This is a genomic window from Streptomyces sp. NPDC006435, assembly GCF_040612315.1.
Classification (GTDB): domain Bacteria; phylum Actinomycetota; class Actinomycetes; order Streptomycetales; family Streptomycetaceae; genus Streptomyces.
On sequence record NZ_JBEXPY010000011.1, the window covers coordinates 1 to 57,671 of the forward strand.

The following is a 57,671-nucleotide window of genomic DNA, read 5'->3' on the forward strand; positions in this document are numbered from 1 at the left end:
TTTTTTTTTTCTGGCTGCCGGGGGCGGCGGGGTCGGCGGCGGGGGGCGGCCCCCGGCCCCCCGCCGACCCCCCCCCCCCCCGGTCCGGGCTACAGCTCCTTGATGCGGATGTCGCGGTACGAGACCACGTCCGTGGTGCCGTGCACCTGGAGACCGATGTGACCGGAGGCGTACCGCCGGCCGTCGGTGCCCGGGTCGTCGCCCCGCGGCGGCTCGAAGACCTGACCGCCGGTGTTGTCGAACTCGTTCAGCAGGACACCGTTGCGGTAGACCGAGTAGTGCTGGTCCACCACCCGGATCTCGTAGTCGTTCCAGGTGCCCTTGGGGGTGACCCCGGCACCGGCCAGACCGACCCGGTCGAAGCCGTAGACCGAACCGGTCTTGTACATGTCGCCGTCCGGCCGGTCGAGGATCTGCACCTCGTGGCCGTACTTGATGGCGACCCACTCCGGGCGGGACTCCTCCGGGTTGTCGTGGACGTCCGGGAAGCGGACGAACACCCCGCTGTTGGCATTGCCCGCGCCGGGGGCGTCGTCGCGCCACTGGAGCTTCAGCGAGAAGTCGCCGTACTGCCGGCCCGGGAACCAGAGCATGCCCATGCCCTCGACCGTGGTGGAGCTGGTGATCGTGCCGTCCGGGTTCAGCCCGAACTTCCCGCCGCCGACCTGCTGCCACCTGGCGAAGGACTCCGCCGTGCCGTCGAAGAGCTTCTTGTAGCCCTCGTCCTGGCCGGGCCTGCCGATCCCCGACTGCTTGGCCGCCCGGTAGATCTTCTTGTGCTCACGGGCGTCGATCACACCGGCCGCGAGCAGCTTGTCGAGGACCTTGTCGACGTGCTTGAGGAACAGCGCGTGCGACGACCAGTCCTTCTCGTCCTCGATCAGCTCGTTGATGGTGCAGCGGTTGCCGGTGACGCGGTTGGGGACCCCGGTGTCGATCGTGCCGACGATGACGGTGAGCCGCTCGTCGAACTCCGGGCAGTTCGGCGCCGGTACGCCGCCGCCCGCCACGACGGTGAACGACACCTGTCCGGCGACGGAGGTGTTTCCGGCCCTGTCCGTGGCCCGGTGGGCGACGGTGTGACGGCCGACGCGGTCGACGACGACGGTGGTGGTGTACGCGAGGTACGGGCCGCCGTCGAGCGAGTACTCGACCTTGTCCACGCCCGATTCGGTGTCGGTCGCGGTGACGGTCACCTCGGCACCGGCGATGTAGGCGCCGTCGGAGTTCCTGTCTCCCCCGACCTTCGCGGAGGTCTCCGGCGGGGTCTTGTCCTGCGTCGGCGGTGCGACGACGGTGAAGTCCACCGACTTCCCGGCCGCGGTGTTGCCCGCCCGGTCGGTGGCCCGGTAGCGGACCGTGTGCGTACCGGCCCCGTGCACCATCACGGGCGCGGTGTACGGCTGCCAGGCGCCGTCCGCCCCGACCGCGTACTCGATGGTGTTGACGCCGGAGCCGGTGTCGGACGCGGTCACGGTGACCGTCGCCATCCCCAGGTAGCGCCCCTGGTCGTCCTTCTCGCCGGACACCGTCGCCGAGGTCTCCGGCGGGGTCTTGTCGTCCGTGGGCGGCGCCACGACGGTGAAGCCGGTGGTTTTCTCCGCCGCGGTGTTGCCCGCCCGGTCGGTTGCCCGGTAGCGGACCGTGTGCGTACCGATCTCGTTCACCACGACCGGTGCGGTGTACGGCTGCCAGGCGCCGTCCGTGCCGAGCGCGTACTCGACGGTGTCCACGCCCGAACTGTCGTCGTCCGCCGAGACGGTGACCGTGGCCTGACCGATGTACGCGCCGTCGGTGTCCCTGTCGCCGTCCACCTTCGCGGAGGTCTCCGGCGCGGTGGTGTCCTCGCCGCCGCCCTCGGTCACGACGAGGATGCCCTGCATCGCCTCGTGGCCCGGCATGGTGCAGTGGTAGAAGTACCGGCCGGGCGTGAGCGTGACCTCGGCGGTGTGCCTGCCGCCCTGGTCGTCGCCCGGGTTGGCCAGGATGTTCAGCGTGACGTCGTCGTTGAACTCCGGGTCCGAGACGCTGAACGTGAGGGTGTGCGGCATCCCCGTGGTGTTGCCGGTGGCCGCGCTGTTCTCGAAGACGATGGTCGCCCTGCCCGCCACCGCGGTCCTCGGGGCGGACAGGTAACGGTCGATGGGGTCGCCCGCCGTCCAGGTGAGGACCTGATCGGCCGCCGTGCCGGCGGGGGTGGCCGTACGGCCGTACGCCGCCGTCGAGGTCAGCCCCAGCACCATCAGGAACGAACCCAGCAGGGCGAGCCACAACCGGGCGGGTCGGTACCGCCTCCGGGAGAGGACCGGACGATGTCTCACCGCACTGCCGCCTTCCTGGCCAGGTCACCGGCGGCCGGGGTGGGACCGCCGCCCTTGTACGTCACGCGCCACAGCGCGGACTTGGAATCGGAGGTGAAGAAGCCGCGCCCGTAGTCCAGGACGTACAGCGAACCGTCCGGGGCGAACTTCCAGTCCATCAGGTTGCGGATGCCGTCCGCCCCGACCGGGACGATCTTCCGCAGGGACTCGGCGTGCGTGGGCAGACCGCCCCTGCCGACCGTCCTCGGGTCGGTGAGCACGGCGTGCCGCGGCTGGTCGCCGTCGTAGAAGTCGCCGACGAACCACTTTCCGTCCCAGTACGCGGGCCACTTGTCGGGGCTGGTGCTCGCCGCGTCGTACCGGTAGACCGGGCCGTTCATGGTGGCCTGGCCGCCGCCCTTGAGCCACGGCAGCAGCTGCTTCTGCTCCTCGGGCTTGTAGCTCGGGATGCCGTCGGCGTCGCGCGGGTAGTCCACGCCGCCGCCCTGCGGCGAGTACCAGATGGTGTTGGAGGTGACCGGCGGCAGGTTCACCAGGCCGTCGTTGTTGGGCGACTCGTTCTTCGGGTGGTCGCAGTCGTACCAGCCGAGCGGCTCGGCGGGGTCCGGCAGATTGCGGTCCCGGTAGGGCTGCTTGTTGCCCATGCAGTACGGCCAGCCGTGGTTGCCCGCCTTCGTGATCGCGGCGAACGTGTCGTACTTGGCCGGGCCCCAGGTGGTGGACGGGGCGCCCGCGTCCGGGCCGACCCAGCCCGCGTACAGCGTGTCGGTCGACTTGTCGACGGAGATCCGGGCCGGGTTGCGCACGCCCATCACATAGATCTCGCCGCGGGTCTTTCCGCCGCCCTCGTCGGGCTCCTTCCCGGTGAAGAGATTGCCCTCGGGGAGCGTGTAGGTCCCGTCGTCCTCGGGGTGGATGCGCAGGATCTTCCCGTTGAGGTTGTTGGTGTTGCCCGCGGTGCGCCGGGCGTCGGCGAACGAGACGCCCTTGTGGTTGGGCTGCGGATTGTTCCCGGAGTAACCGCCGCTGAAGCCGGAGGAGTTGTTGTCACCGGTCGCGATGTACAGGTTGTCCTCGGAGTCCCAGGCCATCCCGCCGCCCGCGTGACAGCAGCTGTGCACCTGGACGGGCCAGTGCAGCAGCACCTTCTCCGAGGACGGGTCCAGCTCGTTCGTGGCGAGGTCCAGGGTGAAGCGGGAGACCTGGCGCACCGCCATCTGCTTGTCGCGGTCGAGCTTCGCGTGCGGGGTGTAGTGCAGGTACACCCAGCCGTTCCTCTCGAAGTCCGGGTCCAGCTCGATGCCGAGCAGCCCCTCCTCGACCTTGACCAGCTCGTCGCCGCCGCCCTTGTTGCCGAAGACCGTCAACTCGCCGGCGAGGGTGACCTCCTTGGTCCTCGGGTCGTAGACGTGGACCTGCCCCAGGCCCTTGCCGATGTCCGGGTCGTTCCAGTCGGTGACGACCGGCCTGCTGCTGTCGGCGCCGCCGCGCCCGATGTACAGCACGCGTCCGTCGGGGGCGGCGACCAGCCCGTGCGGCTCGCCGATCTGGTCGTTCCGCCCCGGCTGGTTGGGCCGGGTGACGCGCTCGGCCGCGTAGTTGGAGTCGATGGTGGCCTTGCAGTCGGCCTGCGAGAGCCGGGTGGTCCAGCTCAGCGCGCCGCGCAGATGGTCGCGGAAGTCGGTCTCCGCGAAGCTGTCGACGGTGCCGCCCATCGCCGTGTAGAAGGACCGGCCGCCGTCGTAGTCGCGGCACCAGGAGACCGGGTGGTCCCAGCCGTTGGCGCTCGCGCCCGGATCGTAGGTGATCTCGCGGACGCGCGCCACGGTGTGCACGTCGCCGGACGGGTTCTCCGCCCAGTTCAGCCACTTGTCGGGGCGCCTCCACTCCAGCGGCAGGTTCTTCGTCGCCGGGTGCTGCCGGTCGCCGACCTCGACCGTGGCGCGCTGCACGGAGGTTGGACCGTTCGCCGCCGGGCGGGCGCCGACCAGACCGGTGAACCAGTCCGAGTACGGCTCGGTCCGCGCCGCGTCGTGGATGCCGAGGAAGCCGCCGCCCGCCTCCATGTACGCCTCCAGGCCGGCCTCCTGCTCCGGATCGAGGACGTCGCCGCCGCCGGTCAGGAAGACGACGGCGTTGTACCGGCCGAGCTTCTTGCCGTCGGTGAAGACGGCGGGATCGTCGGTGGCGACGGTCCGGAACCGGCCGGCCTCCGGACCGGTGAGCCCGATCCGCTCGATCGCCGCGATACCGGCGTCGACGGTCGGGGACTCCTCGGTGGCGGAGGCGTGGAACACCAGCACCCTGACATCGGCGCCGCCCGGCGGCGACGGCAGGGACAACGTTGTCGCCATGGAGCCGGGCGGCTCCGGATAGGGCCTGGCGTCGGCCTGGCCGGCGCCGAGCAGGGAAGCGGTCAGGGCGACTGCCGAAAGGCCGACGACGAGTCCGCGTCGCGATCTGGACCGGTGATGTGGTGTGTGCTGCATGTGGTCACCCACCCCTCTTTGGTCACTGCAACAGCGGATGAAGCTAGACCTCTTTTCGTGGTCCGCCAATAGCTATGGCGGCAATTGCACGAACTTTGTCCTGGGTGTGGATGAACGAGGATTCCCCGGCTACGGTGTGGGCCGTCCGAAGGCCCGTCCTCGGCTTCACCGATCCGCGGGTTCCTCAACATCCTTGGCACAGTGGGGAGTTCGGCATGGACAGAAGGAGTTTCAACCGGAGGGTGCTGGTCGGCGGGGGAGTCGCGGCGGCGACCGGCCTGACATCGTTGTCCCTCGGCTCGATAGAGTCCGCCTCGGCCGAGTCCGTGCCGAGGACCGCCCCGGCGGGCGGCGAGGTGCGCCATCTCAGGCTGTACGCCGAGAAGTTGGCGGACGGCCGGATGGGCTACGGCCTGGAGAAGGGGAAGGCGACCGTCCCGGGACCGCTCATCGAGATCAACGAGGGCGACACCCTGCACATCGAGTTCGAGAACACCATGGACGTACCGGTCAGCCTGCACGCGCACGGCGTCGACTACGACATCGCGAGCGACGGCACCCGGATGAACCGGAGCGTCGTCGAACCCGGCGGCACCCGCACCCACACCTGGCGCACCCACGCCCCCGGCAGGCGCAAGGACGGCACCTGGCGGCCGGGCAGCGCGGGCTACTGGCACTACCACGACCACGCCGTCGGCACGGACCACGGCACCGGCGGCATCCGCAAGGGCCTCTACGGCCCGCTCGTCGTCCGGCGCAAGGGCGACCTCCTGCCGGACAGGACGATCACGATCGTCTTCAACGACATGACGATCAACAACGAACCGGCCGACCGGAGCCCGAACTTCGAGGCCACGGTGGGCGACCGGCTCGAAGTGGTCATGATCACGCACGGCGAGTACTACCACACGTTCCACATCCACGGTCATCGCTGGGCGGACAACCGGACCGGCCTGCTCACCGGCCCCGACGACCCGAGCCGGATCATCGACACGAAGATCGTCGGTCCGGCGGACTCCTTCGGCTTCCAGATCATCGCGGGCGAACACGTGGGCGCCGGGGCCTGGATGTACCACTGCCATGTGCAGAGCCACTCCGACATGGGCATGGCCGGACTGTTGCTCGTCGCCAAACCGGACGGCACCGTGCCGGGCCACGAGCCGCACGGTGCGTCGGCCCACCGCACGGCCGCGCGCGACGGGACGCCGCACGGCGAGGGCGCGCACGACAAGGCTTCGCACGGCGAGGGCGCGCACGGCGGGGCGGCTTCGGGCGCCCGGTGACCGGGGCGGGGCACGGGCGCGGGAGCGGAGCCGGGCGGGGTGGCGCTACACCGAGAACCTCCTGTCGGCGTTGCGCTTGACGAACTCGCCGGCCAGCTTGTCGACCACTTTTCCGTGCAGGGGGTCGAAGGAGCCGATCTCCCCTTCCAGGGTTCCCAGTTGGGCGTGGTCCGTCGCCTTGATGTGGAGGTGGATCCTGTCGGCGAAGGGAGTGTTCGGGATGGGATCGGCGACGAACCTCGCCCAGAACCGGGTGGGGTCGTGCTGGGCCCACTGGAGAATCATGTTCTCCCACGGGATCATGGCCGAATTGGCCGCGTACAGGCCCGGCACGAGATTCCCGCCCGCGGTCGCGCCGCCGAGTTGCGCACCCCGCACGTGCAGCCACTCCCAGTTCTGGTCCATGGGCAGTCGGTGCCCGAGGAAATGATTGGCACAGGCGGCTGCCGCGAGCGCGTTCCAGTTCCCCATGGCGGCGTCCTGCCCCGATCCGCGGTCCACGGCCCGGAACTCCGTCCCGGCGACCCAGCCGGTGTCCCGGGTCGGTTCGGGAAGGGCGTCGAAGGCGGCTCTGACCTGCCGTCCCGTGTCGCTGTTCGGGTCCAGGCCGAAGAACTCGTCGTCCCCCATGCTCTCCTTGCCCATACGGATCCGGTGCGTGAGCTTCCGTTCCTGCGTCACCCGCGAGGAGTAGAGGACCGCGCGCCTGCCGTCCGGGCTCTCGTACGCGTAGGTGTTGCCGGTGTCCTCGTGGAGCGCGTCGGCCGCGCTTTGGAGCTGGTCGATCCTGACGCGGTGGAACTCGACCTTCGCGTACTGCTCGTGCTCCTCGACGGGAATGCCGAGAAGCAGGAGGGCGTCGCTCCGTGAGGAGACGTTGGCCGCGACGAGAACGCCGTCCGGGTCCGGGAGGCGGGAGCCGCCGCCGGTCTGCCAGATGGCGGGTCCGTTCCTGCTGACGAAGTTCGCGAGTCCCCTGCGTTCCCTGTCCGAGAAGTCGTTGTCCAGATCGACGTGCGTGAGCGCGTTGGCGGCGGAGTCGTAGAAGAACACGTTCCCCAGCGCGTGCAGATGCTGGGCCGGAGGGGTGTTCGGGGCCTGCGCGGCCACCTGCCGGAACCGGTCGATGGCGTTGTGGCCCACGAACAGGGGCCGGGACTTCAGGTGGTAGAGGTAGGCGTAGTCGGGGGTCTCGTCGTCGGTGTCCTTGTAGACGCGCCTGCCGTGGTCGGACAGGCGCATGATCCGCTGGACCGGGGCGGCACCGGATCGCTGCGGACCGCCGGAACCCCCGGTCGGAGCGGCCGGGCGGGGCATGGCACCCGACATGGCCCGTCGCGCGTTCGCCTCCGCCTCCCGCTCGAAGCGGTCAAAGGGGTCGCTGACGCGCAGTCCGTCGCCGTTGTCCGTACCCGCCACCGGACCGTTGCGCTGCTGGATGACATGGGTCAGCTCATGGGCGAGGGTGTGCCGGTCCGCGCCGCCGTGACCGATGACCACGTGGTTGCCGGAGGTGTAGGCGCGGGCACCGACCTCGGCGGCCGACGCGCGTGCGGCCCGGTCGGTGTGGATGCGCACGTCGGAGAAGTCGGCACCGAGCCGGGCCTCCATGTCGGTACGGGTCGCCTCGTCCATGGGGCGGCCGCCGGAGCGCAGCACGTCGTGGACGGCGGAACGCTGCACCGGGGATTCGGCGGGATCGGCGGGGGCGTGGGCCGCCCGCTGGAGCATGCGGACCACCTCGGCGTTCCCGACGGCGGCCTGGAGGTCGAGGAGGGATCCGGGAGACATGACGGCGGGGTCGGGCCCGGACGCTTCGGTGTTCCGGGCGGGGACGGCGGTGGGGCGGCCCGGGTCGTGGGCCTTGGCGGAATCGTGCGGGCGCATGGCGGACCGTTTCGGTAGACAGGGGCTACCCCTCGTGGATACCTCCCGGACGGGCCGGACCACGAGGTACGCCGGGGCACAGTCGCATGTCCAAAAGGGGCGCGGTCGCACGGTCGGCCGGTCACCCCGCCGTGCCCCCGCGGGCCCGGCGCGGTCAGTTCTCCGACGCCGTCCCGGCCGTGTCGGCGGCCAGGCGCAGTTGTTCCTCCTCGACGATGCGCCGGGCCAGCGCGCCGTCCGACACGTCCACGGCGTCCGGCGTCGTCTCGGCGACGTCGCTGCGCCGGGCGTACATGTCGAACAGCCGCTCCTTGCGGGCCAGGATGTCCAGCATCCGTTCGTCGACGCTGTCGGTCGCCAGGAGCCGGTGCACCCGGACGGTCCGTATCTGCCCCATCCGGTGGGCACGGGCCACCGCCTGGTGCTCCATGGTCGGTTTGATCTGCGGTTCGCAGAGGATGACCACCGACGCCGCCTGCATGTTCAGCCCGACCCCGCCGGCCTGGATCTGGCTCAGCAGCACGGCGTGGCCGTCCACGGCGGCGAAGTCGTCGATCAGCCCCTGTCGCCGGGCGGCCGGGACGTTTCCCGACAGCGGGCCGAACACCGGGGATTCCAGGGCCTGCCCGACGGTGAGGAGCACCTCGCGGAAGTACGAGAACACCACCACCTTGAGCCCGTTGTCGGCGGCCTCGGCCACCAGCTCGCGCAACCGGTTCAGCTTCGCCGACGTGGCGGGCCGGGCGTACGCGGCCCGGCGCATCCGCATGAACTGCCCGGCGCCCACGGCCTCGCGGTAGGCGGCGAGGTCCTCCGGGCTGAACTCCTCCCACTCGTCGACCTGCACCACCGCCGGGAGTTCGGCCAGCACGTCCTCCTGGTTGCGCCGCAGATAGGCCGGGGCGACCGCCCTGCGGAACGCGAGCGAACCGGCCGCCCCGTGGGTGGTGCGGATCGAGGGCGCCAGTTCGGGCTGGAGGTGGCGGACGAGGCTGCGGAACTCCTCGACCCGGTTCTCCATGGGCGTACCGGTCAGGAACAGCACCCGGTCGGTGCGCTGCGTCCAGCCGGAGACCGCCCGGGAGCGCCGGGTCTCGGGATTCTTGACGTAATGGGCCTCGTCGACCACCAGCATCCCGGGCCGTATGCCGCAGTCCCGGGCGTCCGGCAGGGTGTGCAGGGCGTCGAACGTGGTGAGCGCGACCCCGCCGGCGCGGCGCCACTCGTCGAATGCGCCCTGCCGTTCGGGGCCGTGCACCGGCAGGGTGTGCAGGGTGGAACGGGCCCGGACCTCACGCGCCCAGTTGATCAGCACGCTCGCCGGGCAGACCACCAGGAAGTGCGTCTCGCCCCGCGCCGAGAGGTGCGCGAGCGCGGCGATGGCCTGGACGGTCTTCCCCAGCCCCATCTCGTCGCCGATGATCACCCGCTTCTGCGTGAGCGCGAACCGGGCGCCGAACGACTGGTAACCGCGCAGGGAGACCCGCAGCCGGGCGTCGTCCAGCCGCAGATCGCGCACCCGGTCCGCCATCGCGGACGGGAGGAACCCCTCGGCCGCGTCCCGGTCGGGCCCGGTGCCCGACAGTTCGGCGATCAGGCTGTAGTACTCGGCGGACCGCAGCTCGAAGTCCACCCACGCCGCGACGTCCGACTCCGCTTCCCGCAGCAGATCCACCGAGACCTGCCCGAACAGCGCCGGGAGCTCGCGCCCGGCCGCCTCGGAGACGGCCTCCCGCACCCCGACCACGGCCTCCACGACCCGGGAGCGGGCCTGCCGCCGGGCGAACAGCATGCGCAACCGCCCCCCGGCCGGTGCCGCCTCGGTCAGCAGGGGTTCCAGGCGCCCGACGAGCCGGCCCGCCGCGTCCACCGCGCGGCGGACCTCGGGACCGGCCTCGACCAGCCGGTGCAACGCGATGACCAGCGCGGTCGTGGCCTCGTCCGGGGCGTCCACGTCCAGCCGGACCGTGACCGTGTCCCGCACCGCGTGGGCGATCTGCCCGGCGGCGGCCAGCGCCTGGTCGGCGGTCTGCGCACCGACCCCGGGGATCTGGCGCAGCTCGTAGCGGCTCGCCCCGTGCACCAGGCCGACGGTGGTGAGACCGGCCTGCTCGATCGCGCCGATCCGCAGCCTGCCCTCGGTGACGTCCTTGAGCCGGGAGACGGGGATGGCGGCGAGCTCCCGGCCGACCAGGGAGTCGACCAGCGGATTCAGCGCGGCACGCACGGCGTCCACGGCGCGGGTGTGGTCGGCGAGCACGGCGCGTGCGGTCTCCAGCAGCCGCCCGGCCCGCACCAGCAGCTCCCGGGCGGCCCTCCCCGTGGGCGCGTCGACCCCGGTCGGTCCGGCCTCTGTCATGTACGTCCCTCTGTCCGCGCGGCCCGGCCGCCGTCCTGCCCGGCACCCGCCCCGGCCGGTTCATATCGTGCCACGCGGTACCGACAGGGCCGCCGGCTCAGGGCGCGGGCGGGCGGCGTTGTGCCGGGGAGAGCAGCAGCACCTCCAGGGCGCGGGCGCAGGAACGGGCCTGCGCCAGGAACCAGTCGGTGCGTCCGTCCGTGATCACGGACGGCGTGGCCCGGACCGCCAGGGCGAAGCGGGCGTGCCCCGCACCGTCCAGCACCGGCACCGCCAGGGTCCGCACCCCGTGGGCCGACTCGCCGTCGTTGAGCGCGTAGGCGTCGGCCCGCACCCTCGCCAACTCCGCCTCCAGCACCGCGGGTTCGACGATCGTGCGGTCAGTGAAGGCGGGCAGCGGGGGAAGCGAGAAGGGACCGCCCTCGCCCGGCCGGGCCCAGGCCAGCAGGACCTTGCCGAGCGCGGTGGAGTGCAGCGGCCTGCGCAGCCCCACCTTCGGGGTGACCGAACCCCCCGCGACGATCACCGCGTGGGGACCGCTGCGCAGCGCCAGGTCCGCCGTGGCACCGGTGCGCTCGGCGAGATCGCTCAGTTCGGGGGCGGCCAGATGCAGACCGCGCTGGTGGTACGAGAGCCGGCCCAGCTCGGTCACGGCGGGGCCCAGCCGGTAGCGGGACGTGCGCACGTCCTGCTCCAGGAAGCCCGCGCCGAGCAGGGTGCGGGCCAGGCGGTGCGCCGTGGAGGCGGAGAGGCCGAGGCGGCGGGCGAGGTCGGAGGCGCTGAGGTCGGGGCCGTTGTCGTGGAAACAGTGCAGGACGTCCAGGGCGCGCCGGACCGCCTGCGCTCCACCGGGCGCGCGCACTGCCGCGGCCTCGGTCATATCGGTTCACTCTCCGCTCGTGAGGGGGTGGCAGGGGGATCGGGTTGCCACACTACGGGAGCCGGAGAGCCGGGAAACCGCCCGGTGAAACACTGTGTTCACACCGAATCCCACATCATGGGAAGCGAGTTGTGCGGCGGTCGCGGGGCGTGGCAGTGTGCAGCACGTCAGCACCGACGAGCAGAAGGGAGCAGTGCCATGGCCGGCCGCCGGACCGCGACCCCCGCCCACGCCGCTCCGTCCCTGCTCGCCCTGACACTGCGCCGCCACATCGATCTGGCACGGGTCTCCAGCGCCGCCTGTCGCTGACCTCCTTCGCGTTCCCCCTTTTTTCCTCCTGGCGTTTCCCCCCCGCCCTCCGTCGCGCCGCGGCGCGACGCGGGGCCCTCGGCCGTACCCGGTGCCCACATCCCGGCGTACGGGCCACCACTCATCCGCTTCGCCGACCTCCGGGAAGACACCCCCATGACGTATGCCGTCCTGCCCAGGACGCTCTGGTTCACCCGCTGCCCCGTACCCACCGCCACCGGCATCGCCGCCGACCGGAACTGGCTCGCCGAGGAGTTCGCCCGCGACGGCATCACGGTGCGCTCCCTCCAGGACGCCGCACCCGGCGCCGACCGGGCCGCCCACTTCACCCACGCCCTGCCGGGCCTCTTCCGCGAAGGCGGCAACGTCCCCGCCCTGTGGGCCCGTTCACGCGGGGAACGGACCCGGCTGATCGGCCTCACCTGGATCGAGGAACGGCAGACCGTACTCGTCGCACCCGGCTCCGGCATCCGGGGCACCGAGGCCCTGCGCGGGCTCCGGCTCGCCGCCCCGGCGCACGACATCGCGATCGACTTCTGGCGGGCCATGGCGCTGCGCGGCTTCGAGGGCGCGCTCGCCGCCGCCGGACTCGGGCCGGACGACGCCGAGTTCGTGGACGTCCCCGCCGCCGCGCACGAGGGCCAGTGGGCCGCCGAACTGGCGGCGCTGCGCCGCGGCGACGTCGACGCCGTGTACGTGAAGGGAGCACTGGCCGTCGAGGCCGCGCGGCGGGCCGGCGCGGAGGTGGCCGTCGAACTCGACGAACTGGCCGACCCCCGGTTCCGGATCAACAACGGGACCCCGCGCCCCATCACCGTCCACCAGGAACTCCTCGACCACAGCCCCGACCTCGTCGACCGCTTCCTCGCCGTCCTGCTCAGGGCCGCCGACTGGGCCGCCGGACAGCCCGGCGAGGTCGCCCGCATCCTCGGCGCCGAGACCGGGGCGGGGGCCGACGGGGTCGCCGGGGCCTACCGGCCGGGCACCCACCGCACCCTCCGCCCCGACCTCTCCCCGGACCGCCTCGCCCTCCTCGCCGAACAGGAGGCGGGGCTGCGCGCCCACGGCTTCCTGCCCGAACCCGTCGACGTCACCGCCTGGGCCGACCCCGAACCGCTGCGCCGCGCCGCCGCCCTGTCCACCGCCCCGCCCGTACCCCGCCCGTCCGATCCCGAGCTGTGAGGACCCCCGCCCCATGAACACCCCCCGATCACCACGCAGGACCATCGCCCCCGCGCTCCTCACGGCCACCGCACTGCTCGCCCTCACCGCCTGCGGCACCTCCGAGGCCGACAGCGGCTCCGACGCCGGGAAAACGGTCGAGATCCGCATCCCCGACCCCGGCAACTCCGGGGTGCTCGCCCTCGGCAAGAAGGACGGCAGCCTCGACGAGGCGCTCGCGAAGGTCGGCGCCGAGGTGCGCTGGACCGGCAGCGCCGGACCCTTCGCCCCGGCCGCCCAGGCGATGAACGCCGACCAGCTCGACATCGCCACCGGCTCCATCACCTCCGGCATCACCTCGCTCGCCCAGCGCCCCGGCTTCAAGTTCTTCACCGCGACCGCCCCGGACGCGGCGGGCGAGGGCATCCTCGTCAAGAACGGCTCCGGCATCACCTCGGTCGAGGACCTGGTCGGGAAGAGGGTCGCCGTCAACCAGGGCGGCACCGGCGAGTACCTGCTGCTGAAGGCGCTCGCGAAAGCCGGCATCCCCGCCGACGAGGTCGAGCGGGTCCATCTGCGCCCCGACCAGACGGCCGCCGTCTTCAACGCCGGCAAGGTCGACGCCTGGGCGGTGTGGGCGACGTACGCCGTGGCCGAGATCGGCAGCGGCAGGGCCCACTTCGTCGCCGACGGCGCCGCGATCGGCTCCGACAACTACAGCCTCAACGCCGTGCGCACCGAATTCGCCGAACGGCACCCCGAGATCGTCAAGGCGCTCTACCGCTACCTCCACGAGGCCAGCGCCGAGGAGAAGCGGGACCCGGCCGCGTACCTCAACGTCTTCACGGACGTCGGCCCGACCGCCGTCACCGGCAGGGCGAAGGAGGTCCAGACCCGCTTCACCCGCCAGGGCGGCACGGTCGACCCCATCGGCCCCGAGGACGTCGAACGCTTCGAGGCCGTCGCCGACTTCTACGCCGAGCAGAAGGTCACCAGGGACAAGGTCGACGTCGCCGCCCACCTCCTCGACATCGAGAAGCTGAAATGAGCGAGACCGCCCCGCCCCCCGGCCTCGTCCGACCGCGGCCCCGGCGGTACCGGGCCCGTGGCCGGGCCTATTCCACGACCGTCCGGGCAGCCGGCCCGTTCGCCCTCCTCGCCCTGTGGTGGGCGGCGTCCGCCACCGGACTGCTCACCCCCGACGTGCTCGCCTCGCCCGCCGAAGTACTGCGCGCGGTGGGCGAGTTGTGGGGCAACGGACAACTGCCGGACGCGCTCACCACCTCCCTCACCCGCTCCGGACTCGGCCTCCTCATCGGGCTCGCCGCCGGACTGACCCTCGGCATCACCACCGGATTCACCCGCCTCGGGGACGAACTGCTCGACTCCTCCGTCCAGACCCTGCGCACCATCCCGTTCCTCTCCCTGGTGCCCCTGTTCATGGTCTGGTTCGGCATCAACGAGACCGCGAAGATCCTCCTCATCGCCGTCGCCACCACCTTCCCCATGTACGTGTCGACGACCAGCGGGGTGCGCGACACCGACCCCAAACTCATCGAGGCCATGCGCAGTTTCGGCATGGGCCGCCTCGCCCTCGTGCGCCAGGTCGTCCTGCCCGGCGCCCTGCCCTCCCTGCTCGCCGGACTGCGGCTCTCCATGACGCTCAGCGTCATCGCCCTGATCGCCGCCGAGGAGATCAACGCCACCGCGGGCATCGGCTACCTGATGTCCCAGGCGCAGAGTTACGCCCGCACCGACGTCCTCGCCGTCTGCATCCTCGTCTACGGACTGCTCGGACTCACCGCCGACGTCGTCGTACGGCTCCTGGAGCGCGTACTGATGCCCTGGCGCACCCCACAGGGAGCCACCCGATGACCGCTCCGACCCCGCGCACCACCGCGGTACGGGTACGGGGACTGCGCCGCGTCTTCGGCGACCGCGCCGTCCTCGACGACCTGCGACTCGACATCGCCCGCGGCGAGTTCGTCGCCCTGCTCGGCGCCAGCGGGAGCGGCAAGACGACCCTGCTGCGCATCCTGGGCGCGCTCGACGCGGCCGACGGGGGCGAGGTGCTCGTCCCCCGGGCCCGCACCGTCGTCTTCCAGGAACCCCGCCTCGTACCCTCGAAGAAGGTCCTCGCCAACGTGACCGTGGCCCTGCCGCGCGACAGGGCCGGGGACGGGCTGCGGGCCCTGGCCGAGGTCGGCCTGGAACGGCACGCCGACGCCTGGCCCGGCACCCTCTCCGGCGGCGAGGCGCAACGGGTCGCCCTCGCCCGCGCCCTGGTCCGCGAACCCGAACTGCTGCTCCTGGACGAGCCGTTCGCCGCGCTCGACGCCCTGACCCGGCTGCGGATGCAGGACCTGGTGGGGGAGCTGTGCCGCAAGCACCGGCCCGCCGTCCTCCTCGTCACCCACGACGTCGACGAGGCGATCCGCCTCGCCGACCGGGTCGCCGTCCTGCGAGGCGGCCGGCTCGTCACCGACGAACCGGTCGCCGTCGACCGGCCGCGCGACCCCGGCGACCCCGCCTTCGCGGCCCTGCGCCGCCGCCTCCTCGAAGACCTCGGGGTGGGGCCCGCCGCGCCTCCCGAAACGGCCCCGAACCCCGTCGAAGCCCCCGAACGTACCGAAGTCGGAGTAATCTGAATGACCATCACCATCGGTGTGCACAGCAGCAACCCGTCCCTCTACCACCTGTACCACCTCTCCCGCCTCGGCCTCGCCCGGGAGGAACTGGCCCCGCTCGGCGAGAGCGTCGTCTTCCACCCGTACACCGACGGCGTCCGCACCGGCGAACTCCTCAGCCGCGGCGTCATCGACTTCGGCGGCACCGGCTCCACCCCGCCCGTCACCGCCCAGGCGGCCGGACACGACATCGTCTACACCGCGGTGTCCGCCCCGCGCCCCGGACACGGCGCGCTCCTCGTCCCCGAGGACAGCCCCGCACGCACCGTCGCCGACCTCAAGGGCACCACCGTCCACCTCGCCGTCGGCTCCTGGCAGACCCACCTGATCGCCAAGGCGCTCGACGACGCGGGACTCTCCTACGCCGACGACATCACCGCGGTCCGCAGCGGCGACGACAGCGAGGAACTGCTGCGCACCGGAGCCATCGCCGCCTGGGTGGCCCAGGGCGACCGGCTGGCCGCCGCCCGCCGCACCGGCGGACTGCGCACCCTGATCCGCACCGGCGACGTCATCACCGACCGCTCCGTCTTCTTCACCCGCCGCGACCTGGCCGAGAACCGCCCCGAAATCGTCGAGGCGCTCACCCGGGCCCTGCAGCGCGCCGACGACTGGGCGGCGGCCCACCCCCGGCAGGCCGCCGGGATCGCCGCCGCCGACCTCGGCGGATCCGCCGACGACTGGGAGACCGCGCTGCGCGCCCTGCCGTGGAGGATCGAACCCGTCACCGACGCCTTCATCGCCGAACAGCAGGAAGCGGCCGACATCTTCCACCGCACCGGCTTCATCGAACGTCCCGTCACCGTCGCCCAGGCCCTGGCCGGTGCCGGTACCGGCGCGGACCGGGCGGCGTGACGACATGGCGACCGAAGTCCTCTGGTACGTCATCCCGCGCGAAGGCGCCTACCCCTGGGAACCCGAGGGACGCCGCCCGGTCGACCTCGGCTACCTCGCCCAGCTCGCCGGCACGGTCGAACGCCTCGGCTACAGCGGCGCGCTGCTCGCCACCGACCTGTACGACGTCTGGCCGCTCGGCAGCGCGCTGGCCGCCTCCACCAGCACCGCGTTCAAGCCGCTGCTGGCCGTCCACCCCGGCCTGATCTCGCCCACCCTGCTCGCCAAGATGGCCCTCAGCTTCGACACCCTCTTCGGCGGCCGGCTGCGGTTCAACGTCGTCAACGGCTCGACGAAGGCCCTCCAGGAGTACGGGCTGCACGTGGAGCACGACGAGCGGTACGAACTGAGCGCCGAGTACTGGTCGATCGTGAAGCGGCTCACCGCCGGTGAGGTCTTCGACCACAAGGGCCGCTTCTACGACCTGAAGAACGCCGGTGCCTCCTTCGGTGACCTGAAACCGGTCCAGGAGTCACACGTCCCGCTGTGGTTCGGCGGCTCGTCCGACCCCGGCATCGAGATGGCGGCCGAGCACGTCGACACCTTCCTGACCTGGGGCGAACCCCCGCACCTGCTCAAGGAGAAGCTGGCGCGGGTCAGGGCGCGGGCCGCCGCACACGGCCGCACGCTCAGGATCGGGCTCCGCCTCCACCTCATCGTCCGGGACACGGAGGACGAGGCGTGGGCGGCGGCCGACCGGCTCCTCGACGTCACCAGCGACGCCACGTACGCCCGTCAGCTGGGCGGCCGGGCCGGGGAGGACGGCGTGGGCTGGCAGCGCCAGTTCCGCCAGCACGGCGGCAGGGTCCCGGCGCGCGCGCGGGAACTGGAGGAACACCCCAACCTGTGGCCGGGCATGAGTCTGTTCCGGCCGGGCCCCGGCACGGCCGTCGTCGGCTCGACGGCCCAGGTCGTCGAACGCCTCAAGGAGTTCGAGGACCTGGGCGTCGACACCTTCATCCTCTCCGGCAACCCGCTGCTGGAGGAGGCGTACCGGGTGGCGGAGACGGTGCTCCCCGCCCTGGGCGTCACGCGCTGACCGGCCGGGGGCGGGACACCGGAACGTGCCCCGCCCCCTCGATGGCCGGACCGGGGCGTGTGCACCCTTCCGGGACTCCCGGACGTTCTGCTGCCCCTGTGCCCGGAGTGGCGGGGTTGCGCGCACGGGGTGGCCCGGTGGCAGACTGATGCCCGGGTCGACGGAGCGGCGGAGAACACGGCCGGTTCCGTACCGCAGGGGCGGTATCCGGACCTCGCGGAGTCGGCCGAAACGTGTCGGCGCGCCGCATTGATGAAGCGTTGATCGGTTGTTTATCGCGACCGGGCACGGTGGTCCCATGCTGATCAACACCGCGGCCGACACCGCACTCGCCTGGCAGGAGACAGCACTGTGCGCCCAGGCGGGGCCCGAGTTCTTCTTCCCCGCCCCCGGCAGCTCCACCCGCGAGGCCAAGCAGCTCTGCAACGCCTGCGAGGGGCGGCTGGAGTGCCTGGAATACGCCCTCGCCAACGACGAACGGTTCGGCGTGTGGGGCGGGCTCTCCGAGAAGGAGCGGGAGCGGCTGCGCAGAACCGGTCGCGGCCGGGCCTGAGACCGGGCCCGCCGGCCGGCGCGCCCGCCCCGGGGGGACACGGCCCGTCGGCATCGGAGCGGACCCGTTCCGGCCCCGCCCCGGACGGCCACCGCCGGCCTGGCACGATGTCCGCATGACGGATCAGGACAGAAACGCACTGCTCGCCGCAGCCGTACGGCTGCGCACCGAGGGGCACAAGGAAGAGGCCAGGCAGCAGCTGCTGTCCCTCTCCGCCGCCTTCCCGGCCGATGCCGAGGTGGCGTACCAGACCGCATGGGCCCACGACGTGCTCGGCCTGGAGGCCGAGGCGGTGTCGTTCTACGAACGCTCGCTGGAGGGCACCGGGCTGTCGGAGGAGGAGCACCGGGGCGCACTGCTCGGCCTCGGGAGCACCTACCGCGTGCTCGGCCGGTACGAGGACGCAGTCGGGCTCCTGCGCGGCGGTCTCGAACGGTTCCCCGACCACGGGGCGATGCGGACGTTCCTCGCCATGGCCCTCTTCAACACCGGCGAGCACCACGAAGCCGTGCGACTGCTGCTGGAACTGCTCGCGACGAGCAGCGACGACCCGTACGTACAGCGGTACCGGGCGGCGATCGAGTACTACGCGCAGGATCTGCACGCCACGATGTGAGCCCGGACGGACCCGCCTCCGCCGGGGGAGACGGGTCCGTGGCCGTTCCGGAGGGGTCAGGCCATGGCGCGCGCGGCCATGCGCGCCTTGCGGGCCGCCAGCTTCTCGTCGAACTTCGCGGCCTCGGAGTCCAGGCCGCCCATGTACAGACCCAGTTCCTCCTGCGCCTTCAGGCCCTCGGGGCCGAGGCCGTCGATGTCGAGGACCTTCAGGTAGCGCAGCACGGGCTGGATCACGTCGTCGTGGTGGATGCGCATGTTGTAGATCTCGCCGATCGCCATCTGCGCGGCGGCCCGCTCGAAGCCGGGCATGCCGTGACCGGGCATCCGGAAGTTGACGACGACGTCGCGCACGGCCTGCATCGTCAGGTCGGGGGCCAGTTCGAAGGCCGCACCGAGGAGGTTGCGGTAGAAGACCATGTGCAGGTTCTCGTCGGTCGCGATGCGCGCCAGCATGCGGTCGCAGACCGGGTCGCCCGACTGGTGGCCGGTGTTGCGGTGCGAGACGCGGGTGGCGAGCTCCTGGAAGGCGACGTACGCCACGGAATGCAGCATCGAGTGGCGGTTGTCGGACTCGAAGCCGTCCGACATGTGCGCCATCCGGAACTGCTCCAGCTTGTCCGGGTCGACGGCGCGCGAGGTGAGCAGGTAGTCGCGCATCACGATGCCGTGCCTGCCCTCCTCGGCGGTCCAGCGGTGCACCCAGGTGCCCCAGGCGCCGTCACGGCCGAAGAGGGAGGCGATCTCGTGGTGGTAGCTGGGGAGGTTGTCCTCGGTCAGCAGGTTCACCACCAGCGCGATCTTGCCGATGTCGGTGACCTTGGACTGGTCGGCCTGCCACGCCTCGCCGTCCTCGAAGACGCCCGGGAAGTTCCGCCCGTCGGAGAACGGCACGTACTCGTGGGGCATCCAGTCCTTGGCGACCTTGAGATGACGGTTGAGCTCCTTCTCCACCACCTCTTCCAGGGCGTACAGCAGCTGGGCGTCGGTCCACGCCTTCGGACTGCCGAGGTGGGGAGCGGTGATCGTCACGGGGAACTCCTGGGGACGGGAGGATTACCTACGGACACGTAGGTTACGAGACCGTAGGTTAAAGCGGAGGTAAGCCCAGATCCAAGTCGGCCTCCGGGGAAGCCGGTAACGCAATGTCATGGATGCAGGTGGGTGCGGGGTTGGCAGCTTCATGAAGGCATGCCCGGCAGTCGGCCCCAGGGTGCTTATGTGCCGATTTATCCGTCCCGCGACGGTTGACGGCGGGAGCGGAGCGGAACCGGCGATGAGGTCGGGGACGAGGCTGGATTCGAGGTCGGGGCCGAATGGAGAGGCCCCGGCGGCCGGGGCGGGGTGCCCGGCCGTCGGGGCCGTCGGACTCAGGGGCGGGCGGGTTCCGCCGGTCCCGTGGGGCGCGGTGTCAGTGGGACCCGCCGAGCAGGTCGGCCAGACCCCGGTCGAGATCCAGGAACCGGTGCTCGTCGCCGACCGGGACCGTCTTCTGCGCCCGGTCGAGGAAACGGCGCAGCTCCGCCGTGCGCACGTGCACCATCGCGATGCCTTCCTCGGCGTGGAACTCCAGTACCGTGCGCTCGTATCCGAACGGCCGGATGCGTACGTCCCCGACGCCGGCCGCCGCGTCGATGCCCGCGGCCAGCAGCTCGCGGGAGAACTCCCAGGAGACCTCGGTCCCCTCCAGGGTCGCCGGGGCGGGGAACGCCATGCGCACGGCGAACGGATCGCTCGGGTCGTACTGCAGGGTGGCGGGAAGGGTCTCCATCCGCGGTGCGGACGCGACCATGCGGGCCTGCACGGACTGCTCGATGACGGTGGACAAGACCTGCTCCCTTTCTCGGCCGGACGAACGGCTGCCGGTACTGATGAAGACGAAGGAACCCCCCTGTCCGTGCACCGGGGGACGGCGTGAGTTGCATCACCGCGTGCCGGCGCACCCGATCGCCTGCCCACTTCGCGGCGGCTCACCCTGGACGGGCCGCGACGGGTGGGCTAGCTTCCAGCGCCATGAGTGTCATGGGGAAGAAGAGACGACTGATGTCATGGGGGCTCTGTGTGGCGGCGCTGACCGCGACACTGGCCACACCGGCGACCGCGGCGACGCCGCGTGAGCAGCACCGGCCGGGCGAACGGCCGACCTGGACGCTCACCGACACCGGCACCGACGCCCGGTTCCGCGGTCTCGCCGCTGTCAGCCGTCGCACCGCCTGGGTCGCGGGCTCCAAGGGCACGGTGCTGCGCACCGTGGACGGCGGCCGCAACTGGCGCGACGTGTCCCCCGCGGGGGCGGCCGAGGAGGAGCTGGAGTTCCGCGACATCGAGGCGTTCGACGCCCGGCGCGCGGTGGCCCTGGCCATCGGCGAGGGGGAGGCGTCCAGGGTGTTCCGCACGGACGACGGGGGCGCGACCTGGACGGAGTCGTTCCGCAACACCGACGCCCGTGCCTTCTACGACTGCCTCACCTTCTTCGACAGCCGGAACGGGCTCGCGATGAGCGACCCGGTGGACGGGAAGTACCGCATCCTGTCGACCGCGGACGGCGGCCGGAGCTGGCGGGTCCTGCCCACCGAGGGCATGCCGGAGGCGCAGGCCGGTGAGGCCGGGTTCGCCGCCAGCGGCCAGTGCCTGGTCTCGTCGGGGCCCCGTGACGTCTGGCTCGCGACCGGGGGCGCCGCCACCGCGAGGGTGCTGCACTCCGCGGACCGCGGACTGACCTGGACCGCGTCCACGTCGACGATCCCGGCCGGTGACCCGGCGCGCGGCGTCTTCGGGCTGGCCTTCCGCGACCGGCACCACGGCATCGCGGTCGGCGGCGACTACCGGGCGGGCGAGGCGTCGCCGGACGCCGCTGCGGTGACGGGTGACGCAGGCCGCACCTGGCGCCGGTCCACGACCCCGCCGACCGCCTACCGCTCGGGCGTCGCCTGGCTGCCGCACAGCCGGTCGGCCGCGCTGGCGGTCGGCCCGACGGGCACCGACCTCACCCTGGACGGCGGCCGAACCTGGCGCACGGTCGACACGGGGTCGTACGACACCGTCGACTGCACCCCGGACGGCGGCTGCTGGGCCGCGGGCGAGAAGGGGCGCGTGGCACACGCGGGGCGCCACGGCCACTGATCCGTTGATCGGTGAAGGCGGGCGGCCGCTCGGTGCCGCCCGCCGGGCCGCAGTGCTCAGCCGGGCAACTGCTGGCGGTACGGGGCGAGTTCGTCCGAGGTCTTCGTCGCGATGAACTCGGTGACGCGGTACGCGCACACGCCCTCGACCACGAACGGGTCCGCCGAGGTGATCTCCTCGATCCGGGCGCGGTCGTCCCCGACGGCCAGGATCACCCCGCCGTCGCGGGGGTTCTTGCGGCCCGACGCGATGAACACCCCCGCCGCGTAGTGCGCGTCCAGCCAGGCCACATGGTCCTGGAGCAGCGCGTCGACGCGTTCGACGGGGGCGGTGTAGGTCAGTTCGAGTACAAACATGATCGCCAGGCTACGGGACGGTCCCTGCGGAACGGGGGCGCGTCGTCCGGCCCCCGCGGCCGGCTCCTAGACTCGACCGCATCATGACGACTTTCCCGATGCCCGCCGACGAGGCCGAGGCGCGAGCCATCCAGGAGACCCTGCGCGCCCGGATGGTGCTCGACGAACCCGGACCGCCGCCCGGCACGGGCCGGGTCACCGGTGTCGACGTGGCCTACGACGACGAACGCGACGTCGTCGTCGCGGCGGCGGTCGTCCTCGACGGGGCGACGTCCGAGGTGCTCGCCGAGACCACCGCAGCCGGCCGGATCACCTTCCCGTACGTCCCCGGGCTCCTCGCCTTCCGGGAGATACCGACCGTGCTCGCGGCGCTCGAATCCCTGCCGGTCGACCCCGGGCTCGTGATCTGCGACGGATACGGCCTGGCGCACCCGCGCCGCTTCGGCCTCGCCAGCCACCTCGGGGTGCTCACCGGACTCCCGGCCATCGGTGTCGCCAAGAACCCGTTCACCTTCTCGTACGAGCAGCCGGGGCCCCGCCGCGGCGACTGGTCGCCGTTGCTCGACGGCGAGGAGGAGGTGGGCCGGGCCCTGCGCACCCAGGACGGCGTCAAACCCGTCTTCGTCTCCGTCGGACACCGCACCGGCATCGACAACGCGTGCGCCCACACCCTGCGGCTGGCCCGGGACTTCCGTCAGCCGGAAACCACCCGCAGGGCCGACGCCCTGTGCCGGAAGGCCCTGCGGGAAGCGACGGGCTGAGTACCCGTACCGGCTGAGTACGGGTACGGATGATGTTTGTCGGTCCCGACCGGCAGACTGGTACGCATGAACGAACATCGAACACCCATGGGCCCCGGGACCGTCTACCTCGCTCAGCGCCGGGTCGCGGTGGGGATGACGCTCGGCATCGTCGCGGGAGTGGTCTGGGCCGTCTCGATGGTCTGCACGCTGGTGTCCTGGATGCTCTGACCCCCGGGGGCGACCGCTGCGCCCTCCCGCCCGGTCACTTGTGCTGGTCCGGTCCCTGGGCGTTGAGCAGCGCGCGCCAGGTGTCCTCGTCCCCGACGCCCGTCACCGGCAGGTTCCGGGACGACTGGAACTCCTTCAACGAGCGCATGGTCGACGGGGTGTAGGCACCGGTGCTGTCGGTCGGCACCCCGGCGTGGTGCAGCAGGTACTGCACCGCCGTGACGGCCTCCGGTTCCTTCGTGCCCGAGTCGATCGCCACGATCAGCAACGGCCAGGTGTCCTTCCCGACCTTGCCGTCCGGGGTCAGTCCGTGCGCGGACTGGAACTTCTTCACGGCCTCCGCGGTGGCGGGACCGTAGTCGGCGTCCACCTTCACGTCGTGACCGTGCGCCCGCAGCAGCAACTGCACCGTACGGGCCTTCCAGAGCACGTTGCCCTTGCGGGCCAGGGGCCAGGCCGTGCCCTGTGACGGACGGTCCGTCACCTCCGCCGTCGTCCTGGCGTCGTCCCGGCCCGGGGCCGGCACCGCCCACCACGCCAGACCGCCGAACACCAGCAGGAGCAGCGCCGAGACGGCCAGGGTCGGGAACGCGACGGGGAATCGGTCCCACCGCCGGGCCCCGGGACCGGGGTCGCCGGCCGACCCGACGGGGGCGGGCACCTCGGCCACGGCCGTTCCCGTCCCGGCCGTCACGGGCCCGGTGGTACCTCCCGCGCCGGAACCGGCGGACGTCGCGGCCTCCTTCGCACCGGCCGCCGCGGACCCGGCGGTCCTCGCCGCACCGCTCCCCGCCGACCGGCCGGGCGGTTGCGCGACCGCGGTGCGCCTGCGGCCCGGCGCGGCCCCGGCCGCCGCCTCCGCCAGGGCGCACGCCCGGACCAGGTCGTCGGCCGGGGCCCGCAGCACCGTGTGCAGCTGCTCGACGACCCTGCGCGGCGCGTTGGAGGAGTGGGACGGGTTCAGATAGCGCGACAGGGTGGTCTGGTCGATCCCCAGCCGCTTGGCGAGGGACTGCTGGGTGGGTTTCTCGCGGCCGTCGCGCGCCGACGACTCCCACCAGTTCCTCAGTAACTCCGCGAGAGCTCGCCCCGGATGCGGCCCGTGGCCCGCCACAGTGTTGTCCGTCATCGTGCCTTCCCGACTTTCCGTGTGCATAGCCGCAGGTCAACGCCGTGCATCGGGAGCGTGCATAGGCGCATCGACCCGCGGGACGCAGATCGTAGTGAAAGCGCCGTCGCGTGCTGCACAGTTGAGGAGCGGCCGGCCCGAGAGCCCCGCGAACCCCACCCCGTTCCCACCCCTTCGAGGGGGTGCTCCTGCCTGCGCATTCGCGGCGGACGGGGACGCCGGGGCCCTTTCGCCCGAGGAACAAGGAGATCTGCGTATGCATCCGACATCACCCGTACGAGTGCGTGTCGCCCTGACCGGCACGGTCGTGGGAGCCGCCCTGGTCGCGCTGGGCGTGATCGCTCCCGCGGTCGAGGCCGCGCCGCCCTCGTCGTACGGGGTCACCGGCGTGGACACCAGCCACTACAACCACGAGAGGAAGGGGGCGGGGGACACACCGATCGACTGGAACCGGGTGGCCGCCTCGAACGGTTTCGCCTTCCTCAAGGCCACCCAAGGGGTCTCCGGCAAGGACGGCTGGTTCGCCCGGGACCACGCCGCCGCCTCCAGGACCTCGCTGCTGCGCGCCCCGTACCACTTCTTCCACCCCCGGAGCACGACCGACGGCGTGGCCCAGGCCCGGCACTTCGTCTCGACGGTCCGCGCCGCCGGCTACCGGGGCGGCCGGGAGGGCGAACTGCCGCCGGTGCTCGACGTGGAGAAGCTGCCCGCCAGGGGCGGCGGGGAGGTCTGCCCGAAGGCGTTGCGCGCCCCGCAGGTGCGGGCCTTCCTGAACGAGGTGAAGAAGGAGTTCGGGGTCACCCCGATCGTCTACACCCGGGCGTCCTTCGTGAAGGAGTGCATGGGCGGCAGGGGCGAGGTGTTCGCCGGGTACCCGCTGTGGCTCGCCCGGTACGGCAGCGGATCGGACGAACCGCACCAGGTGCCCGGCGCCGGGCGGTCCTGGACCTTCTGGCAGTACACCCAGGACGGGGCCGTGCCGGGCATCGACGGGCCGGTCGACCGCAATGTCTTCCGCGGCAGCCCGGCGGAACTGCGGGCGATGGCGAAGGGCGGCACCCCGCGGCCGGCCCACGACTTCCCGGTCCTGCGCTCCGGACAGCGCGGGGGCGAGGTGACCACCGCACAACTGCTGCTGGCCGCCAGGGGACACCGAGTCGCGGCGGACGGCGACTTCGGCCCCGCGACGGTCGCCGCGGTCAAGAGGTTCCAGCAGGACGCGGGTCTGAAGGCCGACGGCGTGATCGGCGAACGCACCTGGCGGGCGCTCGCACCGGAGCTCTCCTCCGGCGACCGGGGCAAGGCCGTCGAGGCGGCCCAGCGCCGACTGGCGGCCCACGGACACCGGGGCGCCACGGACGGGGTCTACGGCACCGGGACCGCCGAGGACGTCCGGGCCTTCCAGAAGGCGGCCGGCCTCCCCGCCGACGGCGTCGTCGGCGCGAAGACCTGGGCGGCCCTGCTCTCCCGCCCATGAGGCCGACCCACGGCACCACGCACGCCGGGCCCAGGACCGCCCGGGCCTCCCGAGCCGTCGCCCGGACCGCCCGCACCACCGACCGGCTCGTCCACGGCGCCGGGCGGACCGCCCGCACCACCCATCGACTCACCCGCACCGCCGACCGGAACACCGTCACCACTCGCACCGAGGAGTCATCCATGTCCACCATGTCCACGTTCTCCGTCCTCGCCCTTCCCCGTCGTACCGCCGCCCGGCTCGTCGCCGGAATCGTCGCCGTCGCCGCGCTGACTGGCCCCGCGGCCTCCCTCGCGACCGCGGGCGAGGCCCCGGCGGCCCGGACCGCCGCCGGACTCCGGACCGCCCCCGCGGCGGCCGACTGGCCGATTCTGCGGGCGGGCGGCAGGGGCACCTCCGTCACCGCCCTCCAGCACCTGCTGAACTCACGGGGACAGTCGCTGACGGTCGACGGCTCCTTCGGCCCGGCCACGACGGCCGCGGTGAAGGCGTTCCAGAAGGCGAACCGCCTCGCCGTGGACGGCATCGTGGGGGCCGGTACCTGGTCCCGGCTGGTCGCCACCCTGCGCGACGGCGCGAAGGGACCGGCCGTGAAGGCCGCGCAGACCCTGCTGAAGGCGCGCGGCCAGGCGGTGGCCGTCGACGGGGCGTTCACCGCCGAGGTGGCGGCGAAGGTCAGGGCGTTCCAGAAGTCGGCCGGTCTCACCGCCGACGGCGTCGTCGGCGCGAAGACCTGGGCGGCGCTGCTGAACGGCACCCCGTCCGGCGGTGACAGGGCGGCACTGGCCGAGCAGATCCTGGCCCAGAAGCAGATCGTCCTGGCCACCGTCCACCCGGGCGGCAAGCACGCCGGCTCGACAGCCCGGCAGAACATCCTCGACACGGCGAACGGCAAGGGGGCGCTCACCAGCCCGTGGGGCGACAAGCCCAACCGGCGGGTCGCCCTCGACCCGCGGATGCTGAACGGCCTGCTGAAGCTGCGCACCCAGTACGGCTACCGGATCTCCGTCTCCGAGATCGTCGGCGGCGACCACAGCGGCAACTCCAGGCACTACGCCGGAATCGCCTTCGACATCACGCACATCAACGGCCGGCACGTCGGCAGCGGCGCCCCGCACAAGCAGTTCATGGCGGCCTGCAAGAAGCTCGGCGCGCCGGAGGTCCTCGGGCCGGGCGACGCCGGACACGGCCGCCACGTGCACTGCGGCTGGTCCCGCTGACCCCGCCGCACGAACCGCGAACGGTGTCCGGCCGCCCCGTCGGGGGTGGCCGGACACCGGCATGCGTACGGGGAGAGCCCCGGACGCGGCGAACGGCGCGGGGGTCGTGGCGGTGAACGGCCGGGCGGGGATCGTGGGGGAGGATCCCGGAGGGAAGTACTAAGCGCTTGCTCGGCCCAAGGGGTTGTGCGGAGCGCGGTGCGTTCTTAGCATCATCGATGTTACATCAGTTGTGTCATACCGCTGGGGGCTTGATGGCAACGACAGGGCACGGCTCGCACGGTCCGTTGGCAGGGGTGCGGGTGGTCGAGCTGGCCGGCATCGGCCCCGGCCCGTTCGCCGCGATGCTCCTGGCCGACCTCGGCGCCGACGTCGTCCGGGTCGACCGGCCCGGGGGAGCGGGGCTCGGCATCGACCCCGCGTACGACCTCACCAACCGCAACAAGCGCTCCGTGCTCGTCGACCTCAAGGCCGAGGGCGGTGCCGACCGGGTGCTCGACCTGGCCGAACGCGCCGACATCCTGATCGAGGGGTACCGGCCGGGCGTCGCCGAACGCCTCGGCGTCGGCCCCGAGGCCGCGCTGGCCCGCAACCCGCGGCTCGTGTACGGGCGGATGACCGGCTGGGGCCAGGACGGTCCCCTCGCCGAACGGGCCGGGCACGACGTCTCCTACATCGCCCTCTCCGGCACGCTCTCCATGATCGGCAGGCCCGACGAGCCGCCCACCCTCCCGGCCAACCTCGTCGGCGACTACGCGGGCGGTTCGCTCTACCTCGTCGTCGGCGTCCTCGCCGCCCTCCAGCACGCCCGCACCCCCGGCGGCCGGGGCCAGGTCGTGGACGCGGCGATCGTCGACGGCGCCGCCCACCTCGCGACGATGATCCACGGCATGCTGGCGGCCGGCGGCTGGCAGGACCGGCGCGGCTCCAACCTGCTGGACGGCGGCTGCCCGTTCTACGGCTCGTACGAGACCGCCGACGGCCAGTACATGGCGGTCGGCCCGCTGGAGCAGCGGTTCTACGACGAGTTCGTCGAACTCCTCGGGATCGGGGACGAACTCCCGGACCGCGGGGACATCGCCCGCTGGGAGGAACTGCGCACGGCCGTCGCCGACCGGTTCCGGACCCGGACCCGCGAGCAGTGGACCGAGGTGTTCGAGGGAACGGACGCCTGCGTCGCCCCCGTGCTCTCGCTCCGCGAGGCGCCCCGCCACCCGCACCTCGCCGCCCGCTCCACCTTCGTCGAGCACGGCGGCCTCACCCAGCCCGCCCCCGCGCCGCGCTTCTCCGCCACCCCCGTCTCCGTACGCAGCGGGCCCGCGCGCCCAGGCGCGGACACCGAGGCCGTCGCCGCCGACTGGGGCGTGCCCGGTATCGCGGGGCCGTGACCCCCACCGGGCCCGACCGGCCCGGCCCACCCACCCCTTCAAGAACCGGCCCAGGAGGACCCCAGTGCAGCGGCAGATCTTCACCGAGGAGCACGAAGCGTTCCGCGAGACCGTGCGCACCTTTCTCGACAAGGAGGTCCTCCCGCACTACGAGCAGTGGGAGAAGGACGGCATCGTCTCGCGCGGGGCATGGCTCGCGGCCGGGCGGCAGGGGCTGCTCGGCCTCGCGGTGCCCGAGGAGCACGGGGGCGGCGGCAACACCGACTTCCGCTACAGTGCCGTCCTCGCCGAGGAGTTCACCCGGGCCGGCACCCCCGGCCTCGCGCTCGGCCTGCACAACGACATCATCGGCCCCTACCTCACCGGGCTGGGCACCGACGAGCAGAAGCGGCGCTGGCTGCCCGGGTTCTGCAGCGGCGAGACCATCACCGCCATCGCCATGACCGAACCCGGCGCGGGCTCCGACCTCCAGGGCATCCGCACCACCGCCGAGGACAAGGGCGACCACTGGCTGCTCAACGGCTCCAAGACCTTCATCTCCAACGGCATCCTCGCCGACCTGGTGATCGTGGTCGCCAGGACCACCCCCGAGGGCGGCGCCAAGGGACTGTCGCTGATCGTCGTCGAACGCGGCGCGGAGGGCTTCGAGCGCGGCCGCAACCTCGACAAGATCGGCCAGAAGTCCCAGGACACCGCCGAGCTGTTCTTCAACGACGTCCGCGTCCCCAAGGAGAACCTGCTCGGCGAACGGGACGGCGCCTTCATCCACCTCATGACCAACCTGGCGCAGGAACGGATGGGCATAGCGGTCGCCGGTATCGCCGCGGCCGAACACCTGCTGGAGATCACCACGCGGTACGTCAAGGAGCGCGAGGCGTTCGGCCGGCCGCTCGCCAAGCTCCAGCACGTCCGGTTCGAGATCGCCGAGATGGCCACCGAGTGCGCCGTCACCCGAACCTTCCTGGACCGCTGCATCGTCGACCACTCCGACGGCACCCTCGACGCCGTGCACGCCTCGATGGCCAAGTGGTGGGCCACCGAACTGCAGAAGCGCGTCGCCGACCGATGCCTCCAACTGCACGGCGGATACGGGTACATGGCGGAGTACCCGATCGCCAGGGCCTTCACCGACGGCCGCATCCAGACCATCTACGGCGGCACGACCGAGATCATGAAGGAGATCATCGGCCGTTCGCTGCTCGCCTGACCCACCCCCTTCGCACAACACCCCCGAAAGGCTGCTGACTTGAGCACCGAAGCGTACGTCTACGACGCGATCCGCACCCCGCGCGGTCGCGGCAAGGCCAACGGCGCCCTGCACGGCACCAAGCCGATCGACCTCGTCGTCGGCCTCATCCACGAGATCCGCAGCCGCTTCCCGGGGCTGGACCCGGCGGCCATCGACGACATCGTCCTCGGCGTGGTCAGCCCGCTCGGCGACCAGGGCTCCGACATCGCCCGGATCGCCGCCATCGCGGCCGGTCTCCCCGACACCGTCGCCGGCGTCCAGGAGAACCGCTTCTGTGCCTCCGGTCTGGAGGCCGTCAACCTGGCCGCGGCCAAGGTCCGTTCGGGGTGGGAGGACCTCGTCCTCGCGGGCGGTGTCGAGTCGATGTCCCGCGTCCCGATGGGCTCCGACGGCGGCGCCTGGGCGATGGACCCGATGACCAACTTCGAGACCGGCTTCGCCCCGCAGGGCGTCGGCGCCGACCTCATCGCCACCATCGAGGGCTTCTCCCGCCGCGACGTCGACGAGTTCGCCGCGCTCTCCCAGGAGCGCGCCGCCGAGGCGTGGAAGGAGGGCCGCTTCGCCCGCTCCGTGGTCCCCGTCAAGGACCGCAACGGCCTCGTCGTCCTCGACCACGACGAGCACATGCGCCCCGGCACCACCGCCGACTCGCTCGCCGCGCTCAAGCCGTCCTTCGCCACGATCGGCGAGATGGGCGGCTTCGACGCGGTGGCGCTGCAGAAGTACCACTGGGTCGAGAAGATCGACCACGTCCACCACGCGGGCAACTCCTCCGGCATCGTCGACGGCGCCGCCCTCGTCGCCATCGGCTCGAAGGAGATCGGCGAGCGCCACGGGCTCACCCCGCGCGCCCGGATCGTCTCCGCGGCCGTCTCCGGATCCGAGCCCACCATCATGCTCACCGGCCCCGCGCCCGCCACCCGCAAGGCCCTCGCCAAGGCCGGGCTGACCATCGACGACATCGACCTCGTCGAGATCAACGAGGCGTTCGCCGGCGTCGTCCTGCGCTTCGCCAGGGACATGGGGCTCTCCCTCGACAAGATCAACGTCAACGGCGGCGCCATCGCGCTCGGCCACCCGCTCGGCGCCACCGGCGCGATGATCATCGGCACCCTCATCGACGAACTGGAGCGCCGCGACCAGCGGTACGGCCTCGCCACCCTCTGCGTGGGCGGCGGCATGGGCATCGCCACCGTCATCGAGCGCGTCTGACCGTCCCCCGCCTACGGAGAAGAAGAACAATGACCGAGAGCACGACCATCCGCTGGGAACAGGACGAGACCGGCGTCGTCACCCTCGTACTCGACGACCCCGACCAGTCCGCCAACACGATGAACCAGGCCTTCAAGGACTCCATCGCGGCCGTCGCCGACCGCGCCGAGGCCGAGAAGGACTCCATCCGCGGCATCATCTACACCTCCGCCAAGAAGACCTTCTTCGCGGGCGGCGACCTCAAGGACATGATCAGGATCGGTCCGGAGAACGCGCAGCTCGCGTTCGACACCGGCACCGCCATCAAGAACTCGCTGCGCCGCATCGAGACCCTCGGCAAGCCCGTCGTCGCCGCCATCAACGGCGCGGCGCTCGGCGGCGGTTACGAGATCGCGCTCGCCGCCCACCACCGGATCGCCCTCGACGCCCCCGGCTCCCGGATCGGCCTGCCCGAGGTCACGCTCGGCCTGCTGCCCGCGGGCGGCGGCGTCACCCGCACCGTCCGCCTCATGGGCATCGCCGACGCGCTGCTGAAGGTCCTCCTCCAGGGCACCCAGTACACCCCGCGGCGCGCCCTGGAGAACGGCCTGGTCCACGAGGTCGCCGACACCCGCGAGGAGATGCTCGAGAAGGCCCGCGCCTTCATCGACGCCAACCCCGAGTCCCGGCAGCCCTGGGACGTCAAGGGCTACCGGATCCCCGGCGGCACCCCGTCCAACCCGAAGTTCGCCGCGAACCTGCCGGCCTTCCCGTCCAACCTGAAGAAGCAGATCGCGGGCGCCCCGATGCCCGCGCCCCGCAACATCCTGGCCGCCGCCGTCGAGGGCTCCCAGGTCGACTTCGAGACCGCGCTGACCATCGAGGCCCGCTACTTCACCGAGCTGGTCACCGGTCAGGTCGCGAAGAACATGATCCAGGCGTTCTTCTTCGACCTCCAGGCCGTCAACTCCGGCGCCAGCCGCCCCAAGGGCATCGAGGAGCGCCGGGTCACCAAGGTCGCCGTGCTCGGCGCCGGGATGATGGGCGCGGGCATCGCCTACTCCTGCGCACGGGCCGGCATCGAGGTCGTTCTCAAGGACGTCTCCGAGGAGGCCGCGGCCAAGGGCAAGGCGTACAGCGAGAAGCTGCTCGCCAAGGCGCTCTCCCGGGGCCGTACGACCGAGGCGAAGCGCGACGAGCTGCTGGCCCGCATCACCCCGACCGCGGACCCGGCCGCCCTGGCGGGCTGCGACGCCGTCATCGAGGCCGTCTTCGAGGACACCGCGCTCAAGCACAAGGTGTTCCAGGAGATCCAGGACGTCATCGAGCCGGACGCGCTGCTCTGCTCCAACACCTCGACCCTGCCCATCACCGTCCTCGCCGAGGGCGTCGAGCGCCCCGCCGACTTCATCGGGCTGCACTTCTTCTCGCCGGTCGACAAGATGCCGCTCGTCGAGATCATCAAGGGCGAGAAGACCGGCGACGAGGCCCTGGCCCGCGCCTTCGACCTGGTCCGCCGGATCAAGAAGACCCCGATCGTCGTCAACGACTCGCGCGGCTTCTTCACCTCCCGCGTCATCGGCCAGTTCATCAACGAGGGCGTCGCCATGGTCGGCGAGGGCGTGGAGCCCGCGTCGGTCGAGCAGGCCGCGGCGCAGTCCGGCTACCCGGCCAAGGTGCTCTCCCTGATGGACGAGCTGACCCTCACCCTGCCCCGCAAGATCCGCAACGAGACCCGCAAGGCCGTCGAGGAGGCCGGCGGCACCTGGCCCGGACACCCGGCGGACGAGGTCATCGACCGGATGGTCGACGAGTTCGGCCGGACCGGACGCAGCGGCGGCGCGGGCTTCTACGAGTACGACGAGAACGGCGGCCGCACCCGCCTCTGGCCCGGCCTGCGCGAGCACTTCGCGAAGCCGGACACGGACGTCCCCTTCGAGGACATGAAGGAACGGATGCTGTTCTCCGAGGCGCTGGACAGCGTCCGCTGCCTGGAGGAGAACGTCCTGACCTCCGTCGCGGACGCCAACATCGGCTCCATCATGGGCATCGGCTTCCCGCCGTGGACGGGCGGCGTGCTCCAGTACATCAACGGGTACGAGGGCGGCCTGCCCGGCTTCGTGGCCCGCGCCCGGCAGCTCGCGGAGCGCTACGGAGACCGCTTCCTGCCGCCCGCGCTGCTCGTGGAGAAGGCCGAGAAGGGCGAGACCTTCCACGACTGACCGCCAGGTCCGCGGCGGCCGGCACCCCGTGCGGGGCGCCGGCCGCCGCCGCTCACTCCGCGGTGAACGCGGCCCGCAACTCCTCCTTCAACGACCGCTGGAACGCGGTCACCAGCGCCTGGATCACCATCGGCTGCATATGGGCCGACAGCGACTTCATCGCCGCCACGTGCTCCGGGTCCGACTCCCGTTCCCGGTACGGCCCCCACACCTCGTCCCGGAACAGCCGGGTCAGCTCCTGGGCGGCGGCCCGGGAGTGCTCCAGCAGGACCGTGCGGGCGGCCAGGATCGTCTCGTGGGCGATCGGCACGCCGAGCAGCTCGACCCCGAGCCGCAGCAGCCCAGGGTCCACCCGGTAGCTGCCGTCGACCGGCTCCGCCCGCCCCAGCACCCCCATCGCGGCCAGCCGCGCGATGTCCTGCCCGCTCAGCGTCCGGCCCGCGCGCCGCTCCAGTTCCGTCCGGGTCACGTCCTCCGCCGTGTCCGGCGCCCAGGACGCGACCAGCGCGCGGTGGATCGCCAGGTCGTGCGCGCTCAGGTCCGGCGGCAGCTGCTCCAGGTAGCGCTCGATCGCCGCCAGCGTCATGCCCTGGTGCTGGAGCTCCTCGATGAGCGCGAGCCGGGACAGGTGTTCGTGCCCGTAGTGCCCGACCCGCCGCGGCCCGATCACCGGGGGCGGCAGCAGCCCCCGGGTGCTGTAGAAGCGCACGGTGCGTACGGTGACACCGGCACGTGCCGCAAGCTCGTCGACGGTGAGCGTCGGCTCCTCGGTCCCGGTCGCCATGTCTGCTCCTCGCGTCCCGACCCGGCGGCGGACTGCCGCGTCTGCGTCCATACAGGTGCAACAGTATTGCTGTCTCACCACTGTTGTGAAAGTGCTTCGTCCACGGTGCCGGCCACGCCGGTGGGTGCGACGGCGGGTGCGGTGGCCACGACCATGATCCCGGTTGTCAGTGGGGACACCTACCCTGAAGCCATGCGGGAGATCACATACGTACAGGGGGACGCCACCGCTCCACAGGGCAAGGGCGTCAAGGTCATCGTGCACGTCTGCAACGACCTGGGGGGCTGGGGGAAGGGCTTCGTCCTGGCCCTCTCGCGCCGCTGGCCCGAACCGGAGGCGGCGTACCGCCGCTGGCACCGGGAGCGCGCGGGCAACGACTTCGGCCTCGGCGCGGTGCAGTTCGTCCAGGTGGACCCGTACGTGTGGGTGGCCAACATGGTGGGCCAGCGCGGGATGCGCACCGGCAGCAAGGGGGTTCCGGTCCGCTACGAGGCGATCGACACGGGGCTGGGCGCGGTGGCCGACCGGGCGGTGGAGCTGGGCGCCTCGGTCCACATGCCGCGGATCGGGTGCGGCCTGGCCGGCGGGAAGTGGTCCCGGGTGGAGCCGCTGATAGCGGACCGGCTGCTGAGCCGGGACATACCGGTCACGGTGTACGACTTCGGCTGAGCACCGGACCGGGGCGTGTACACGGCGTCGGGGTCGGTCGCGGTGTGCGACCGGCCCCGACGGCAGTGATCACGGATGTCCCGGCGGGCCCTCGGCTCAGACCGGTTCGGGCTGCGGTTCCGGCTGCCGCACCGGTACGGGCTTCGGGTCCCACTGCCTGGTGGTCCGTACGTAGCCGTAGATCACCGAGCACATCGCCAGGACGAGGAGCGGCCCGAACAGCCACGGAGTCCCGGCCATTTCCACCGACAGGTAGCGGTACGACACCAGCATCGCGGTGAAGACCGCCGCGCCGTAGGCGACCAGCCGGGTTCCCGACCGGTCCCAGCCGCGCGCGTGCGAGCGCAGCGCCGCCTCGATGGTGAGGGTGAACACCACGCCGGCGACGAGGTCCGCGCCGTAGTGGTAACCGAATCCCAGCGTCGCGCCGAGCGTGGCGATCAGCCAGAACGTGCCCGCGATGCGCAGGACCCGCGGGCCCCTGCGGGTGTGGATGAAGATCGCGGTGGCCCACGCCGTGTGCAGGCTGGGCATGCAGTTGCGAGGGGTGAAGTTGTTGAACGGCATGTGCTGCGGGGTGCTGAGCGCCGGCAGCGTGTCCGGCCACAGGTCGGCCGTCGCCCACTGCCCGCCGTCGACGCCGTAGGCGAAGATCGGCCCGACCACCGGGAAGATCATGTAGATGCCCGGTCCGAGGAGCCCGATCACCAGGAAGGTGCGCACCAGGTGGTGGTTCGGGAAGCGGCGCTCGACAGCCACGTTGCGCAGCTGGTACAGCGAGGCGATGACCGCGGCCACCGCGAGCTGGACGTAGACGTAGTCGAGGACGTGGGTGCTGATCGGGGCGGTGGCCTCGACGATCCGACCCACCACCCACGACGGGTTGCCCAGCGCGTGATCGGCGGTCGCCACGTACTGGTCGAGCACCATCGGGCGGGTCTTCGACGTGATGAGCAGCCAGGTGTCACCGGTCTTGCGGCCGGTCACCAGCAGCAGCCCCAGCCCCACGCCCTTCAGCAGCAGGGTGCGTTCATTGCCCGTGCGGCGGGTGACGGCGATGACCGCACAGCCCAGGAGCACCCACAGCGCGCCGCTGCCGAAGGGGTGGCCCTCTTCACGGGGCACCAGGGCGTCGGACGACCACCGCACCAGGAAGATGACGAGGTCGATGCCGAGCGCGGTGCCGAGGGCGATGAACCGCTGCCGCCAGGGGAGCACCACCAGCATCAACGCCATGCTGGCGTACAGCAGGAAGCCGGATTTGGGGGCGAATATCACCTCCCGCGCCTGGTTGACGATCGGTCCCGGCAAGTCGTACTGACGCGCGGCCATCTCCAGCGCGATCAGGAATCCGAGGGCGATCACACCCGCCGCGGCCCACAGCATCACCCGTGGTCGACGCAACTCGGCGAACGGAATTGTGCGGTTTATTCGCGAAAACACCCGCGATGCTATAGGTATCAATTGTTTGGCCGATTTGTTAGATATGGGCGGACTCGGTCATTTTTCACGATGAATGGCATGGTTTTCCGGCGAAGGGTGGGGGATGGGGGCGATCGTCGTGAGTTCGAACATGCTAACGGAGGGGGTGCGGGGGGCTTTTGCTGGTCACGGCCGACGGCACCCGCCGGATAATCTGACCGCCGTCGGTGGACGGGCGGACGGAAAAGGGGTGGGCCGGGTGCCGGAGGGCAGGACGGTGTACGAGAGGCCGTCGTGGCGCGGCCGGTGCGCGGGGAGTTCGGGGGCCGTCGGCGCCGATGGCGCGAGCGGCGCCCCGCGCAATTCGCGCGGCGCGTTCCGGACCCGGCGGAACGGAGCCTGAGCACTGCACCCCGACCACCGGCCGCCGGACCCGATCGACGCGTCGTTGCTGACCCTGCTCGGCCTCGACGCGGAGGAGGACGCGGTCTACCGCCTGCTCGTGGACCGTCCCGACAGCGAACCGGGCGCGTTCGCGGGCCCGTTGGGCGGCCCCGCGGTCGCGCGCGCCCTCGACTCGCTCGTCGAGCGCGGACTCGCCAGCGCCGCACGGCCGGACGGCGACGGCGTCGTCCGCTACCGGGCCGCCTCGCCCGTCCTCGCGCTCGGCCCCCTCCTGGAGTCCCGGCGGGCCGCGCTGCACCGGGTCGAGTCGCTCGTCGGCGACCTCACCGAACGGCACCGCTCCGCGCAGAGCCACGCCTCGGGCGCCCCGGTGGAGGTGCTGTCCGGCCCGGCGGCGATCCGGCGCCGCCTGCTGACGATGCAGCGGCAGGCCAGGGGCGAGGTGTGCACCATGGTCCCGACCAGACGCGTGCCCCCGGTGCTCTCCTTCGCGGACAACCACGCGGAGGTGGACTCCGAGATGACCCGCCGCGGCGTGGCCGTGCGCAGCGTCGTCGAACGCGAATGGCTGGAGCGGCCGGAGACCGCGGCCGTGCTGGCCTCCTGCGTCGCCCAGGGCCAGCACGTCTCCGTCACGGACCGGCTGCCCATCAAGCTCGTCATCGTGGACCGCCGCATCGCGCTGCTGCCCCTGGACCCGGAGCGCGAGACCGAACCGGTGGCGCTCGTGGTGCACCGGACCGGGCTGCTCACCGCCCTCGGTTCGCTCTTCGACCTGCACTTCGAGAGGGGGTGGCGGCTGAACGCCTCGGGCGTCGTGGAGCGGGACGATTCCCCGGTCGCGGCGGTCGACCGGGAGATCGTCGCCCTGCTGCACGTCGGCCTGACGGACGCCGCCATCGCCCGTCAGCTGGGCATGGGCCACCGCACCGTGCAGCGGCGGCTGCACGCCCTGATGGACGAGGTGGGCGCCGCGACCCGCTTCCAGCTCGGCTGGTACGCGGCCCGCGCGGGATGGCTGGACGGGGAGAACGGCAACTCGGTTCCACCGCGGCGCCCCTGAGGCGTATTTACGCCACGGCACGTTCGCGCCAGCGCCATCTCTTGTTGGCGGAACCCCGCGTACCGAAACATCGACCCCGTCAACCGAAAGGGACGCTCGCGTTCCGCGGACAGCTGTGTGATGGGGAGGGCTCTGTGAGGAGAACGAGTATCCGGCGGATGCTGGCGACGAGTGTGGTCGCCGCCGCCACGGGATCGGCACTGCTGACCGCTCCGGCCTGGGCGGACGACGAACCCGCGCCCGCCACCACCGCCCCGGCGAGCGCGGTGCCGGTGGCCCCCGCGATGACCCGGGGACTGGACGGCTCGGCCCGCGAGGGCACCCCCGCCCAGGCCGCCCGCGCCCACATCGAGGCGCACAAGGACACGTACAAGGTCCCCGTCTCCGACCTGAGCACGGTGCGGACCACCAAGGACGGCAAGCAGTCCTCGGTGCGCTTCCGGCAGAAGCACGACGGCGTCCCGGTCTTCGGCGCCGAGTACGCGGTGCAGACCGAGGCGGCCGACGGCGGTCAGCGGATCACCTCCGCGACCGGCACGCTCTACACGGCCCTCACGGTCTCCACCACGCCGAAGGTGAGCGAGGCCATCGCGAGGCAGCGGATGTTCGCACTCGACCGCGGCCTGTCCGGCGTACGGGGCGCGAAGACCGAGGCACACGGCCTGTCCGTGCTGCCCGACGCCAAGGGCGGCAGGCTGGCCTGGCACTTCACCGTCACCGGCGGCAGGGCCGACGGCGGTCCGGTGCGCCAGGAGGTGTACGTCGACGCCCGCGTCGGCGGCATCGCCCTCTCGTACAACAACGTCGACGCGGCCGACGCCTCGCCCGCACGGGGCACGGGCGTCCGGGTCGACGGCACCGAGGCGGGGCTGGACGTCAACAAGGAGGCGGACGGCTCGTACACGCTGGTCGACTCCACGCGCGCCATGTACCCGGCCACCGGCGGCCAGATCCGCACGTACGACGCGCAGCGCAAGCAGTACACGGACGTCGCGGGCGGCCCGGTCGCCGACGACATCCCGCTGACCGCCTCGGCGAGCGACCGCTTCGACGGCGCCAACACCTCCTCGGGCGCGGTCGACGCCCACCTGAACGCGGCGAAGGTCTACGAGTACTACAAGGAGCAGATCGGCCGGGACGGCGTCGACGGCAAGGGCGGCACGATCCACTCCGTCGTCAACGTCGCCTCCAACGGCAAGGACTACGCCAACGCCTTCTGGGACGGCTCCAAGATGGTCTACGGCCACATGGACGGCGTGCCGCTCTCCGTCGGCCTGGACGTCGTCGGCCACGAGATGACGCACGGCGTCACCGAGCACTCCGCCGGGCTCGTCTACCTCAACCAGTCGGGCGCGCTCAACGAGGCGATATCCGACTACTTCGGCAACGCCATGGAGACCGCCGACAAGGGCGTCTCGATGAGCGACCCCACGTCCGGCCTCGTCGGGGAGTACCTCTGCAACGGCACCAAGCCGCTGGCGGAGTGTGCCCTGCGCGACCTGAACGACGGGCGCGACGCGCAGAAGGACTACCAGCCCATCACGCTCGACATCGACAACGGCGGGGTCCACTACAACTCCACCATCGTCGGCGGCGCGCTGTGGGACATGCGCAAGAACCTCGACAGCAAGCTCGCCGACCGGATCGTCTACCGGTCCGCGCAGAACTACCTCACCCCGCTGTCCGGCTTCACCGACATGCGCAACGCGGTCACCCTCGCCGCCAAGTCCCTGAACGTCCCGGCCGCCGACCTCGCCGCCATCGACAAGGCCTTCGACGACCACGGCATCGAGACCGGCTGGGAGAAGAAGGGCGGCACGCACGACGGCACCACCATCGGCGCCGACGTCCTGCCCGCGTACGAGGTGTACAGCGGGGTCGACGAGCAGGCCGCGCAGATCAACGGCGACGTCTACGCGATCGGCCACGGCGACGCCATCGCCTGGGACCAGGGCGGCGCGGCCTTCGGCATCACCGTGGGCCGCTTCGGCAAGGAGCCGACGCACGAGCTGGCCCAGAAGGACGCCTACCTGCTCGATCCGTCCCTGGACGACGACCGCATCGTCTTCACCCGGATCACCGCCGACGGCATCGGCATCTACCGGACCGGTCCCAAGGGCCAGGGCGCGATCAAGAAGCTGGTCGACCGCCCCGACGCGGACGAGACCGAGCCGGTGACCGGGAACGGCGCGCTCGCCTACATCAGCACCACCGCCGACGGCGAGCAGGACGTCATGCTCCGCAAGGCCGACGGCACCACCGTCAACGTGACCCCCGAGGCCGGTACCAAGGCCGCCCGCCTCGCGATGAAGAACGGCAGGATCGCCTGGGCCGGCGGCGACGGCACGTACGTCCATGTCCACGACATCGCGACAGGAACCACCCAGGTCAAGCGGATCGCGGGCTTCCTCTTCGACTACGTCTCGGACATCCAGCTCACCTCCGACCGGGTCTTCTGGCGCGAGACGGGCGGCTTCCTGATCCCGAGCTCGAAGCTCATGTCGGCCCCGCTCGACGACCTGTCGAAGGCGGCCAAGCTGCGCTACCCGTCGAGCGTGTACGGCGCCCAGTTCTCGGTCAACGACGAGTACTTCGCCTACTCCACGTACGACCTCTGGGGCGCCCTCGGCTCCTGGAGCGGCCCCGGCAAGGTGAAGGTCTCCAAGGTCGCCGACGTGCTCGCCGGCTTCGACGACTACACCCGGGTCTCCTGCTCCTCCGGCGCCCAGCTGGCCCCGTCGCTCGGTGACGGGCAGCGCATCGCCTGGCTGGACACCACCGCCGCGGCCACCGACGTGGTGACCCGCGCGACGTTCGCCGGCACCTGCGAGTAGTCCCGCACCGCACCGGCAACGAGGGGCGCGCACCGGACTCCGGTGCGCGCCCCGCCGTCCGTTCCTCCCGGGACACGAGGGCCCCGTGCACGCCCGTCCGGGACCGATCGCATACTGGATCACAGGGGGACGGGACGAGGAACCCCGCCCCACCGGCCCCGGGAGCACCGCATGAGCAGCGAAGCAGCACAGGGCGAGCAAAACGCGCGGGACGAGAGGCGCGTACGGGGCGAGAACCCCGAGCCGCCCCCGCCCGGCGGGGTCCTGTGGAGCCTGTCCGGCGACGTCCGGGCCCTGCTGATGCTGCCCGCCGCCCTCACCCTCCAGGTCGCCCACCCGGCGGTCGGCGCGGGCGTCGACGAGCACTCCGTCTTCCGCACCGACCCCTGGGGACGCGGCGAGCGCTCCCTGCGCTCGCTCCAGCTCTGGGTCTACGGGGGCGAGGCGGCGGCCGAGGAGGGGCGCAGACTGCGCACCCTGCACCGCACCATCCAGGGCACCGACACCCGGGGCCGCCGCTACCACGCGCTGTCGCCGCACAACTACGCATGGGTGCACGCCACCGGCTTCCCGGTCTACCAGCACGCCGCGCGCTATCTCGTCCGGCCGCTCACCGAGGCGCAGGAACGCGCCCTGTACCGGGAGTGGCTCCAGGTCGGCAGGGTCCTGGGCATCCACGACCGGGACATGCCGCAGACGATCGAGGAGTTCTGGCCGTACTACCGCAAAATGCTCGCCGACGAGATCGGGACGAACGCCGTCGTCGAGGAACTGGTCGCCACCGACCGGCCGGTACCGCCGCCGGACCGCGGCCCGCTGCCGGTCAGGCTGCTGCTGAGGGCGCTGTGGCCGGTGCTGCTGCCACCGCTGGCCCGGTTCCGCCGCTTCGTCACCATCGGACTGATGCCGCCGGACGCCAGGGAGGCGATCGGACTGGAGTGGACGGACGCACAGGAGCGGAGACTGCGACGGTGGTGCGCGGTGGCGCGGCACGTCGTGCCGGTGCTCCCCGAGCGGCTGCGCTACCTGCCGTACGCCCGCCGGGCACGGGCGGCGCACCGCGAGGCCGCCCGGCGCGGCGCACTCAGGCGGAGTCCCGGCGCACCAGCTCGGTCGGTGTGATCACCGGCTCCTGCTCCCCTTCCCCGACCTCGCCGTTGAGCCGTCGCATCAGCATCCGCACCATCAACCGGCCCATCCCCTCCACGTCCTGACGGACCGTCGTCAACGGAGGATCGGTGGTCGTGGCGATCGAGGCCATGTCGTCGAAGCCGACCAGGGCCACGTCCCCGGGCACTTCGAGCCCGCGCTCGCGCAGCACCCGCAGGGCACCCGAGGCCATCAGGTCGTTGGCGGCGAAGACCGCGTCCGGGACGGGCCGGCGGTCCAGCAGCTCCGCCATCGCCCGTGCGCCGCCCCCGACGGTGAAGTCCCCGTCCGCGAGCAGCTCCGGCGCCCCGTCCGGCAGCGCGTCGCGGTAGCCGTCGATCCGGTCGAGGGCCGAGGTCTGGTCGCGCGGCCCGGCGATGTGCGCGATCCGCCGCCGGCCCAGGGAGACGAGGTGGCGTACGGCCTCGGCCGCGCCGCCGCGGTTGTCGCAGTCCACGTACGGGACGGCCGCTTCGCGGGAGGCGGCCGGCGAGCCGGGGCGGCCCCCGTAGACCGTGGGCACCCGGAACCGGCGGATGATCGCCGGGAGTTCGTCGTCCGTGTGCAGCGAGAAGGCCAGCACACCGTCCACATGGCCCCCCGCCAGATAGCGGGCGACCCGGTCGAAGTCGCCGCTGCCCTCCACCAGGAGCAGCACCAACTGGGAGTCGTGCAGGGTCAGTTCACGGCTTATGCCGCGCAGCTGCCGGTAGAAGAACGGATCGGAGAAGATCCGGAACTCCGGCTCGTCGATGATCACGGCGACCGCCCCGTTGCGCCGGGTGACCAGGGTCCGGGCGGCGTGGTTGGGTACGTAGCCCAGCTCCTCGACCGCCTTGCGCACCTGCTCCACGAGCGGTTTGCGCACCCCCGCACCGCCGTTCACCACCCGGGAGACCGTCGCCCGGGAGACCCCGGCGCGGGCCGCCACGGCTTCCAGGGTGGGGCGGGCATCGCGAGCGGAATCATGGGACGGGCCGGGCAAGGGACGCTCCTCGTACACGCGGGATCGGGCCGGAAACGGCCGCGGCCGGCTGGACCGCACCGGCCCCACCAGCCTATCCGGCGCGTCGGCCCCGCCACCGGGCGCCGTCGCCCCGGTCCGGGGACACGGGACGACGGCGCCCGAAGCGGGCCCGCGGCGGTCAGCGGTGGTCGTGGATCGTGTTCGTCGCCGCGATCTTCTTCCACGAGGCGGGCCGCTCCGGGGCGTTCAGCGCGTGCGCGCCGGCCGCGGCCGGGGACTGCGGGCGCGTCGGCTGGAACAGCCAGGTGTCGAAGAAGGCGGCGAGCGGCTTGCCCGAGACCCGCTCCGCGTACGCCACGAAGTCGTCCACGCTCGCGTTCCCGTACGCGTGCTCGGCCGGCCAGCCCTTCAGCAGTTCGAAGAAGGTGTCGTCGCCGACCTCGTTGCGCAGTGCCTGGAGCGCCAGCGCGCCCCGGTCGTAGACGGCCGCGCCGAACTGGTTGTCCGGGCCCGGGTCGCCCGGCTTCACGGTCCAGAACGGGTCGTCGGCCGGGTGCTGGGCGTAGGTGTAGTCCGCGAGCTCCTGCGCGGTGCCCTCGCCCTCCTTCTCCGACCACAGCCACTGGCTGTAGCGGGCGAAGCCCTCGTTGATCCAGATGTCCTTCCAGCCCTTGACCGAGACGCTGTCGCCGTACCACTGGTGCGCCAGCTCATGGACGACGACCGAGACGTTCGACCCGTTAGCGAACTGCTTCGGGCTGTAGAACGGCCTGGTCTGGGTCTCCAGCGCGAACCCGCTCTTCACGTTCGGCGCGTAACCGCCGAGCGCGTCGAAGGGGTACGGCCCGAAGACCTCCGTCAGCCACTCGGCGACCTCGGCGGTCCGCTCGATGCTGGCGCGGGCCGCCCCGTCGTTGGCGCCGAGGTCCTTGCTGTACGCGTTGACGACCGGCAGCCCGTCCGCCGTGGTGTCCGTGGTGATGTCGAACTTCCCGACCGCCAGCGTCGTCAGGTACGTGGCCTGCGGCTTGCCGGAGCGCCAGTTGAAGCGGGTCCAGCCGAGCTTGGAACTCTGCGACTGGAGCGTGCCGTTGCTGATGGCCTGGACGCCGTCGGGGACGGAGACCGAGATGTCGTACGTCGCCTTGTCCAGCGGGTGGTCGTTGCTCGGGTACCACCACGCGGCCGACTCCGGCTCCTGGGCGGCCACCGCGCCGTCCGGGGTGCGCACCCAGGACGTCCAGCCGTTGATCTTCACCTCGGAGGGCCTGCCCGCGTACCGCACGACCACCGAGACGGCCCGGCCCTTCGCCAGCGGGGTCGCCGGGGTGATCTCCAGCTCCTGCTCGCCGTTCCTCACATGGCCGGCCTTCCTGCCGTTCACCCGCACCTCGGAGACGTCCAGCCCGAGGTCCAGGTTGAAGCGGGAGAGTTCCTGGGTGGTCGTGGCGAGGATCGTCGCCGTGCCCTCCAGCAGGTCGGTCGCGGGCTGGTACTTCAGTCGCAGGTCGTAGTGCGACACGTCGTAGCCGCCGTTGCCGCTCGCCGGATAGTAGGGGTCGCCGATGCCCGGGGCGCCCACGGTGCCCTCGGCGGCCGAGGCCGGGATCGCCAGCAGGAGGGAGACCGCGAGGGCGCTCGGGACGATGAATCTACGGTGCACGAATGCTCCAAGTCGTCGGGGCGAATGATCTTTCGAACCGTCAGGCCGACACTACGCAGCGGCTGCCGTGCTGGTCGTGTCCACGACGGTCGCTGTCACACGATCGCCATTCGGCCGACACGACGGCAAGGGCTTTCTCATCATGATCACGCGGGATCCGCCGATGGAGGCATCCCCCGGACCCGCGGAGCGACGCCCCCTGTCGCCCGGGAGCCGCCCGGGGTACCTTCCGCCCATGCCGACGCGCGCGGGACACCCGCCCACGAACGCCCGTACCCCCTCCGCCCGCCGCAACGCGCTGCTGGCGCTCGCGGCCGCCGCACTGGCCGTGCCCCTGGTCACCGCCCCGGCCGAGGCGGTGCCCGTCCCGCCCCGCACCGGCTTCGAGACCGGTGCCGGAACCCGCTGGACCGGCCTGCGGGAGGAGCAGTCCTTCCTGGCCGCCGTCGACCGGGACAGCGACCGGGTCCGTGTCGACCGGATCGGCACGACGAAGCAGGGCCGCCCGCTCCAGCTGGTCCGGATCGGCGACCGGCGGGCCGCCGCCACGGTGCTGCTGATCTGCAGCCAGCACGGCGACGAACCGGCCGGCCGCGAGGCGTGCCTGACGACCGTCCGCGACCTGGCGTACGCCCGGGACCCGGCGACCCGCGCCTTCCTCTCCCGTACGAACGTCCTCGTCGTCCCCACCGCCAACCCGGACGGGCGTGCCGCCGACACCCGCGGCAACTCCGACGGGGTCGACATCAACCGCGACCACCTCGCGCTGCGGACCGCCGAGGCCCGCGCCGTCGCGGCGGTCGTCCGGGACCGGAAGCCGGACGTGATCCACGACCTGCACGAGTACGGCGCCACCCCGCCGTACTACGACAAGGACCTGTTCGTCCTGTGGCCCCGCAACCTCAACACCTCCACCGGGGTGCACGGCGAGTCGCGGACCCTGGCCGACCGCTACGTGCGGCCCGCCGCGGCGGAGGCCGGATACGGCAGCGGCGTCTACGGCATCTGGACCGACCCGGTCACCGGGGACCCGATCAAGCAGACCGCGGGCGACGGACAGGAACGCATCCTGCGCAACACCTCCGGGATCAAGCACGCCGTCGGCCTCCTCGTCGAATCCCGCGTCGACGCGATGGACGACGCCGAGAGGAACGACCCCGCGCTCAACCGGCGACGCCGCGTCGACTCCCAACTCACCGCGCTCGGCGGGCTGTCCGAGTTCGTCGACGAGCGCCGCGGCAGGATCGGGGCCGCCACCGCCGCGTCCCGCGCGGAGGGCTTCCGGGACCGGGGACCGGTGTACCTCGGCGGCGCCGACAACCAGGCGCCCGAACCGGACCGCGTCCTCCAGGACCCGCCGTGCGGATACCGGCTCACCCGGGAGCAGTTCGACGAGGTCGGGGACGAACTCGCGCTGCACGGCGTCGCCTCCCGGCGCGACGGTGACGGAGCGTACGTACCGATGCGGCAGTCGGCCCGCAAGCTGATCCCCCTCCTCCTGGACGGAAGAGCGACATATCACCTCACAAACGGTCAAGCCGATACCGCTTGTTGATCCCATGAGATGAGCGCCGCGTGTGGTACTGCCTACGGAGAGCGAAAAAAGAGCTTCCGTGAAAGGTGCCATTCGTGTCGCAGGACGAACAGAGAACGGGTGGCCGGGGGGATCTGCCGGTGACGGCGGACCTCCTCGGCGACCCGGCCCGGAACCGGCACCCCAGGACGGACCGGGTGGTGTTCGGCGTCACCGCCGTCCTCACCCTCGCCTTCGTGGTGTGGGGGGCCACCGCCACCGACTCGCTGGAGGAAGTCTCCAGCTCCATGCTCAACGGCCTGATCCACAACGGCGGCTGGGCCTTCATGCTGGCCGCGTCCGGCTTCGTCGTCTTCGCCCTCTGGCTCGCCGTCAGCCGCTACGGCAACATCTCCCTCGGCCAGGAGGGGGAGGAGCCCGAGTTCCGGACCGTGTCCTGGGTCGCCATGATGTTCAGCGCGGGCATGGGCATCGGCCTGATGTTCTACGGGGTCAGCGAGCCACTCGCCCACTTCACCGCCCCGCCGCCCGGCACCCACCCCGCCTCCGCCGCCGAGGCGATGCAGACGGCGATGGCCACCACCCTCTTCCACTGGACCCTCCACCCCTGGGCGATCTACGCCGTCGTCGGCCTGGCCATCGCGTACAGCACCTTCCGGCGCCGCAGGCGGCAGACGATCAGCGCCGTCTTCGAGCCGCTCATCGGCGCCCGGCACGCCCACGGCGGGATCGGCCGGCTGATCGACATCCTCGCCATCTTCGCGACGCTCTTCGGCTCCGCCGCGTCCCTGGGCCTCGGGGCCCTCCAGATCGGCAGCGGCTTCCACGAGCTGAACTGGAAGGAGGAGACCGGCACCGGACTCCTGGTCCTGATCATCGCGGTCCTGACCGTCGCCTTCGTCGCCTCGGCGGTCTCCGGCGTCGAGAAGGGCATCCAGTGGCTCTCCAACATCAACATGGTGCTGGCCCTGCTCCTGGCCGTCTTCGTCTTCGTCGCGGGCCCCACCATCATCGTGCTCGACCTGCTGCCCACCTCGATCGCCGCCTACTTCGGCAACCTGGCCCAGCTCGCCGGACGCACCGAGGCCACCGGCGCGGGCGACGTGGCCGACTGGCTCGGCAGCTGGACCGTCTTCTACTGGGCCTGGTGGATCTCCTGGACGCCCTTCGTCGGCATGTTCATCGCCCGCATCAGCCGGGGCCGGACGATCCGGCAGTTCATCGGCGGGGTCATCCTGGTGCCCAGCGCCGTCAGCCTGGTCTGGTTCGCGATCTTCGGCGGCACGGCGATCGACCTCCAGGAGGCGGGCGAGCTCGGCGGTGCCACCACACCGGAGGCACAGCTCTTCGGAGTGCTCCAGCAGTTCCCGCTCGCCACGGTGATGAGCCTGGTGGTGATGCTCCTGGTCGGCATCTTCTTCGTCTCGGGCGCGGACGCCGCCTCCATCGTCATGGGAACCCTCTCCCAGAAGGGCATCCTCGAACCGGCCAGGTGGGTCGTCGTCTTCTGGGGCGTGACCACCGGTGCGGTGGCCGCGATCATGCTGCTCATCGGCAACGGCAAGGGGGACGCCCTCGCCGGGCTCCAGAACCTGACGATCCTGGTCGCCGCGCCGTTCACCCTCGTGATGATCGGCATGTGCGTGGCGCTGATGCGGGACCTGCGCCAGGACCCGCTGATCGTGCGGCGCGAATTCGGCGTGGAGGCCGTGGAGTCCGCGGTCATCGAGGGGCACGCGAAGTACGCCGGCGACTTCGAGATCCGGATCGGCCCCGGCGGCAGCCGGATCACCACCGGACTCCACGAGCACGGCACGCCCCCGCCGGAAGCCTCCTCCGGCCCCGCGAAGACCCCGGGCGGCTGACGGCCGCACGTCCCCGGGCACCGGGCAGCCCTTAGGATCGGCACCCTGATGACTGCCACTCTCGTCGCCAAGGATCTCGCCGCCGGACACGGCGACCGCACGCTCTTCGCCGGACTCGACCTCGTCGTCGGCCCGGGGGACGTGATCGGTCTCGTCGGAGTCAACGGAGCCGGCAAATCGTCCCTCCTCCGGCTGCTCGCCGGACTCGACCGGCCGGAGGAGGGCGAACTGCGGCTCTCCCCGCCCACCGCCAACGTCGGCCACCTCCCGCAGGAGCCGGAGCGGCGGCCGGGCGAGACGGTGCGGGAGTTCCTGGCCCGCCGCACCGGGGTCGCCGACGCCCAGGCCGCGATGGACGCCGCGACGCAGGGCCTGGTCGACGGGGCCCCGGGCGCGGACGACGCGTACGCCGAGACCCTGGAGCGCTGGCTGTCCCTCGGCGGCGCCGACCTGGACGAGCGCGCCGCCGAGGTCGCGGACGACCTCGGACTGACCGTCGGGCTCGACCTGCCCATGACCGCGCTCTCCGGCGGCCAGGCCGCCCGCGCGGGCCTGGCCTCCCTCCTGCTCTCCCGCTACGACGTCTTCCTGCTGGACGAACCCACCAACGACCTCGACCTGGACGGACTGGAACGGCTGGAGCGCTACGTCTCCGGGCTGCGCTCGGGCACCGTGGTCATCAGCCACGACCGCGAATTCCTGATGCGCACGGTCACCAAGGTCCTCGAACTGGACCTGGCCCAGCAGCAGATCAACCTGTACGGCGGCGGATACGCGGCCTACCTGGAGGAGCGCGAGCGGGCCCGCCGGCACGCCCGCGAGGAGTACGAGGAGTACGCCGACAAGCGCGCCGCCCTCGAAGGGCGCGCCCAGACCCAGCGGTCCTGGATGGAGAAGGGCGTCAAGAACGCCCGCCGCAAGGCCACCGACTCCGACAAGATCGGCCGCAAGTTCCGCAGCGAGTCGAGCGAGAAGCAGGCCGCCAAGGCACGGCAGACCCAGCGCATGATCGAACGGCTCGAAGTCGTCGAGGAACCGCGCAAGGAGTGGGAGCTGCGGATGGAGATCGCCGCCGCGCCCCGCTCCGGCTCGGTCGTCGCCACCCTGCGCGAGGCGCGGGCCGTGCGCGGCGACTTCGTCTTCGGACCGGCGTCGCTGCAGATCGACTGGGCGGACCGGGTCGCCATCACCGGCGCCAACGGATCGGGCAAGTCCACGCTCCTCGCCGCACTGCTCGGCCGCCTCCCGCTGGACTCCGGCCACGCGACGCTCGGTTCGGGCGTGGTGGTCGGCGAGGTCGACCAGGCGCGCAAGCTCTTCCACGGCACGGAATCGCTGCTGGAGGCGTTCTGCGCGGCCGTGCCCGACACCGAACCGGCCGAGGTGCGCACGCTGCTCGCCAAGTTCGGCCTGCGCGCGGACCACGTGACGCGCTCCGCGACGACCCTCTCCCCGGGCGAACGCACCAGGGCCGCCCTCGCCCTGCTCCAGGGCAGGGGCGTCAACCTCCTCGTGCTCGACGAGCCGACGAACCACCTCGACCTGCCCGCGATCGAGCAGCTGGAATCGGCGCTGGAGTCGTACCCGGGAACGCTCCTGCTGGTCACGCACGACCGGCGGATGCTGGACGCGGTGCGCACGACACGGCGCGTCGAGGTGGCGGCGGGGAAGGTGACGGAGGTCTGAGCCCCGGGCCGGGGCGCCGCCCCGGCCCGCCGGGCCGAGGAACCGGGTGGCGCCCCCGTACACCCGGTTGGTATGCCAAACAGGCGGCCGTCCTGATCGAGTCCGCTCCAGGAACAGGAAACCCCTGGTCGCGTGAGCGTGTCATTCCCGGGTGGCCGATTTTGGTATGCCAAGTGTTAGTGTCGTTTCAGCCATGGACCGCCGTCCGGCCGGAACGGTCCTGACACCGCATCCGCAGGAGACCCCGTGCGAACCCGCTGGCGCGCCGCCCACGTCCTCGCCCACCGCGACGGAACCCACGCGCTGCTGCGCGACGGCGAGGTCGTGTGGGACGGGGACACGATCGTGTACGTCGGGACGCGGTACGACGGCCCGGTGGACGAGGAACTGGACCTCGGCGAGGCACTGGTGATGCCCGGTCTCATCGACCTGGACGCCCTCACCGACATCGACCACCTCGTCCTGGACTCGTGGGCGGCACCGGAACGAGACGGCGGACTCCTCTGGTCGCGGGAGTACTTCACCGACCGGCGCCGCGACGTCTTCACGCCCGCGGAACGGGCCACCGTCCGCGAGTACGCGCTCGTCCAGCTGGCGCTGCACGGCATCACCACCTACATGCCCATCGCGTCGGAGGTCCACAGCTCCTGGGCCGAGCCGTACGACGAACTCGTCGAAATGGCGCGGACGTCCCGGCGGATCGGCCTGCGGGGCTACCTGGGGCCCGCCTACCGGTCCGGCGTCAACGTGACACTGCCCGACGGCGGCCGGGGCGTCGAGTTCGACGAGGAACGCGGCCGTGCGGGGCTGCGGGACGCACTGCGCTTCCTCGACCACACGGCCGCCCTGGCCGACCCGCTGGTCAACGGCGTGCTGCTGCCGTGCCGCATCGAGACGCTCACGGTGGAACTCCTGCGGGAGACCGCCGACGCCGCCCGGCGGCGCGACGCCCTCGTACGGCTGCACTGCCTGCAGGGCATGACCGAACGCAACCTCGTACGGGAACTGCACGGCACCACCCCGCTGCGCCTGCTGGAGCGCACCGGGCTGCTGGACACCCGGCTCCTCGTGCCGCACGGCATCGTGATCGACCGGCACCCCGACGTGTACGGCGAGGACCGCGGCGACCTGGCGATCCTCGCCGCCGCGGGCGTCTCGGTCGTCCACTGCCCGCAGACCTCGCTGCGCTACGGACAGGTCCTGCACTCCTTCGACGCGTACCGGCGCGCGGGCGTCAACCTCTGCCTGGGCACCGACTCCTTCCCGCCGGACCTGATCCGGGGCATGGACCTCGGCGTCCACCTCGCGAAGGTCGTCGACGGCCGAGCCGACGCGGCGCCCGCCGAACACTACGTCGAGGCGGCCACCCTCGGCGGTGCCCGCGCGCTCGGCCGCACCGACCTCGGGCGGCTGGAACCGGGCGCGCAGGCCGACCTCGTCGCGTTCCGGCTGGACGACATCCGCGACGGCGTCCAGGACGACCCCGTCCGCACCTTCCTGCTCAACGGCACCGCCCGGCAGGCCAGTCACTCCGTCGTGGCGGGACGCCCGGTCCTGACCGACGGCCGGATCCCCGGCATCGACCTGGCGAACCTGCGCCGCCGCGCCCAGGAACTGTTCGACCGGATGCGCGCCGCGTACAGCGAGCGCGACCTGCTCCGCCGCGACACCGCGGAGCTGTTCCCGCCGACGTTCCCGCCGTTGCGGGAACCGTCCGTGTGAGCGGACCGCCCGCACCCGGCGCGCCCCGGACCGGTCGCCCGGACCCCCGTACGCCGGTACCCCGGACAAGGAGAGACACCCCATGCTGATCACGAACGTCCGTCCCTGGGGCGGCGAGCCGTGCGACATCGAGATCGAGAACGGCACGATCACCGCGCTCGCCCCGCACGACCCGGACCGCGCCGCGGCCGGCGACACCGTGGCGGGACGGGGCAGGCTCGCCCTGCCGTCGTTCTCCGACGTCCACTGCCACCTGGACTCCACCCGGATCGGTCTGCCCTTCCGCCCCCACACCGGGGGCCCCGGCGTCTGGGCCATGACCATGAACGACCGCGCCCACTGGCGCGAGGACGAGTGGAGCGTCGCCGAACGGGCCACGCACACCCTGGGCCGCATGATCGAGCGCGGCACGACCCGGGTCCGCAGCTACGCGCAGATCGACGCGGACTGCGGACTGGAGCGGTTCGAGGGCGTCCTCGCCGCCAAGGAGGCGCACGCCGGCCGGTGCGAGGTCGAGATCATGGCCTTCCCGCAGGCCGGACTGCTCAAGGAGAAGGGCGTGCCGGAACTGATGGACCGGGCGCTGTCCGCGGGCGCGGCCGTCGTCGGCGGCATCGACCCCTGCACCCTGGACCGGGACCCGGTGCGCCACCTGGACGTCCTCTTCGGCCTCGCCGAGCGCCACCGGGCACCGATCGACGTCCACCTCCACGAACCCGGCGCGCTGGGCGTGTTCAGCGTCGACCTCATCCTGGAACGGGTGCGCGCCCTCGACATGGCGGGCCGGGTCACGATCTCGCACGCGTACGACCTCGGCGGTGTGGACGAGGCGACGACACGGCGGCTCGTCGAGGAGTTCGCGGAACTGGACATCGCGATGGCGACCGTGGCCCCCGCCCAGCACCGGGCCCTGCCACTGGCCGAACTGACGGCCGCCGGTGTGCGCGTCGGCCTGGGCGAGGACGGCCAGCGCGACTTCTGGTCGCCCTACGGCAACGGGGACATGCTGGACCGGACCTGGCAGCTGGCCTTCACCAACCGCTACCGCGCCGACGAACTGATCGAGCACTGCGTGGCCGTCGCCGGCCGCGGCGGCGCCTCGATCCTCCACCCGGACCTGCCGCGCCTGACCTCCGTCGCCGACCGCCCCGGCGTCGCCGTGGGCGACGCCGCGGATCTGCTGCTGGTCGAGGGCGAGACGGTGACGTCCGCCGTCATGGACCGCAGCGACGACCGCACGGTCCTGCACGCGGGCCGGGTCGTCGCCGACGGCCTGCGGCTCGTCGGCTGACGGACCGGGACGGCCGGCTCCCTCCGCGTCGGGGGAACCGGCCGGGGGAGGGGCACGCCGCGGGCGCGCCCCTCCCGCCCCGTCACCGCTTCCTGCGGCCCTGCTCCGGATCGGCCAGTCCGGCCCGCCGCAGGGCGTCCGCCATCGCGCTGTTCACCGGCGCCGGGGCCGGACGGGCGGGGGCACCGCCGCCGCGCCGCTCGCGCCCCTGACCGCCGCGCCGCTCGCCACCGCCGCCCTGCCCCTGTCCCTGCCCCTGGCGCTGGCGCGGCGGACGTCCGCCCCGCTCGCCGCCCGGGGTCCCGGAGCCCGCCGCCGCGTCGTCCAGCCGCAGCGTCAACGAGATCCGCTTCCGCGGGATGTCGACGTCCATGACCTTGACCTTCACGATGTCGCCCGGCTTCACGACGTCCCGCGGGTCCTTCACGAACGTCCGCGACATCGCCGACACGTGCACCAGGCCGTCCTGGTGCACACCGACGTCCACGAACGCGCCGAACGCCGCGACATTGGTGACGACGCCCTCCAGCACCATCCCGGCCGCCAGGTCGCCGATCTTCTCGACGCCCTCCTTGAAGGTGGCCGTGCGGAACGCCGGACGCGGGTCGCGGCCCGGCTTCTCCAGCTCCTTCAGGATGTCGGTGACCGTCGGCAGACCGAACTTCTCGTCCACGAAGTCGTCGGCCCGCATCGACCGCAGCACACCCGTGTTGCCGATCAGCGAGGCGACGTCGCCGCCCGTCCGCTTCACCATCGCCCGCACCACCGGGTACGCCTCCGGGTGCACGCTGGAGGCGTCCAGCGGGTCGTCGCCCCGGATGCGCAGGAAGCCCGCGCACTGCTCGTACGCCTTCGGGCCCAGCCGCGACACGTCCTTGAGCGACTTGCGGGACCGGAAGGGGCCGTTGGCGTCGCGGTGCGCGACGATGTTCTCCGCGAGCCCCGAGCTGATCCCGGACACCCGCGAGAGCAGCGGCGCGGAAGCCGTGTTGACGTCGACGCCGACACCGTTCACACAGTCCTCGACGACCGCGTCCAGCGAGCGCGACAGCTTCACCTCGGACAGGTCGTGCTGGTACTGGCCGACACCGATCGACTTCGGATCAATCTTCACCAGCTCCGCGAGGGGGTCCTGCAGCCGCCGCGCGATGGAGACGGCGCCGCGCAACGACACGTCCATGTCGGGGAGTTCCTGCGAGGCGAAGGCCGACGCCGAGTACACCGAAGCGCCCGCCTCCGACACCATCACCTTGGTGAGCTTCAACTCCGGGTGCTTGTCGATCAGTTCACCGGCGAGCTTGTCGGTCTCGCGGGACGCGGTGCCGTTGCCGATCGCGATCAGGTCGACGTCGTGGGCCTTCGCCAGCCGCTCCAGCGCCGCCAGCGACTGGTCCCACTTGTTCGCGGGCACGTGCGGGTGGATGACGTCCGTCGCGACGACCTTGCCGGTCGCGTCGACGACGGCGACCTTCACACCCGTACGGAAACCGGGGTCGAGCCCGAGCGTGGCCCGCGTCCCGGCCGGCGCGGCCAGCAGCAGGTCGCGCAGGTTCGACGCGAAGACGCGCACCGCCTCGTCCTCGGCCGCCGTGCGCAGCCGCAGCCGCAGGTCGATGCCGAGGTGCACCAGGATGCGGGTCCGCCAGGCCCAGCGCACGGTGTCGCCGAGCCACTTGTCGCCGGGACGGCCCCGGTCGCTCACCCCGAAGCGCCGGGCGACCATGTTCTCGTACGCCGAGGGGCCGGGGGCCTCGGACGGCTCCTCCGGCTCCAGGACCAGGTCGAGCACGTCCTCCTTCTCGCCCCGGAGCATCGCGAGCACCCGGTGCGAGGGCAGCTCGGTGAACGGCTCGGCGAAGTCGAAGTAGTCGGCGAACTTCGCCCCCGCCTCCTCCTTGCCGTCCCGCACCCGGGCGGCCAGCCGCCCGCGCGTCCACATGCGCTCGCGCAGCTCGCCGATCAGGTCCGCGTCCTCGGAGAACCGCTCGGTGAGGATGGCGCGCGCGCCTTCCAGCGCCGCCGCGCCGTCCGCGACCCCCTTGTCGGAGTCGACGAAGGCGGCGGCAGCGGCGAGCGGGTCCACCGAGGGGTCGCCGAGCAGGCCGTCGGCGAGCGGTTCGAGCCCCGCCTCCCGGGCGATCTGCGCCTTCGTGCGCCGCTTGGGCTTGAACGGCAGGTAGATGTCCTCGAGCCGAGCCTTGGTCCCGGCGGCCCGGATCTGCGCCTCCAGGGCCTCGTCCAGCTTGCCCTGCTCGCGCACCGAGTCGAGGATCGCCGCACGGCGGTCCTCCAGCTCCCGCAGATACCGCAGCCGTTCCTCGAGCGTGCGCAGCTGCGCGTCGTCGAGCATCTCGGTCGCTTCCTTGCGGTAACGCGCGATGAACGGCACGGTCGAACCGCCGTCGAGCAGCTCGACGGCCGCCTTCACCTGCCGTTCGCGTACGCCGAGCTCCTCGGCGATCCTGCCTTCGATGGACGTCGTCACGGTTCTACCGACTCGCCTTCTCGTACTGGCTCTACTGGCTGTGCTTGCCGGGGCGGGGCCCCTCCGCCTGCATTGTGCCGGGTGGCCGGGCGCCGTGTCGCCCGGCCGCTCCGGACGGCGGCCCATGACCACGCCCACGACGGGCGGCGGCTCCGCGCCGCCCGTCGTGGCCGGGGCGGGGCGTCAGCCCTTGCCGATCAGGTCGGCCGGGAACGCGCCCGCCGACGCCGCCGTGAGGAGGAAGCCGCGCGCCAGCTCGGTGAGCCGCTCCACGCCCTGCGCGCCCAGGTGCTCGTACGGTGCCGCGTCCATCCGGTCCGTGGCCTCCTCCAGCTCCGCCCGGAGCGCGACGCCCGCCTCGGTCAACTCGCCCTCGGCGTCCAGGAGTCCGCGCCCGCGCAGCCGTTCGCGGGCCGCGTCCCAGTCGTCGCGGTGCCAGCCCCGGCTGGCGAGCACCCAGCGCGGGGACATCCCCTTGCCGGTCGCGGTGTGGCTGACCAGGGCCTCCAGCGGGTCGAGCCCGGCGGTCAGGAGTGCGGCGATGTGGCCGTCGCCGCGGTGCTCGCGCAGCAGCGCGCCGGCGTGCCAGTAGGCCAGATGGGGCTCCTCGGGCACCGGGAGGTCGGCATGGGCGGCGTAGAGCGGCCGGGCGTGTCGGGTGCACGCCTCGGCCGCGCGCAGCGCCAGGCCGGCCGCCTCGGCCAGCTCGGGGGAGGCGATGACCTCCTCGCCCAGCAGCCGCCGCAGCGTCGAGTCGGCGGCCCGCAGCCGGGCCTCCAGGGCCGCCCGCGGCGGGGCGACGGACCACACGGCGGGCAGGTGCCGGGCGACGAGCTCGTGGTTGAAGTTGTAGAAGGCCGCGGTGACCGTGCCCGGACCGACGGCGCCCATCGCCGCCGAACGCGTGGCGAAGTAGACGGCGCTCGAGTCGTCGATGCCGAGCTCCGCGAACTCCTTGCCGAGGTCCGGCGAGAAGTAGACCGTCGAGTGCAGCGGGTTGATGGCGTTGTGGCAGCGGCGTCCGGCGAGCGGCGGAAGAGTACTCATGCCGGCACGCTACCGACTGGTCGGTACGCACCGTAACCCCCCCCGGTGTCCCCGGACCGTCCGGTGCCCCTCGGCACCCCGGCGACCCCGGACCGTCCGCCCCGCGACCGGGCATGGCAGGAAAGGTGGGTTTCTCGTCATTGCGGCCGTGCCCCGCCGCCGCCCAGGATGGCGGACATGACGCAGCGATCCGTGCTCGTCGTCCTGTACGACGGCGTCCAGAGCCTCGACGTGACCGGACCGATGGAGGTCTTCGCCGGGGCCTCCCGCTTCCCCGGGGCCGGGTACGAACTGCGCACCGCCTCGCTCGACGGCGCCCCGGTCCGTACGAGCAGCGGCCTGCTCCTGGTTCCGGACGGCGGCCTCGCCGACGCACGGGCGCCGCACACCCTGCTGGTCCCGGGCGGGGAGGGCACCCGCACCCCCGACCCGGCACTCGTCGACTGGCTGCGGGACAACGCCCCGCGGGCCGAACGCCTCGTCTCCGTCTGCACGGGCGCGCTGCTGCTCGCCGGGGCCGGACTGCTGGACGGGCACCGGGTGACCACGCACTGGACGGTCTGCGACCACCTCGCCCGCACCCACCCGGCCGTCGAGGTCGACCCGGACCCGATCTTCGTACGGGACGGCCGGCTGGCCACCTCCGCCGGGGTCACCGCGGGCATCGACCTCGCCCTCGCACTCGTCGAGGAGGACCGGGGCCGGGAGATCGCCCTCACCGTCGCCCGCCATCTCGTGGTCTTCCTGCGCAGGCCCGGCAACCAGGCGCAGTTCAGCGCCCAGCTCACCGCCCAGACCGCCCGGCGCGAACCGCTGCGCGAGGTCCAGCGGTGGATCAGCGAGCACCCGGGCGAGGACCTCTCGGTCGGCGCGCTCGCCGCCCGCGCCCGGCTCTCGCCCCGCCACTTCGCCCGCGCCTTCCGGGCCGAGACCGGCCTGACCCCGGGCCGCTACGTCGAACGCGTACGGCTCGAACAGGCCCGCCGGCTGCTGGAGGACACCACCGACGGGGTCCTCGGCATCTCGCGCGCCTGCGGCTACGGCACCCCGGAGGCCATGCGCCGCGCCTTCGTCAAGGCCCTGGGCACGGCCCCCGCCGAATACCGCAGGCGCTTTCGCGCCCATCCCGCGGCCGACCGGTGACCACCGGCCACCGGCACCGCGCCGACCACCGGCCACCGGCATCCGGCCGGTGGCCGACCGCCGAAAGGACTCCCATGCAGATCGCGATCGTCCTCTACGACCGCTTCACCGCGCTCGACGCGGTGGGGCCCCACGAAACGCTCGCCCGCATCCCCGGCGGCGAGAGCGTGTTCGTCGCCGAACGGACCGGCCCCGTGCGCAACGACACCGGAAGCCTCGCGCTCGTCGCCGACCGGACCTTCGCCGACGTCCCGGCCCCGGACGTGGTGATCGTGCCCGGCGGCCCCGGCCAGCAGGACCAGATGGAGAACGAGGTGCTGCTCGACTGGCTGCGCGCCGCCGACGCCACCAGCACCTGGACCACCTCGGTCTGCACCGGTTCGCTGCTGCTCGCCGCGGCCGGGCTGCTGGCGGGGCGCCGCGCCACCTCGCACTGGCTCCTGCTGGACGCTCTGAAGGCCTTCGGCGCCGAGCCGACCGGCGAGCGCGTCGTCATCGACGGCAAGTACGTCACGGCGGCCGGGGTCTCCTCCGGCATCGACATGGGCCTCACCCTGCTCGGCCGGATCAAGGGCGACGAGCACGCCATGGCCGTACAGCTGCTGACCGAGTACGACCCGCAGCCGCCGTACGACGCGGGCTCGCCGGACAAGGCCCCGGCGGCCCTGGTCGAGGAGTTCCGCGCCCGGCGCCACTACCTGCTCCGGTAGGAGCGGGCCGTCACGCCCCGGTCGTCCAGGTGAAGCGGGGCGCGCGCCGCTCCAGGAAGGCGGCGACACCCTCCGCGGTGTCGTCGCTGCGGCGCGCCTGCTCCGCCCAGTACGCGTCCCGGTCCTCGCGTCCGGCGGCGAACTCCTTCGCCGCCGCCTGGGTCAGTTGCGAACGCGCCGCCAGGGTCGCCGTGTACGCCCCGACCCGCTCGTCCAGCCCGTCGGCCGGCAGCACCTCGTCGACCAGCCCGGTCCGCAGCGCCCGCGCGGTGTCGATCAGCTCGCCGGAGAACAGCAGGTGCTTCGTCGCGGCCGGGCCGATCAGCGCCACCAGCCGCCGGGTCGACGAGGCGGCGTACACGATGCCGAGCTTGGCCGGGGTGACCCCGAAGGACGCGCCCTCGGCCGCGAACCGCAGGTCGCAGGCGG

Annotated in this window: 46 protein-coding genes (1 of these 46 running past the window's edge); 30 read left to right on the forward strand and 16 right to left on the reverse strand. The window is 72.3% G+C overall.

The features are described 5' to 3' along the window. Positions 1-89: 89 nt before the first annotated feature. A complete protein-coding gene (locus ABZZ04_RS13930; RefSeq protein ID WP_356932424.1) occupies positions 90-2,321 on the reverse strand; it encodes a family 16 glycoside hydrolase in 2,232 nt (743 codons plus the stop codon). Then, positions 2,318-4,810: a ThuA domain-containing protein gene (locus tag ABZZ04_RS13935; protein WP_356932425.1), complete on the reverse strand. Its 2,493-nt coding sequence runs from the start codon at positions 4,808-4,810 to the stop codon at positions 2,318-2,320. The genes ABZZ04_RS13930 and ABZZ04_RS13935 overlap by 4 nt, the downstream gene beginning before the upstream one ends. 215 nt (positions 4,811-5,025) lie before the next feature. Here ABZZ04_RS13935 and ABZZ04_RS13940 point away from each other — a divergent pair, with 215 nt between their 5' ends. Next, entirely contained in the window at positions 5,026-6,093 is a 1,068-nt protein-coding gene (locus ABZZ04_RS13940) for a multicopper oxidase domain-containing protein (RefSeq protein ID WP_356932426.1), read from the forward strand. A 45-nt stretch (positions 6,094-6,138) separates the two neighbouring features. Here the strand turns inward: ABZZ04_RS13940 and ABZZ04_RS13945 are convergent, their stop codons facing one another. The 3 genes from ABZZ04_RS13945 to ABZZ04_RS13955 form a co-directional block, all read right to left on the reverse strand. Next, entirely contained in the window at positions 6,139-7,884 is a 1,746-nt protein-coding gene (locus tag ABZZ04_RS13945; protein ID WP_356932427.1) for a DUF4157 domain-containing protein, read from the reverse strand. Between the two features lie 250 nt (positions 7,885-8,134). After that, the gene (locus ABZZ04_RS13950) at positions 8,135-10,339 is read right to left on the reverse strand and encodes a DEAD/DEAH box helicase (RefSeq protein ID WP_356932428.1); all 2,205 of its coding nucleotides are present in this window, start codon (positions 10,337-10,339) and stop codon (positions 8,135-8,137) included. A 97-nt stretch (positions 10,340-10,436) separates the two neighbouring features. Then, the gene (locus tag ABZZ04_RS13955; RefSeq protein ID WP_356932429.1) at positions 10,437-11,219 is read right to left on the reverse strand and encodes an IclR family transcriptional regulator; all 783 of its coding nucleotides are present in this window, start codon (positions 11,217-11,219) and stop codon (positions 10,437-10,439) included. A 198-nt stretch (positions 11,220-11,417) separates the two neighbouring features. Between ABZZ04_RS13955 and ABZZ04_RS13960 the strand changes: the two genes are divergently transcribed. The 9 genes from ABZZ04_RS13960 to ABZZ04_RS14000 all read left to right on the forward strand — a co-directional run bounded on the left by ABZZ04_RS13960 (position 11,418) and on the right by ABZZ04_RS14000 (position 18,478). Then, positions 11,418-11,528 carry a putative leader peptide gene (locus ABZZ04_RS13960; protein WP_356932430.1) on the forward strand — a complete coding sequence of 37 codons (111 nt, stop codon included), beginning with the start codon at positions 11,418-11,420 and terminating at the stop codon, positions 11,526-11,528. 156 nt (positions 11,529-11,684) lie between these two features. Further along, positions 11,685-12,710 carry an ABC transporter substrate-binding protein gene (locus ABZZ04_RS13965; protein ID WP_356932431.1) on the forward strand — a complete coding sequence of 342 codons (1,026 nt, stop codon included), beginning with the start codon at positions 11,685-11,687 and terminating at the stop codon, positions 12,708-12,710. A 13-nt stretch (positions 12,711-12,723) separates the two neighbouring features. Beyond that, positions 12,724-13,737: an NrtA/SsuA/CpmA family ABC transporter substrate-binding protein gene (locus tag ABZZ04_RS13970; protein ID WP_356932432.1), complete on the forward strand. Its 1,014-nt coding sequence runs from the start codon at positions 12,724-12,726 to the stop codon at positions 13,735-13,737. Further along, positions 13,734-14,564 (forward strand): ABC transporter permease, encoded by an 831-nt coding sequence (locus tag ABZZ04_RS13975; RefSeq protein ID WP_356932433.1) that lies wholly within the window; start codon positions 13,734-13,736, stop codon positions 14,562-14,564. The genes ABZZ04_RS13970 and ABZZ04_RS13975 overlap by 4 nt, the downstream gene beginning before the upstream one ends. After that, positions 14,561-15,337, forward strand: a complete 777-nt coding sequence (locus ABZZ04_RS13980) for an ABC transporter ATP-binding protein (RefSeq protein ID WP_356932434.1) — start codon at positions 14,561-14,563, stop codon at positions 15,335-15,337. Before ABZZ04_RS13975 ends, ABZZ04_RS13980 begins: the two co-directional genes overlap by 4 nt. Continuing rightward, positions 15,338-16,231 carry an ABC transporter substrate-binding protein gene (locus ABZZ04_RS13985; protein WP_356932435.1) on the forward strand — a complete coding sequence of 298 codons (894 nt, stop codon included), beginning with the start codon at positions 15,338-15,340 and terminating at the stop codon, positions 16,229-16,231. It abuts the gene before it with no gap. 4 nt (positions 16,232-16,235) lie between these two features. Then, positions 16,236-17,309, forward strand: coding sequence for an LLM class flavin-dependent oxidoreductase (locus ABZZ04_RS13990; protein ID WP_356932436.1), 1,074 nt, complete (start codon positions 16,236-16,238; stop codon positions 17,307-17,309). A 298-nt stretch (positions 17,310-17,607) separates the two neighbouring features. Then, positions 17,608-17,862 (forward strand): WhiB family transcriptional regulator, encoded by a 255-nt coding sequence (locus ABZZ04_RS13995; RefSeq protein WP_356932437.1) that lies wholly within the window; start codon positions 17,608-17,610, stop codon positions 17,860-17,862. A 115-nt stretch (positions 17,863-17,977) separates the two neighbouring features. Further along, a complete protein-coding gene (locus ABZZ04_RS14000) occupies positions 17,978-18,478 on the forward strand; it encodes a tetratricopeptide repeat protein (RefSeq protein WP_356932438.1) in 501 nt (166 codons plus the stop codon). A 56-nt stretch (positions 18,479-18,534) separates the two neighbouring features. Here the strand turns inward: ABZZ04_RS14000 and ABZZ04_RS14005 are convergent, their stop codons facing one another. Both ABZZ04_RS14005 and ABZZ04_RS14010 read right to left on the reverse strand, forming a co-directional pair. Next, positions 18,535-19,509 carry an acyl-ACP desaturase gene (locus ABZZ04_RS14005; RefSeq protein ID WP_356932439.1) on the reverse strand — a complete coding sequence of 325 codons (975 nt, stop codon included), beginning with the start codon at positions 19,507-19,509 and terminating at the stop codon, positions 18,535-18,537. 379 nt (positions 19,510-19,888) lie between these two features. Further along, complete coding sequence (locus tag ABZZ04_RS14010; RefSeq protein WP_356932440.1) at positions 19,889-20,305, reverse strand: SsgA family sporulation/cell division regulator; 417 nt, start codon at positions 20,303-20,305, stop codon at positions 19,889-19,891. Positions 20,306-20,490: 185 nt separating this feature from the next. Between ABZZ04_RS14010 and ABZZ04_RS14015 the strand changes: the two genes are divergently transcribed. Continuing rightward, the gene (locus tag ABZZ04_RS14015; RefSeq protein ID WP_356932441.1) at positions 20,491-21,600 is read left to right on the forward strand and encodes an oxidoreductase; all 1,110 of its coding nucleotides are present in this window, start codon (positions 20,491-20,493) and stop codon (positions 21,598-21,600) included. Between the two features lie 56 nt (positions 21,601-21,656). On the opposite strand, the gene ABZZ04_RS14020 is transcribed toward ABZZ04_RS14015, so the two are convergent. Further along, a complete protein-coding gene (locus tag ABZZ04_RS14020; RefSeq protein WP_356932442.1) occupies positions 21,657-21,956 on the reverse strand; it encodes a YciI family protein in 300 nt (99 codons plus the stop codon). A gap of 83 nt (positions 21,957-22,039) precedes the next feature. On the opposite strand from ABZZ04_RS14020, the gene ABZZ04_RS14025 reads away from it, so the two are divergent. Continuing rightward, the gene (locus tag ABZZ04_RS14025) at positions 22,040-22,717 is read left to right on the forward strand and encodes an endonuclease V (protein WP_356932443.1); all 678 of its coding nucleotides are present in this window, start codon (positions 22,040-22,042) and stop codon (positions 22,715-22,717) included. A 66-nt stretch (positions 22,718-22,783) separates the two neighbouring features. Beyond that, on the forward strand, positions 22,784-22,927 hold the full coding sequence (locus tag ABZZ04_RS14030; RefSeq protein ID WP_187438959.1) for a hypothetical protein: 144 nt from the start codon (positions 22,784-22,786) through the stop codon (positions 22,925-22,927). Between the two features lie 34 nt (positions 22,928-22,961). Here the strand turns inward: ABZZ04_RS14030 and ABZZ04_RS14035 are convergent, their stop codons facing one another. Next, complete coding sequence (locus ABZZ04_RS14035; protein ID WP_356932444.1) at positions 22,962-24,056, reverse strand: peptidoglycan-binding protein; 1,095 nt, start codon at positions 24,054-24,056, stop codon at positions 22,962-22,964. A gap of 256 nt (positions 24,057-24,312) precedes the next feature. On the opposite strand from ABZZ04_RS14035, the gene ABZZ04_RS14040 reads away from it, so the two are divergent. The 6 genes from ABZZ04_RS14040 (at position 24,313) to ABZZ04_RS14065 (ending at position 32,803) form a co-directional block, all read left to right on the forward strand. After that, positions 24,313-25,533 (forward strand): peptidoglycan-binding protein, encoded by a 1,221-nt coding sequence (locus ABZZ04_RS14040; protein WP_356932445.1) that lies wholly within the window; start codon positions 24,313-24,315, stop codon positions 25,531-25,533. Beyond that, positions 25,530-26,753, forward strand: coding sequence for a peptidoglycan-binding protein (locus tag ABZZ04_RS14045; RefSeq protein WP_356932446.1), 1,224 nt, complete (start codon positions 25,530-25,532; stop codon positions 26,751-26,753). Before ABZZ04_RS14040 ends, ABZZ04_RS14045 begins: the two co-directional genes overlap by 4 nt. 254 nt (positions 26,754-27,007) lie before the next feature. Beyond that, positions 27,008-28,141, forward strand: a complete 1,134-nt coding sequence (locus ABZZ04_RS14050; RefSeq protein WP_356932555.1) for a CaiB/BaiF CoA-transferase family protein — start codon at positions 27,008-27,010, stop codon at positions 28,139-28,141. 64 nt (positions 28,142-28,205) lie between these two features. Next, positions 28,206-29,348, forward strand: coding sequence for an acyl-CoA dehydrogenase family protein (locus ABZZ04_RS14055; protein ID WP_356932447.1), 1,143 nt, complete (start codon positions 28,206-28,208; stop codon positions 29,346-29,348). Positions 29,349-29,387: 39 nt separating this feature from the next. Then, the gene (locus tag ABZZ04_RS14060) at positions 29,388-30,602 is read left to right on the forward strand and encodes an acetyl-CoA C-acetyltransferase (protein ID WP_356932448.1); all 1,215 of its coding nucleotides are present in this window, start codon (positions 29,388-29,390) and stop codon (positions 30,600-30,602) included. A gap of 29 nt (positions 30,603-30,631) precedes the next feature. Further along, on the forward strand, positions 30,632-32,803 hold the full coding sequence (locus ABZZ04_RS14065; protein ID WP_356932449.1) for a 3-hydroxyacyl-CoA dehydrogenase NAD-binding domain-containing protein: 2,172 nt from the start codon (positions 30,632-30,634) through the stop codon (positions 32,801-32,803). Between the two features lie 52 nt (positions 32,804-32,855). On the opposite strand, the gene ABZZ04_RS14070 is transcribed toward ABZZ04_RS14065, so the two are convergent. Beyond that, complete coding sequence (locus tag ABZZ04_RS14070; protein WP_356932450.1) at positions 32,856-33,587, reverse strand: MerR family transcriptional regulator; 732 nt, start codon at positions 33,585-33,587, stop codon at positions 32,856-32,858. A gap of 192 nt (positions 33,588-33,779) precedes the next feature. On the opposite strand from ABZZ04_RS14070, the gene ABZZ04_RS14075 reads away from it, so the two are divergent. Next, positions 33,780-34,256, forward strand: coding sequence for a macro domain-containing protein (locus tag ABZZ04_RS14075; RefSeq protein ID WP_356932451.1), 477 nt, complete (start codon positions 33,780-33,782; stop codon positions 34,254-34,256). Positions 34,257-34,352: 96 nt separating this feature from the next. On the opposite strand, the gene ABZZ04_RS14080 is transcribed toward ABZZ04_RS14075, so the two are convergent. Continuing rightward, complete coding sequence (locus ABZZ04_RS14080; protein ID WP_356932556.1) at positions 34,353-35,642, reverse strand: phosphatase PAP2 family protein; 1,290 nt, start codon at positions 35,640-35,642, stop codon at positions 34,353-34,355. A gap of 484 nt (positions 35,643-36,126) precedes the next feature. Between ABZZ04_RS14080 and ABZZ04_RS14085 the strand changes: the two genes are divergently transcribed. The 3 genes from ABZZ04_RS14085 (at position 36,127) to ABZZ04_RS14095 (ending at position 41,102) form a co-directional block, all read left to right on the forward strand. Next, the gene (locus ABZZ04_RS14085) at positions 36,127-37,146 is read left to right on the forward strand and encodes a helix-turn-helix transcriptional regulator (RefSeq protein WP_356932452.1); all 1,020 of its coding nucleotides are present in this window, start codon (positions 36,127-36,129) and stop codon (positions 37,144-37,146) included. 158 nt (positions 37,147-37,304) lie between these two features. Next, entirely contained in the window at positions 37,305-39,980 is a 2,676-nt protein-coding gene (locus ABZZ04_RS14090; RefSeq protein ID WP_356932453.1) for a M4 family metallopeptidase, read from the forward strand. A 171-nt stretch (positions 39,981-40,151) separates the two neighbouring features. Then, positions 40,152-41,102 carry an oxygenase MpaB family protein gene (locus ABZZ04_RS14095; RefSeq protein ID WP_356932454.1) on the forward strand — a complete coding sequence of 317 codons (951 nt, stop codon included), beginning with the start codon at positions 40,152-40,154 and terminating at the stop codon, positions 41,100-41,102. Here the strand turns inward: ABZZ04_RS14095 and ABZZ04_RS14100 are convergent. Together ABZZ04_RS14100 and ABZZ04_RS14105 are read right to left on the reverse strand one after the other, a co-directional pair. Further along, the gene (locus ABZZ04_RS14100; protein ID WP_356932455.1) at positions 41,065-42,114 is read right to left on the reverse strand and encodes a LacI family DNA-binding transcriptional regulator; all 1,050 of its coding nucleotides are present in this window, start codon (positions 42,112-42,114) and stop codon (positions 41,065-41,067) included. The two genes, ABZZ04_RS14095 and ABZZ04_RS14100, sit on opposite strands and share 38 nt — an antisense overlap. 160 nt (positions 42,115-42,274) lie before the next feature. Beyond that, positions 42,275-43,759, reverse strand: coding sequence for a M1 family metallopeptidase (locus ABZZ04_RS14105; protein WP_356932456.1), 1,485 nt, complete (start codon positions 43,757-43,759; stop codon positions 42,275-42,277). Between the two features lie 235 nt (positions 43,760-43,994). Between ABZZ04_RS14105 and ABZZ04_RS14110 the strand changes: the two genes are divergently transcribed. The 5 genes from ABZZ04_RS14110 (at position 43,995) to ABZZ04_RS14130 (ending at position 51,857) form a co-directional block, all read left to right on the forward strand. Next, positions 43,995-45,314 carry a M14 family metallocarboxypeptidase gene (locus ABZZ04_RS14110; RefSeq protein ID WP_356932457.1) on the forward strand — a complete coding sequence of 440 codons (1,320 nt, stop codon included), beginning with the start codon at positions 43,995-43,997 and terminating at the stop codon, positions 45,312-45,314. A gap of 74 nt (positions 45,315-45,388) precedes the next feature. Continuing rightward, positions 45,389-47,158 (forward strand): BCCT family transporter, encoded by a 1,770-nt coding sequence (locus ABZZ04_RS14115; protein WP_356932458.1) that lies wholly within the window; start codon positions 45,389-45,391, stop codon positions 47,156-47,158. 48 nt (positions 47,159-47,206) lie between these two features. Continuing rightward, positions 47,207-48,844, forward strand: coding sequence for an ABC-F family ATP-binding cassette domain-containing protein (locus ABZZ04_RS14120; RefSeq protein WP_356932459.1), 1,638 nt, complete (start codon positions 47,207-47,209; stop codon positions 48,842-48,844). A gap of 246 nt (positions 48,845-49,090) precedes the next feature. Continuing rightward, positions 49,091-50,566, forward strand: coding sequence for a chlorohydrolase family protein (locus ABZZ04_RS14125; protein WP_356932460.1), 1,476 nt, complete (start codon positions 49,091-49,093; stop codon positions 50,564-50,566). Between the two features lie 82 nt (positions 50,567-50,648). Next, on the forward strand, positions 50,649-51,857 hold the full coding sequence (locus tag ABZZ04_RS14130) for an amidohydrolase family protein (RefSeq protein WP_356932461.1): 1,209 nt from the start codon (positions 50,649-50,651) through the stop codon (positions 51,855-51,857). 82 nt (positions 51,858-51,939) lie between these two features. Here the strand turns inward: ABZZ04_RS14130 and ABZZ04_RS14135 are convergent, their stop codons facing one another. Both ABZZ04_RS14135 and ABZZ04_RS14140 read right to left on the reverse strand, forming a co-directional pair. Next, the gene (locus ABZZ04_RS14135; protein ID WP_356932462.1) at positions 51,940-54,342 is read right to left on the reverse strand and encodes a Tex family protein; all 2,403 of its coding nucleotides are present in this window, start codon (positions 54,340-54,342) and stop codon (positions 51,940-51,942) included. Between the two features lie 183 nt (positions 54,343-54,525). Continuing rightward, the gene (locus ABZZ04_RS14140; RefSeq protein WP_356932463.1) at positions 54,526-55,389 is read right to left on the reverse strand and encodes a hypothetical protein; all 864 of its coding nucleotides are present in this window, start codon (positions 55,387-55,389) and stop codon (positions 54,526-54,528) included. 177 nt (positions 55,390-55,566) lie between these two features. Here ABZZ04_RS14140 and ABZZ04_RS14145 point away from each other — a divergent pair, with 177 nt between their 5' ends. After that, complete coding sequence (locus ABZZ04_RS14145) at positions 55,567-56,532, forward strand: GlxA family transcriptional regulator (protein WP_356932464.1); 966 nt, start codon at positions 55,567-55,569, stop codon at positions 56,530-56,532. Between the two features lie 74 nt (positions 56,533-56,606). Further along, the gene (locus ABZZ04_RS14150) at positions 56,607-57,242 is read left to right on the forward strand and encodes a DJ-1/PfpI family protein (protein ID WP_356932465.1); all 636 of its coding nucleotides are present in this window, start codon (positions 56,607-56,609) and stop codon (positions 57,240-57,242) included. A 10-nt stretch (positions 57,243-57,252) separates the two neighbouring features. Here the strand turns inward: ABZZ04_RS14150 and ABZZ04_RS14155 are convergent, their stop codons facing one another. Next, positions 57,253-57,671, reverse strand: the 3' portion of a protein-coding gene (locus ABZZ04_RS14155; RefSeq protein WP_356932466.1) for an enoyl-CoA hydratase-related protein. It continues 340 nt past the right edge of the window; 419 of the gene's 759 nt are visible here — the last part of the coding sequence; the start codon falls outside the window, past its right edge; it ends in the stop codon at positions 57,253-57,255.

Excerpts from the sequence above, each read along its gene's own strand:
- ABZZ04_RS13980 (WP_356932434.1), top strand. The coding sequence starts at position 14,561 with ATGACCGCTCCGACCCCGCGCACCACCGCGGTACGGGTACGGGGACTG.
- ABZZ04_RS14150 (WP_356932465.1), top strand. The coding sequence starts at position 56,607 with ATGCAGATCGCGATCGTCCTCTACGACCGCTTCACCGCGCTCGACGCG.
- ABZZ04_RS13950 (WP_356932428.1), bottom strand. The coding sequence starts at position 10,339 with ATGACAGAGGCCGGACCGACCGGGGTCGACGCGCCCACGGGGAGGGCC.
- ABZZ04_RS14050 (WP_356932555.1), top strand. The coding sequence starts at position 27,008 with ATGGCAACGACAGGGCACGGCTCGCACGGTCCGTTGGCAGGGGTGCGG.
- ABZZ04_RS13945 (WP_356932427.1), bottom strand. The coding sequence starts at position 7,884 with ATGTCTCCCGGATCCCTCCTCGACCTCCAGGCCGCCGTCGGGAACGCC.
- ABZZ04_RS13955 (WP_356932429.1), bottom strand. The coding sequence starts at position 11,219 with ATGACCGAGGCCGCGGCAGTGCGCGCGCCCGGTGGAGCGCAGGCGGTC.
- ABZZ04_RS14075 (WP_356932451.1), top strand. The coding sequence starts at position 33,780 with ATGCGGGAGATCACATACGTACAGGGGGACGCCACCGCTCCACAGGGC.
- ABZZ04_RS13935 (WP_356932425.1), bottom strand. The coding sequence starts at position 4,810 with ATGCAGCACACACCACATCACCGGTCCAGATCGCGACGCGGACTCGTC.
- ABZZ04_RS14045 (WP_356932446.1), top strand. The coding sequence starts at position 25,530 with ATGAGGCCGACCCACGGCACCACGCACGCCGGGCCCAGGACCGCCCGG.
- ABZZ04_RS13975 (WP_356932433.1), top strand. The coding sequence starts at position 13,734 with ATGAGCGAGACCGCCCCGCCCCCCGGCCTCGTCCGACCGCGGCCCCGG.
- ABZZ04_RS13995 (WP_356932437.1), top strand. The coding sequence starts at position 17,608 with ATGCTGATCAACACCGCGGCCGACACCGCACTCGCCTGGCAGGAGACA.
- ABZZ04_RS14070 (WP_356932450.1), bottom strand. The coding sequence starts at position 33,587 with ATGGCGACCGGGACCGAGGAGCCGACGCTCACCGTCGACGAGCTTGCG.
- ABZZ04_RS13970 (WP_356932432.1), top strand. The coding sequence starts at position 12,724 with ATGAACACCCCCCGATCACCACGCAGGACCATCGCCCCCGCGCTCCTC.
- ABZZ04_RS14110 (WP_356932457.1), top strand. The coding sequence starts at position 43,995 with ATGCCGACGCGCGCGGGACACCCGCCCACGAACGCCCGTACCCCCTCC.
- ABZZ04_RS14120 (WP_356932459.1), top strand. The coding sequence starts at position 47,207 with ATGACTGCCACTCTCGTCGCCAAGGATCTCGCCGCCGGACACGGCGAC.
- ABZZ04_RS14095 (WP_356932454.1), top strand. The coding sequence starts at position 40,152 with ATGAGCAGCGAAGCAGCACAGGGCGAGCAAAACGCGCGGGACGAGAGG.
- ABZZ04_RS14025 (WP_356932443.1), top strand. The coding sequence starts at position 22,040 with ATGACGACTTTCCCGATGCCCGCCGACGAGGCCGAGGCGCGAGCCATC.
- ABZZ04_RS13940 (WP_356932426.1), top strand. The coding sequence starts at position 5,026 with ATGGACAGAAGGAGTTTCAACCGGAGGGTGCTGGTCGGCGGGGGAGTC.
- ABZZ04_RS14035 (WP_356932444.1), bottom strand. The coding sequence starts at position 24,056 with ATGACGGACAACACTGTGGCGGGCCACGGGCCGCATCCGGGGCGAGCT.
- ABZZ04_RS14040 (WP_356932445.1), top strand. The coding sequence starts at position 24,313 with ATGCATCCGACATCACCCGTACGAGTGCGTGTCGCCCTGACCGGCACG.
- ABZZ04_RS14015 (WP_356932441.1), top strand. The coding sequence starts at position 20,491 with ATGAGTGTCATGGGGAAGAAGAGACGACTGATGTCATGGGGGCTCTGT.
- ABZZ04_RS13960 (WP_356932430.1), top strand. The coding sequence starts at position 11,418 with ATGGCCGGCCGCCGGACCGCGACCCCCGCCCACGCCGCTCCGTCCCTG.
- ABZZ04_RS14130 (WP_356932461.1), top strand. The coding sequence starts at position 50,649 with ATGCTGATCACGAACGTCCGTCCCTGGGGCGGCGAGCCGTGCGACATC.
- ABZZ04_RS14080 (WP_356932556.1), bottom strand. The coding sequence starts at position 35,642 with ATGCTGTGGGCCGCGGCGGGTGTGATCGCCCTCGGATTCCTGATCGCG.
- ABZZ04_RS14030 (WP_187438959.1), top strand. The coding sequence starts at position 22,784 with ATGAACGAACATCGAACACCCATGGGCCCCGGGACCGTCTACCTCGCT.
- ABZZ04_RS13990 (WP_356932436.1), top strand. The coding sequence starts at position 16,236 with ATGGCGACCGAAGTCCTCTGGTACGTCATCCCGCGCGAAGGCGCCTAC.
- ABZZ04_RS13965 (WP_356932431.1), top strand. The coding sequence starts at position 11,685 with ATGACGTATGCCGTCCTGCCCAGGACGCTCTGGTTCACCCGCTGCCCC.
- ABZZ04_RS13985 (WP_356932435.1), top strand. The coding sequence starts at position 15,338 with ATGACCATCACCATCGGTGTGCACAGCAGCAACCCGTCCCTCTACCAC.
- ABZZ04_RS14065 (WP_356932449.1), top strand. The coding sequence starts at position 30,632 with ATGACCGAGAGCACGACCATCCGCTGGGAACAGGACGAGACCGGCGTC.
- ABZZ04_RS14140 (WP_356932463.1), bottom strand. The coding sequence starts at position 55,389 with ATGAGTACTCTTCCGCCGCTCGCCGGACGCCGCTGCCACAACGCCATC.
- ABZZ04_RS14090 (WP_356932453.1), top strand. The coding sequence starts at position 37,305 with ATGCTGGCGACGAGTGTGGTCGCCGCCGCCACGGGATCGGCACTGCTG.
- ABZZ04_RS14000 (WP_356932438.1), top strand. The coding sequence starts at position 17,978 with ATGACGGATCAGGACAGAAACGCACTGCTCGCCGCAGCCGTACGGCTG.
- ABZZ04_RS14145 (WP_356932464.1), top strand. The coding sequence starts at position 55,567 with ATGACGCAGCGATCCGTGCTCGTCGTCCTGTACGACGGCGTCCAGAGC.
- ABZZ04_RS14020 (WP_356932442.1), bottom strand. The coding sequence starts at position 21,956 with ATGTTTGTACTCGAACTGACCTACACCGCCCCCGTCGAACGCGTCGAC.